Raw genomic sequence first — 47923 nt, 5'->3', positions numbered from 1 at the left:
ATTTTATATCAGTACTTCTTGACGAAGAACCGCCTTTTGTGTGTCATTGTCCGGTATTTGTCGAACTATTTTGTGTTGTATTTGTATCTGATTGCGCCGTAGATGTCGAAGTTGATGAGGACGATGCGGCTGCTGAAGATGATGACGAACTATTATTACCATCACCACCAGGAGTCTGTTCTACTGAAGACGAATTATTGGAGTTACTGCTTGCACTTTCTGAATCTGCCTTGGACTCACTCTCTGAAGACGAGGAAGAAACCGTAACGGAACTATCGCTAGTTGTAGCAGAACCATTATTGTTTTCAGCATATTTATCACTAGTACCTGTATCACTCCACGAAGCTCCCTTAACCTCAAGTTCCCGTTGTCCATTCTTTTCGACAACAGTAACAGTATCTGGGGTCTTCCAATTTGAACTTGGATTCTGATTCTCAAGATAACTCATTTCACTACGATAAACTAACTGAGCCGTCTTTTCATATGTGGTCGAAATGGAGTGTCCTGCCACGAGTGCCTTATCATAACCAGTCCAGATAGAAATTGAATAATGCTTCGTGTATCCACTAAACCATGAATCCATGACTCCCGAAGAAACTCCGCTACCGCTAGGGTAGTTAGTGGTACCAGTTTTACCGGCTTGATGAACCCCAGAAATCTTGGCAGAAGTTGCAGTACCCTTAGAACTATTAATAACACCCTTCAACATATCTGTAATCATATATGCCGTTGATGTCTTCATAACTCTCTTACCGGCGGAACTATACTTGTAGGTATCACCACTTTGGGTAGTAATCTGACTAATATAGTATGGTTTATGATAGATACCATTATCTGCAAATGCTGCATAGGCTGCGGCTTCTTGCAAAGGAGAAATATACAAGCCAATACCGTTTTGTAATTCAAATCCAGACTTCGATGTTGGCTTAATGCCAAATCTTGCCAAGAATTTAGTAGCCTTGGACATTCCAACATCCTGCAATGTTCTAATTGCCGGAATGTTACGGGACTGTACCAATGCGGAACGCATCGTGATTGTACCTTGATACTGATGATCAAAATCGTAAAGTTTCTTGTTGGTGCCAGGGTAGGTGAACGGAATATCCTTCACCGGCCTGAAAGTTGGATAGTTTAAATATTCAATTGCTGGTCCATAATCCATTAACGGTTTAGAGGTTGAACCGGCACTTCTATCTGTTTGGACGGCACGGTTCAAACCAAACGTCACGTTACCAGTTTTTCTGCCACCCAACATGGCAATAATTTTACCATTTTTAGGATTTGTGATTGCGGCACCAATTTGCATATCATTGCTTTGGAAAGCAACCGATCCGTCGTTAGCAACATCATACAAATGTTCTTGTGCATCCATATTAAGGTTTGTGTGGACTTGAAGGCCGTCAGTATATGGATTGTATCCCTTAGCTTCAAGTTCAGAAACAACTTGTTTCAGGTAAGCATCAATAACCTTCTTATTACTGTTATCAGTCGACGAAAGCTTAGAAGTATTACCATGTGAGGAATCGAGTCCGGCAGTTACACTGACTTTTTCAGCTGCATTAGCTTGCGATTGCGTTATATACTTACTTCTCACCATTGCACTCAAAACTTCATTACGACGGGCAGTTGACGCTTTAACATTGCTTGTCGGATTATAGTAGGTTGGCGACTGTGGAATTCCAGCCAACGTCGCATATTGCGACAAGTTTAACTGCTTTAGATTCTTACCATAGTAGTACTGTGCAGCAGTTTGCATTCCATATACGCCATTACCCATGTAAACTTTATTAATGTAGAACTCCAAGATCTTTGCCTTAGAATAATGACGTTCCACGTTAATTGCTAACCAAGCTTCCTGAGCTTTGCGTTTTATCGTTTGATCGGAAGCAGCGGTAGAGAATACAGATAACTTAACCAGCTGTTGGGTCAGAGTACTACCACCCTGAAGACCACTTGACGTATGCGTCACATCTGCAACGGCAGCTTCTATAATTCGGAATGGATCAACACCATGGTCTTTGTAGAATCGACGATCTTCAATTGCAACTACCGCGTGCTGCATTTCAGTTGGTATGTTGGCAGATTTAACATATTCCCGTTTTTGAGCTCCCAATTCGGAAATAACGTTGTTATCTGAGTCATAAATTTGTGTTTCACTCTGACTTGATAACTCACTCTCAGAAATTTTAGGTGCACTAGATGCGTAGTAGAAGAATAATACTGCTCCACAAAGAATTAAAATACCAAGAATGCTGAATCCCCAGGCGAAAATTCTTTTAATAATGCCTTTCTTTTTTCCAGATCCCGAATTTCCGTTATCACCAGACTGCATACGAGTCTGTCGGGTTGGACGTTTATCATCTGACATATTGCACTCCTTTATACTCCAAAATCGTTAATCATTTTATCAACTGCGTCCAAATACGGTATCGTTGGATTAAACCCGTAGTTGATCTCATAACTATCTTGTTCAATATTTTTTAGTGGAATCGATTTGCGACCACCTTGTAGTTGCTGATCCCAGTAAAAAAACAATTTTGTCGCCGGCAGCAAAAATAAACGGTCCAATTTTGAAAACTTAACGAAAGCAAAGCAAACGCCACTCTGCTTAATGCAAGCTCTTAAATGCTTGATTTGATGCTCATGAAAGTTTTTTAAGGGAAAGGACAGTTTATTGTTCGTTTCCTTAGCGTCAAAGTCAAGATAGTATCCGTGATAGATGCCGTTGTAATCGGTTGTCGACGGTTTCCGGAAGTATGCTTCTCTGATAACTGCAGCACTCCTCTTTGGATAGTCAACTTTTACTAATTGGATAGGTGTTGGCTTTTTATGAATTACAGCAATATCATGAGCTAGATAATATGCGTTGCTCTCATTAATTTCCTGTTCAAGTGTCATTCCACGCTTACCAAAGATCGAATGATGAACTATAGCGCTTTTTTTAGGGTAAGCGTTACGACTTGGCATAGAATATTGCTTTCCATTTGGATAATGAATTGTCATCTTTTGCAATCCTCCCAGCTATACAGTATTATACCAAAGAACAGGGCAAATAAATTTTAAATTTTACTGAATAGAGGTTCAATAATGAGTCGTTTATGGATCAGTGGTTACCGTAGTTATGAATTAAGTGTCTTTCAAGACAATGATCCAAAGGTGACAGTGATTAAAAAGGCGATCACTCAATCATTATCGCAGAGAATCGAACAAGGTGTTGATTGGCTAATTACAGGGCCACAACTTGGTGTAGAACAATGGTGCACAGAGTGTGGATCGGAATTAAAAAGCCAATATCCAGAACTGAAAATTGCTGTAATGTTACCTTTTGCTGAATTTGGTAGCCAATGGAATGAGAATAATAGGACAAAATTGCAAGAATTAATTTCTAAGGCAGATTTTTCTGATCAAGTCAGCGATAGTCCTTACAAATCACCCATGCAATTAAAAAATTACCAGCAGTTTATGCTATCACATACTGATGAGGCACTATTCATATATGATCCAGAATACCCAGGAAAAATGCAATATGATTTGGAAGCAGCAAAAAGCTTCGCTGACGCTCATCCATACCCAATTAGTCTGATAGATTTTGACGAGCTTCAAGAAATTGCAACAGAGATTGAAGAAGATAAGCAGGAATAGTAAACAAAAGAGAAAGAAAGTATGAAGATGCTGATTTATGGTTGCAATTAGCTATTTTTTTGGTAAACTAGATTAGGTATTTAAGAAATCACGACTGAGGTGTTAACATTGGATAACATTAACTTTACTCCAAAGGATATTCTCCAAAAGGAATTTAAAGAAAAAAGAATGGGATCTGCATATGATCCGACTGACGTTGACAGTTTTCTTGACGATGTTATCAAGGACTACGATGCGTTCAATAAAGAAATCACTAGGCTTCAAGGTGAGAATGACCGTCTTAAAGCAAAGGTTGATGAATTAAATCGTCAGGTTGAAGTAGGCGCCTCAATGGGTTCTCGTTCAACCAATGAACAGCCTGTGTCAAGTGCAACTAATATGGATATTCTTAAGCGATTGTCAAACCTTGAACGTCGCGTATTCGGTTCACAAATTGGCAACGATCAGTCTGATTCACACCTTCTTTAATCAATTCGAATGATTTGTAAATTTTGGATAATCGCGGCTGGTTCGTATCAGCTGAGGAAAGTCCATGCTCGCACAGGCTGAGATGCTTGTAGTGTTCGTGCTCGGTGAAAAAATAAGCCGGGGAACCAGTAATGGTTACGGCGGAAAAAGCGGCTAAGGTTTCGGCTATGCCCCAGTATTCCTGAAAAGTGCCACAGTGACGAAGCAATGTAGGAAACTATATTGATGGAACGCGGTAAACCCCTCGAGCGGGAAACCCAAACTTATGGTAGGGGAGCTTCACATAGGTAATTGAACTGATTGTGGGGGGAGACGTATGTCTCGAGATAGATGATTATCACTGTATATTCTGCCTGAAGAATGTACTTCGACAAAACATGGCTTACAGAAATTTACAAACAGGTAGCTGGATGACTTCGGTCATCCAGCTTTTTTTGTTTACTTGTACTAAAACTAATATATAAGGACTAAAACAATTTAATTATTGTATCTGAAGTAGTTCACAATTGGCCTAATATCAGCAATACAGAATTGACTTTCTAAAGTTGTGGGTTATAATGGAAGCGGATTCAAGATACTGGTATAACAGTTATTACTATAAAGGAGCGTATATAGATGCAAGTTATTGAAAACGAGCAATTCAAAGCTGAAATTAACGAAAAGGGTGCAGAGTTAACACATTTAGTCAACAAATCAGGAGATTTTGATTACATCTGGAATAATGACCTGTGGCCCAAACATGCACCGGTACTGTTTCCTGCAATCGGTAGATCAGAAGCAGACTCATACACGTATCAAGGCAAAGAATACAAAATGCCACAGCATGGATTTGCAGGTGGTCAAACATTCAGTGTTAAAGAAAACAATGGTTCATCGTTAACACTTTCACTGGAAGCTAACAGTGATACAAAAGTTCTATATCCATTTGAATTTGAACTAGATGTCACTTTTACGTTAACCAACAGTGGCCTTAAATTTAACTTTGAAATTGTTAACAAAGATGACAAACAATTCGCTTTCTCAATTGGCTCACATCCCGCATTTAATGTACCAATTGGTGGAGATGCTTCATTTGATGACTATGAATTAAACTTTCAACCAGCTAATCTTGATTTAAAGCAATTTGAAATTGTAAAAACTCCAGCACCGTACCGGGATGGCAAGATCATTCCACTTGCTGCTGCGAATAAGAGCAATATCAAACTTAATCACGACATGTTTGAGGCTGGTTTGGTAATCATAGAAAATAGTGGAATTGATGGAGTTAAATTGAGCTCGCCTAAATCTGAACATAGCATAGAATTAACATTGACTGATTTTCAATATGTCTGCTTGTGGACAAAAGAGGGAGCAAACGCGCCATTCCTTTGCATAGAACCTTTCCAAGGATTGCCTGATATTAGTGGTCAGCAAAGCGACCTTCTTGCTAAAGAGGCTAATGTCACAGTTGACACAGGTAAGACCAAAAATTACGGTTATGAAATTACACTAAAATAGTTACATTTTTAAAAAGCTTCGGAAACTTCCGAAGTTTTTTGTTTGTTTTCATCAAATCAGCCGCATGGATTCATAAATTTGCTATAATTGACTGACAAAGAAATTAGTGAAGAGGTAAAAAATGACACAGTATAATTTAATGGTCACAGCTGCCGCTGGTATCGAAGCACTCGTTGGTCGTGAGCTAAGAGATCTAGGGTACGACACGCAAGTTGAAAATGGGCGAGTTCGATTCAAGGGAGACATGGAAGATATTTTAAAGGCTAATTTGTGGCTAAGAACCGCAGATCGGGTCAAAATAATTGTCGGTGAATTTGAAGCCGTTACCTTTGACGAACTATTTGAACAAACTAAAGCCCTAGATTGGGACAGTTTACTACCAATCGATGCAGAATTTCCAGTTGAGGGACGGTCACATAATTCTCAACTTCATAGTGTACCCAATGTGCAGTCCATTGTTAAAAAAGCAATCGTTGCTAAGATGAGTGAAGTTTACCACCGCAGAACTAGGCTACCAGAAAATGGTGCGCTATATCCTTTGGAAGTAATGATTAACAAAGATCACGTTATCCTAACACTTGATACAACCGGAAGTAGTCTGTTTAAACGCGGGTATCGTGCCGCAAAAGGTGGCGCACCAATGAAAGAAAATATGGCGGCCGCTCTGGTTTTACTTGCCCATTGGTTTACAGATAATCCATTTGTTGATCCTGTCTGTGGCTCTGGGACCATTCCAATCGAGGCCGCTTTGATTGGCAGAAACATTGCTCCCGGATTTAATCGCGATTTTGCGTGCGAAAAATGGAGCATTACACCTGAAGGCTTGTCACAGCAGGTACGTGATGAAGCTGATTCAAAGGCGGACTATGATACTCCTTTAGACATCACAGGCTATGATATCGATCAAAATATGATTGACATCGCTCATGTTAATGCTAGAGAGGCTGGATTACTTCAGGATATTACTTTCAAGCAATTAGCAGTTAAAGATTGGCATACCGATAAAATAAATGGAGTTTTAGTTGCTAATCCTCCGTACGGTGAACGTCTGGGTGATCAAGAATCAGTTCGTAAACTTTATGAACAGATGGGAGACGTATATAGACCAATGACGACCTGGAGCAAATACATCCTAACAAGTGATTTAGAATTTGAAACCTTTTATGGCGAAAAGGCTACTAAAAAAAGAAAACTGTATAACGGATCGTTAAGAACCGATTTATTCCAATTCTGGGGAAAGAAGCAACGATAATTAATTAATTTTCAGAAAATGGCTTTACTTACATTTAGTAAGTATGATATATTTGGAACCGTTGAAATATTTTATTATTAATCGGAGGATTTCAAATATGAAAAATGAATTAATTAACTTATCCAAGAATCGTCGTTCGATCTATGCGCTTGGAAAAAATGTCAATCAACCTAAAGATCAAATCAATCAATTAATCAAAGAGACTATTAAAAACCTGCCAACAGCGTTTAACAACCAGACGACTCGCGCAATCATCACGTTTGGTGATTCACATGATAAAGTATGGGATATTGTTGCAAAACGTTTAAAGAGTGAAGTTCCAACCGAAGAGGCTTACGCTAGGACAGTCTCAAAGATTAACAGCTTTAAAGCTGGATTTGGTACAATCTTGTATTTCACAGACATGTCAGTCGTTGAAGCGTTTAAGGAACAGGCACCTCTTTATGCAGATAACTTTTATGACTGGTCAGAACAAGGTATGGGGATTGCAAACTTTGCTGTTTGGACAGCTTTAGCAGAAAACAATATTGGTGCAAGTTTGCAACATTATAACCCACTAATTGACGATCAGATTCGTGATGCTTTCGACGTACCATCAGATTGGCGCTTAAGAGCAGAAATGCCATTTGGATCCATTGAAGAGGATGCTGGCGATAAAGAATTTATGGATGATGATCAGCGTTTCAAGACGTTTGACTAAACAAAAATTAAAACAAAAAGTCGTGTGATTATCACACGACTTTTTGTTTTGCCGAAATGACTGGTTTAATGCTCATTTTGGACATAATTTTGATATACTTAGTACTGGGGAATTTCACCGAGCTAATCAAGCCTTTTGAGTGCTTGATTAGCCAGATTGTGCGCACCATTATTCTCCTTTTCTGGTATCCATCTGGTAATTACTAAATTAAAGTGTTCAAATAATTTAGATAAGTCTGCAAGTTGTGATTTGTAATGTTTTGTGTAATTTTTACCAATTGCATCACTCAACAGGCGACTATCGGTATAAAATAAAACTGTCTCATTAGCACCATAATGTTCCTTTAGGTAGCTAAAACTTGCAATAGCAGCCGCAAATTCGCCCTCGTGGTTAGTTGCTAATTTAAGAGTTTCTGTTTTTTGAATGGCAACTTGATTTTGAACAATCAGAAATCCTAACCCAGTCGGACCAGGATTTCCTTTTGTTGCGGCATCCGTGTAAATTTTAATCATTATTGTAACCTCATTTTTATTATTATTTTTAAGGAGAATTGTACTTTATGGAAGAACAACAAAGATACTTTTACCAACCAAATCCGGTTTCAGCCATCATTAGCTGGTGCTGGACAACCGTTATTTTACTATTAGGAATCATTATATGGCTTGAGATAACGCATTTCCAATGGATCACGGCCGTGCTATTTGTAATTTTTATATTCTTGGCCGTTGTTCAAATTTCACGAAGGACTGTTTTAGTTACGCCAACAAAGCTTATCTTTAGCCGTGTTCTTCAAAAAGACTACATGATCATTCCACGAAATTCAATTCGTCAACTGAAATTTAACAAACGTTCACTTCATATGACCGTAAACGGACAGACAATGTTCTTTTCATTTATGCCAAACTCACTGGCATCCTTGAAACAACAACTTGAAAATAATGAAACCGAAAAATAAGCTTGGGGGAATATCAATGCCATATTACTTCTTATTAATGGCTGTTTTAGTGGTCATTGATCAGACAGTTAAATATATTACGGTTCAAAATATTGGTTTAAATCAAGTTCACGAGTTTATTCCATCAATTTTATCATTTACCAATCTACGTAATAATGGTGCTGCTTGGAGTATTCTAAGTGGTCAACAATGGCTTTTCACAATTATCACTATTATCGCACTTGTTGTCCTTGGATACTTTTTATGGCACTTCAGAGCTTCTAAAATGTACGGATTTAGTATCGCATTCATTTTAGCCGGCACAATTGGAAATTTTATTGATCGAATTCGCTTAGGATATGTAGTGGACATGTTTCAGTTAGATTTTATCAATTTTCCAATTTTTAATATCGCTGATTCATGTCTAACAATCGGCGTGATTTGGCTAATAATAACTGTTTGGCTAGAAGGTGACGATGAAAATGCAAAATAAGGAAATGAATTTTTCCATAACTGATGATAATCAGCTTGGTAGAATAGATAAATCGTTGAGTACACTAATTCCAGACGAATCCAGATCTCAAATAAAAAAATGGATTGACGAAGATCACGTTTTAGTTAATGGTCATCCGGTTAAAGCTAAATATCACCTTGAAATCAATGATAAGATCAAGGTAATCCCAATTGAACCAAAAAAAATTGATTTAGAGCCGGAAAACATTCCGTTAGATATTGTTTATGAAGATGATGACGTCATCGTCGTTAATAAGCCTCAAGGAATGGTAGTTCACCCATCGGCAGGACATCCAGATCATACTCTTGTTAATGCACTACTATATCACAGCCCATTATCAACCATTAATGGCGAATTTAGGCCAGGAATAGTTCACAGAATCGACAAGGATACTTCTGGATTATTGATGGTGGCTAAGAATGATCAGGCTCATAGATTTTTGGCAGCTCAACTAAAAAATAAAACAAATGAACGCGAATATGTTGCAATTGTTCATGGTCAAATAACCGAAAGCAAGGGGACAATCGATGCACCGATTGGAAGATCAATAGTTAATCGCCAAAAACAGGCGATAATTGCGGATGGTCGCCATGCTGTCACCCATTTTCAAGTACTGAAGCGTTATCAACATTATACCCTTGTCAGCTGTAGGCTTGAGACCGGCAGGACACACCAAATACGAGTACATATGCAATATATTCACCATCCACTTGCAGGTGATCCATTGTATGGGCCTCGTAAAACCTTACCTGGCAACGGCCAGTACTTGCATGCACGTCTGTTGGGATTTATTCATCCAACGACCAAAAAGCAAATGACCTTTGAAGCACCATTACCTGAATATTTTCAAAAAATGTTAGATCAACTCGATCAAACAGATTTATAAGTATAATTCAAAATACTTTGCAAAGAAGGCATTCTTGTGACGAAGCGATATTTAATTTTAGAAGATGGATCAGCTTACGAAGGTGAAGGATTTGGAGCTCCGGCAGTAACTACTGGTGAGCTTGTTTTCAACACTAGCATGACTGGATACCAAGAAATTATTACCGACCAAGTTTACCATAACCAAATCGTTATCTTTACACAACCAAACATTGGCAGTTCGGGAATTAATCAAGCAAATTATGAGTCGATTTTGCCGACTATCAAAGGCGTAATTGTCAGAGAATTGGCAAATGTTTCGACTAACAGAATAAGCCGATTATCACTAGATCAATATTTGAAACAAATGAACATTCCTGGTATTACGGGAATTGATACCCGATCTGTTGTAAGAAAATTGCGTAAGGTTGGTAAAACCATGAAGGCAAGTATTGTCCCAGTGGCTGATGAACATGCATTTGACCAGTTAAACGCAACCGTTTTAACAAATCAACAAGTAGCACAGGTATCAACACCAAAACCGTATCCAAACCCGGGAACTGGACTAAGTGTGGTCGTCATTGACTTTGGTTTAAAACATGGAATTTTGCGTGAACTCGGTCGCAGAAATTGTAATGTGACAGTTTTGCCGTACAATGCATCTGCTGAAGACGTGCTACGGTTAGATCCTGACGGTGTCATTTTATCAACTGGTCCGGGAAATCCACATGACCTTAATGATTCAGTTCTAGAAATGATCCAGTTAGTTCAAACAGAGATTCCACTATTTGCAATTGGTCTCGGACACGAACTATTTGCGATGGCAAATCAGGCTGAAGTCAGCAAGTTGCCTGCTGAACATCATGGTATGAACCATCCAATTAAAGAGGTTATTACAGATCATATTATTTACGCATCACAAGGACAAGGATTCGCTGTGGACCGTCAATCTGTTGACAGAAATAAACTGTTTGTGACGTATATTGATCTCGTTAATGACACGGTTCAGGGGTTGCGTCACAGAAGTTTTCCGGCCTTTTCGGTTCAATTTTTCCCTGATGGAGCTCCAGGACCAGATGAAACTAACGGATTGTTCGATGAATTTATCGAATCAATGCAGCAACGGGAGGTTTAGTTGTGAATTCTAAAAATTCAAAAATTTTAATTTTGGGCGGTGGTGCCGACGAAATTAATCATGAGACTGAAATAGATTCCGCTATTTTTCAAATAACGACTAACCTCAAAAGTGCTGGTGTAGAAACAATCTTAATGGATAACAATCCGTTTTCCTTTTCTCTTGGTAACAGTAATGCCGTTGATCATTCTTGTATTTTACCTTTGACCATCAAGAATTTAATTTATGTGATTAAAAAATACCATCCGACAGCAATTTTACCAAATCTTGGTGGCATTAACAGCCTTCGTCTAATTGAAGAATTAATGGAGACTGGGATTCTTAGAGAAATGAATATTTCTTTATTGGGTGTCCCCGAAGCAACAATTCGGCAACTCAATAACCCAGTTCTTTTAAATCAAACGTTAAAACAAATGCAAGCACCAACAATTACGGCGCAGTCTGTTAATAGCTTCGAAGCTGCAGTTGAACTAACTCGCTCGACAGGCTTCCCAGTTATCGTAAAACCGGTTGCACCTCAGGGAAGCCTTACTAGAAGAACTTGCCACGACACAAATGAGCTTGCCGATGCAATTAATATTGCGCTGGGGCAGTCCAGAGTGGGTCAGGCAATGGTCCAACAAAGCATTGCTGGTTATAAAGAAATCGAAGTCGTAGTTTTGAGAGACCGCCTTGGCACGATGCTTCAAGTTGCTGGCGTTGAGGACTTCGATCCAATTGGTATTCACGCTGGTGATTCAATTGCTTTTACTCCGACACAGACGCTCCTTGACCGCGAATATCAGCGAATTAGAGACGTGGCACTGTCCGTAACAAGAAAGCTTAGAATTGTTGGCATTAATCACGTGCAGTTTGCGCTTAATCCGTCAAATGGAAATTTTTATGTTATTAAAAACAGTCCTTACTTTGACAGAATTACATCATTTGCAGCTAAAGCAACTGGCTATCCGTTGGCGTTAGTTTGTGCCAATCTTTTTATGGGTAAAGTTTTATCTGAAATTAAACTTCCTGATAATTTCACGTATCAAAGTGCCTTAATTGAGCCAAGTATGGATCATATTGCGGCTAGAGTGCCAATCTGGCCATTTGATGTACTTCCTGACTCAAATCAACGACTTGGAACACAGATGCGTTCGACGGGTTCAACGATGGGAATAGGTAGAAGTACTGAGGAAGCTTTAATTAAAGCTTTAAGGGCTGCTCACTTCCATACTGACGCATTCAATATTGCAGAAAATGAGCAGTTATCTGACGATCAAATTGTTCAACGACTGATTCATCCCCGAGCCAACAGAATCATTCTTCTACTAGAAGCACTGAAACGTGGCTATTCAACAAACGAGCTTGCTGAATTAACAAAAATTGATCCTTACTACTTTTATAAATTAAAAAAGCTACATCGTTTGCAATCAGATGTGGCTGATAATCCGGGTGACTTAGTAATTCTAAAAAAAGCTAAGTACTACGGTTATAGCGATTGGATGATCAGCCAGTTGTGGAATCAGGAAGAAATAGATGTTACGAATCTAAGAAGTGAAAACAATATTTTCCCAGTATATAAAGAAATTGATCCATCAGCTGGTGAATTCGAACAACACACGGGTATTTTTTACTCGACCTTTGAAAGTGAAACTGAATCGCAACCTTCAAATGCAAAAAAAGCGATAGTTGTTGGTGCAGGTGGATTCCGTCTCGGAAATGCTGGAGCAGCTGATTATTATACGGCTGCAACACTTCAAGAACTAAAGCGTCAAGGTTATGAGACAATTCTAATTAACAATAACCCTAGTGCTGTTTCCATGAACTGCATTTTGGCAGATAAAATATACTCTGAGCCAATTGAAACATCTGATTTAGTTTTTTTAGCTAAAATTGAAAATCCTGATGTCATTTATGTACCAAGGGTCAGACAACGTCTAATACAAGAGTTAGATCAATATCACTTACCACTCAAATTTTTACCCCAAAGCGGTAAACTGTCACCACACTTATCAAATGGTCCAGAATTCAGTTTTACAGCATTGTTTGACGGTGAAAACGTCTGGCCATTAGGAATCACATCGTACCTAATTCAAAGTCAAAGTGGCTTTGGAGAACCAACGGCCATGGTGTTTCCAGCTAACATGGAAGAATCTGATCAAAGTGAAATTGAAATGCAAGGTACCGAACACATTTCAGGGCAAAACCAGGCAGGTATTTATCAAACATTGTTTGTTAAAACAAATAGAATTCACGTTGAACAAACTAGGGTTGTTCCATTAACTGAAATAGCTTTTTTATCCAAAGCATTAAACACAGATCTAGTAAAAATTGCAATAAACTTGGCTGACAATACACTTGATGAACAAACAGTCAGTCAGCTTACTGGACTACATCCAGATCAAACAGCTGCATTTGCCGCAACATTCCCATTTAAAGCTCTTCATTTATTTGGTGAAACTAGTCAATCAACCAACGTTTTAGGTGCAGAAATGGCATTTGGCAATGGTTTAACTGATACACTCAAAAGATTGAATGTTAAAGGCGCCTTCCAATTTCATGATGGATCGTTTATGTAATTAAAAATGAATTGCCACTTCAATTTAGTGGTAATTCATTTTTTTGCTATTTTTTTAATTTTTCAACAATTTTACTGTCAGGTGTGACATAAATTGTTGTTTGTCCTTCGAAAATCACAAAACCAGGTTTACTACCGTTGGGTTTTCTCAATTTTCTAACCGGCAAATAATCAACCGGAACATGTGCAGAGTCACGTCCCTTAGAGTAGTATGCTGCCAGCTGTGCTGCTTCATTAATGGTTTCTTCAGTGGGCTCACTATCTCTAATAACTACATGAGAACCAGGGATATCCTTAACATGGAGCCAAATATCATTTTTATTTGCAATCTTCAAAGATAGACGATCATTTTGGAGATTGTTTTTTCCAACCAAGATAGAAGTCCCATCAGTAGACACAAATTCTTCAGGTTTACTAATCGTCACACGATTCTTTTTGCGATTATTTGACTTTTTGATTCTCAAATATCCTTGCTGCTGCAGTTCAAGCTTGATTTCTTTGGTATCCTCAGGGTCAGCCAGCTCAATTTGCGATTGAATGTTTTCTAAATAATTAATTTCGGCATTGGTGATTTTTAACTGTTCATTAACATGACCAACGGCGTTTTTCAATTTTTGATACTTAGTAAAATATCTCTGGGCATTACGAGAAGGAGATAATTGATTAGATAGCTCAATCTGTATTGGATGATTGTCATCATAGAAGTTAGGCAATTCAATTTCTGTCATGAGTGGCTTTACTTCGTGAAGGTACGTGGTCAAAATCTCGCCACGAATTCTAAAATCATCAGCTTTTTCGGTTTCTTTAAGTGTCCGGTTCAATTTCTTAACTTTATTTTTGTTTTTCTTTAATTCATTATTAATCACACGTATTAATTCGCTAGCTGATTGCCGTGTACGATCATGCTGAGATTTACTAGCATAGTACCCGTCTAGTAACTCAGACAGTGTATCAAATTGCTGAAGCTTTGTGCCTTCAACAAGATTTTGCGGTTCATACGCAGCAAAATCAACTTTGCTATTTGGAAGTGTAATCATAGTCGGTGTAGGGTGATCAAAGTTAAACAAAAATTTCTGGTAAGCCTCAGGAACGTTGTCTCCATTTAACAATTCAAACGCTAATTCTCGTGAAGTTTGTGTGCCTAGTCCCTGATATGCTTGTTGTAACTGTTTAGAAAATTCACTTACATCTTCAGCTCTGCGTGCCAATTGAGCGTATTCTTGATTTGCAATAAACGGATTAAGCTTATCCTGCTTTGGTGCCATGATAAACGTTGCACCTGGCAACAAAGTTCTGTACCTGTTCTGATCAGAACCAACATGTTTTATGACATCAATAATTTTACCCGTTTTTACACTAACCAATGAAATATTACTATGTCGTGCCATAATTTCACTTACAATAGTAAGCTCTTGATCATCTCCCAGTTCGTCCCTGGTTGTAAATGTAATTTTAATAATTCGATCATTATCCACTTGTTCAATTGATTTAACAATTGCACCTTCCAAAAACTTACGCATGGTCATTGTAAAATTAGTAGGCGTTGGCGGGTTTTTAAATGGAACATCTGTAATTTGAATTCGTGGATACGTGGGATTCGCAGAAAGCAATAAATTATAATTATGTCTGTGAGCCCGGATAACAAGTATCATTTCTGCTGGATAGGGCTGGTGAATTCTAGCAACTCTACCAGTAGCCAACTGATCATTTAATTCACGCACGATTGCGTGTGTAAAAAAACCATCAAAAGCCATTGTTTTCTACCTCCTAAAGCGATTCGTCAATCAATAATTATACCCATAATTATAAAATAGTACAAAAAATAAAATTTGGTTGTACAATGCAATTTCAATATTGTATAATGCAAATAGAATTTATTTTAACTTTAAACAACTATTTAGGAAATAGGGGATCAAAATGAAAGAAAGTTTAGTTGCTCTACGAGATATTGAAAAGAACTATAAAAGTGCATTAGTCCTCATTACCAAACATGTCAATTTAACAATTGCCGAATGGCAATTGTTAATTAATATTATAGATGGATTCGACACACAAGAAAAACTCTCACAAGAAACTAAATTGGATACATCAACACTTAGCCGTCAACTTAAAAACTTGGTCAAAAAGGAAATGCTGATCAAAACGCCAACTGGTAAAGACAAACGGCAACTGGTATATTCTGTCTCCGAATTAGGGCAGAATGCTGCTACCAATATTAATGAATCTTTCCAACAATTATCAAACATGGTTTTTGATAGATGGACTGACGAAGAAACTAATTTATTACATATTTTGTTAAATCGATTGGACAAAAGTATGGCCAGAGTTGTTTCTAAACGATAATATTGCATAAGAAAAATTAGTAAAAGAAATAAGAAACAGTTAATTTTACAAGTTAATTATTCATTTATGTTGGTTAAAATAGTAAACTATGCTAACCTAGTATGGTTAAGATATTTTAGGTTGATATCGTTATGATAAATTTACACTGTAAATAGTCACTAATGAGTGGAGGAATTATAATGAAAATTGCTGTTGTGACTGACAGCACCGCATATCTCACTGATGAAGAGGTCGCCGAAAATGATATCAAAGTTGTCCCGATTCCAGTAGTAATTGATGGACAGAGTTATCGTGAAGGCATCGATATCACAACAAGTGAGTTTTATGATAAATTAAAAAATTCAAGTTCGTTTCCTAGTACATCTCAACCACCGCTTGGAGAAATGATTTCACTTTACGATGGTCTGGCTGAAAAGGGATACGATCAGGTTATTAGTATTCATTTGTCGAGTACCATTTCGGGATTCTATAACAGTTTGACGCAGATCAACGAACAGTTATCATCAAACATAAAAGTTTTCCCATATGATTCACAAGTTACCGTTAAATTGATGGGTTACTTGGCTTTAGAAGCTGCAAAGTTGGCTCGTCAAGGTCGTCCAATGGAAGAAATTATATCTAAATTGGATGAAATTAGATCAACAATCAACAACGTATTTGTCGTTGATGATCTGCAAAATTTAGTGCGTGGAGGCAGATTATCTAATGCGTCGGCTTTCATTGGTTCACTTCTAAAAATTAAACCACTGTTGACCATGCACACACAATCTCATGCAATTGAAGCTTTTGAAAAAGTTCGTTCCACGAAAAAAGCATTGCTCAGATGTGAGGAAATTTTTGATGAATCCGTGTCTAAAGATGATTATCCTGTAAGAGCAATCATTATCCACGCAAACGATGAGCCAGCGGCCATTAAATGGCGTGATAAATTAACTGCAAAGTATCCTGATATTCCGTTTGAAATCAGCTATTTTGGCCCGGTTATTGGCACCCATCTAGGTGAAAAGGCTTTGGCCATCGCTTGGATGAAAGATATCAACGTAGAAGATTAATTAATATTAAATAATTATAGCTATTATTCTAATAATCAAACGAACCCAACTGACAAGCTAGTCAGTTGGGTTTTATATTATTGTAAAGTTCAATCAATTTTTGTCTCAGTTGAGGATCATGGGCGTAAATATAGGTCCCCATGATCCCACGTTTAAATAGTACATTCAGAGAATTTAGAACCATTTTTTCTTCAACAATTTTAATCCGATCTGGATCAGTAAGATCAGTTCGTTTCTTAAATGCTTCCATGTCAGTGTATTTATCAAGATTGATTTGAATTTGATTACTGCCGGAAACCAGACTGAAGGGTGGCCCAATAATAATCCCCGAATAGTTTAAGTCAAATCCCTGACACGTATAAATCGAACCAACTTCATCAATTGTTTGTGGCAACTCAGCCCATGGGGTACTTGTGTAATTATATTGGTCCCACGGCATTTTAAAGTTTCCTTCACGGATATAATGCTTGCCACCATCGAGAGTTGATGGATAACCCGAAGTAGCCAATATTCTAGATAAACCAACTTCAGAATTTCGGTTAATAATTTCTTGATGCATTTTTTCTGCGTCATCATAAACTCTAAAATCATATTTTCTAACCATTGATCTTTTAAGTGGATCAATGGTTTTTTTCTTAGTAAAATCATTAAACCACTGTATTAGTGCATCTGATGCAGCCATTCTAAACTGGTGGGTTAGATAATAGCTATCATGCAGGTAAGGGGAGACCAGTGCCTTTAAACGTTCAGTAGTCCAAAAGCTCTTCATTCTTAGTACCTGTGTTTCATCAAACACTAAAACAACAACACGAGCTCTTTTAATGATTTCATCAAGTTGATTGTCAAAGTAAAAATTATTGTAATGATCTGGTTTCGACAATAATAAATGTGCTTCATCGATAACAACCACATCTGCATTCTGATGTAATCTATCAAGTTTATTTATAAATGAAGTTGGTCGCTGATAGTCTTTCTTTAATAACGTTTGATCTGATCCAGCAATAGATTTATATACCTTCAGAACTTCTGGGTGATTGACTAAAAAATAATTACTTGTCCCGAATAAAATACTATCCGCATTTTGTCTCGCAGCAGTTTGAATTTTAAGGAAAAGGTTAGACAAAACAACACTTTTACCAGTGCCAGCATCACCAAAAACGGTAAATACTCCGGTTTTTTGGATCTTGTAACTGTGATAAATAAAACTCATTATCTGATTAACCAATTGTGTTTGTTCTTCAGATAATTCAATCTGCGCACCAATCTTTTTTAACGCAGTATTACTTGTGGGTAAGTCTTCAAGAGGCACTGAACATCATTCCTTGTTTAAAAAATTTAAAAGCAAAAAAATTAGATAAGTTAGATAAGAAAACACAAAAACTTAATTTCGTATTCTAGTTTACATAATATATATTATACAAAGTAGTAAAAATATTATCTTTTCAACTAAAAAAGCATGATTTATGATCATGCTTAATGGTGTCTTCAACATTTAAAATTCTTCGTGCGTAGCTGGATCTTGATTTGATGTTCTGCCATCTGGCCTGGTTAAAGAATTAATAATCTTGATTTCGTCATCTGTCAGCTCGAAATCGAAAACGTTTAGGTTTTCAAGTTGTCTTGCAGGATTGGTCGCCTTGGGAATCGTTACCGTTCCTAATTGAACTTCCCAACGAAGAATTACTTGAGCAATGCTTCGACTATGAGCCACAGCAATTTTACCAATCGTCTCATTTTTTAGCATTTGGTTTGCTCGGCCAATTGGACTCCAATCAATGGTAGCAATGTTTTGCTGAGCATTATATTCACGCTGAGCCTGATTGTTGAAATAAGGTTGGACCTCAATTTCATTTGCAACCGGCAAAACTCCAGTTTCTTCACGTAGCTTCTCAATATGTTCAGGTAAGAAGTTAGATACACCGATTGACTTAATTAGTCCAAACCTTTGTGCATCGATTAATGTCTGCCAAGCCTCGACATATAAACCCTGATTAGGATTTGGCCAGTGAATCAAGTATAAGTCAATATAATCTAATCCTGTCCTTAAAACGGACTCCTGGATAGCATGAATTGCATCATTGTAGGCATGAAAGCGTCCAGGAAGCTTAGACAACACAGTGATTTCATCACGGGGAACAGAGCTACGTCGAACAGCCTCGCCAACAGCACCTTCGTTATCATAATTAAAGGCAGAATCTAAAAAGCGATAACCATTGTCCAGTGCACTAGTCATTGCATTAACACCGCTAAATCCGTTTAACAAGTAAGTTCCAAAGCCAATCTGCGGAATTTTATTACCATCACTTAAAGTAATTTGTGGAACGTTAATAGTCATTTTATATCAACCTCCAAGAACTAAAATTAATGAAACTCTTACCACACAACTATATCACATTATTTTAAGACACCACACCAACCAGGGCATTTATCTTTTTCCAATATTACTGACAACTAACATAATTAGACTACAGATCTTTTAACGCCTTTCGTTGTTCTTCCAAACTTAAATGTGTATAAAGAGACGTAGCACTAGTGCCTTTCTGTCCCAATTGCTGACTGACCAATTCGATATCACCGCCACTTTTTTGATAAATACTAGAAGCCAAATTATGTCGCAATGAGTGTGGATGTAACGGTCTGCCGAAAGCAGTCGAATATTTCTTCACCATTTTTTCAATTGCGTTAACGCTGATACGTTTGGTGGCACCATGATAGATGGTTAAAAATAACGCATGTTGCATCTTATCTGGCTGATAGGTATTGCTTCTTGTAGCTAGGTAATCAGTTAGGTACTTAACAGCAAAATCCGCAATTGGTACCGTATCCTGAGCGCCACCTTTACGAACAACATTTAAGATCTGTTCAGAAAGGTTCAAGTCCGCTAAATCAACATCAGCACACTCGGACACACGAACACCGGTTGCTAAAATTAGGGCAATGATGGCCAAGTCACGCGGTTTATTATTTTTAAATTGAGTTTTAGCACGTGGATCAATAGTATTTAAGTATTCTGAATCAATAAAATCGAGAAAATCATGTTGTTTTTGGCCGGGTAGCAATTGGCTTTGCATTTTATGAGCTCGATAATTCAATGTTTCGGAAGTGTTGTAAGTTTCAATTTTGTTCATTACATTGCGGTAAAAATAAGGTTCGCCATTATTATTATCAGAGGTAACAGTCAAGTACTTATAGAGCGATTTAAGAGCGTTAATGGTGCGATTCATGGTACCATTTGACAAAGGTTTATTAGGGTTTTGATTACGCATAAAGTCTAGATATAACATAATGTCATTTTGACGCAATTTTTCAAGTACACTTAATTCAATTTCAGTATTATTGGTTGCCTGACTAAAATCATTGTGTCTCAGCCAGTCAAAGAACCTACGATACTCAGTTAAATATTGATACAAGGTAACGATAGATCTTCGAGATGAAATTTGATATTCGCGAACGTAGTAAGGTAATTTTTTTATTTCTTGCTCAATTAAATGGTTGTAGCGCTGATTCTCATGTTTTTGCAAAAAAACACTTCCCCCGTTAATTTTATGCTTAGTATTCAATAAAACTATAATATTAATGACAACATAATGCAAGCCCTTTTTGTGAAATATAAGCTTCATCAGTTGTCCAAATTCATTATTTAGTACCTATAAAAATGTCATCAACTGTTATTAGTATCTTGCAGTAAATAATTAAATCAATTTCTGAATTTTCTACATATGATTTAATCATTAATAACCACCAATTACATTAATGTTAAGCAACAATCTGTAATTGATAAAAAAATTATGACCTAATTGAGTTGTAGATAGAATTGCTGATGAAAATTGATCACTAGAATTACACTGACGCTACTTAACCGCATCGAATATAGATTTATCCGTTGCCTAAATCGTGGTTAGCCAGCTAATGACACATTAGCTAGATAAATAGTAGCCAGTTTTACCTTGGATGCATTACGATGAAATATGATACAACCTCATAATTATATGAACGACAGGGAACGGGTGAACGTTATCCCCCTCTCCCACTACTCTATAAAAAATGGGAAGCCGTGTTTACAGCTTCCCATTTTATAATTTAACTTGCTATAAATTTAATAACTAAGTTTATTGCCAATGTTTCTCAATAAATTGACGACGACCGCCATTTTCTTCCATTGCATCTCTCTCAGGATCTTTTCGATAAAAATCTTGATGATATTCTTCAGCTTCATAAAACGGTTTGACATCTTCAATTTTCGTAACAATCGGTTCGTCAAACATGCCACTATCAGTTAATTTTTGTCTAGATTTTTCGGCAATTTGTCTTTGCTGATCACTATTTACAAATATAACCGGCCGATAGTTATCACCACGGTCCTGAAACTGCCCCATTGCATCTGTGGGGTCTGTTTGATGCCAATAAATCTCTACTAAATCAGCATAGCTAATAGTTTCTGGATCAAATGTAATTTTTACTGCTTCCGTATGGCCAGTTGTATGGCTACTAACCTCTTCGTAAGTCGGATTAACAGTATGTCCTCCGGTATACCCAGACCTAACACTAACTATCCCAGGCTGAGTGTCAAAAGGCTTTACCATGCACCAAAAGCAGCCACCGGCAAAAATTGCTGTATCAGTTGCCATTTTATTCACTTTCTTTCTAAAATTATTAAAATAACAGCCTGGTTTTTCAACCAAACTGTTAAATTCAATTTCATTAAATATTATCCTTCAAAAGCATCCGTTAATGGAGGAACAACTTGCTTCTTACGTGAAACAACACCAGGAAGAAGCATTCTGTTATCATCATTCAATTTCTTGCCAAAGGCTTGCTCAACCTTATCCTTTGGTTCGCCAACAACCAACAATTCCGAATTGCTATCCAAAATGTTAGTAGCTAACAGTAAAAAGATGTCATAGCCCTTAGCTTCACTTTCAGACTTCATCACGTCTTCTAAACCAGACTGACGTGAAAAAACATCAGCTAGGTCAACAGTGTTAACTTGGCCAACACGAACCTGCTTGCCACCCAATTCAAATGACTTAGCATCGCCATCAACAAGTTCCAGGTCAGATTTACTATCTAAATCAGTACCTGCTTTTAACATATCTAAGCCATACGATTCGTAGTCAACCCCGGCGATTTTAGCAAGTTCTTTAACAACGGTCTCATCTTCCGGTGTCGTAGTTGGTGACTTCAAGAGTAAAGTATCAGAAATAATCGCAGATAACATCAATCCGGCTAGTTTAGCTGGAATCTCAATGTTATTTTGGTCGAAAAGCTGTGTAATGATTGTGCTCGTACAACCAACAGGACGCGCAGTATACCACAGAGGTTGTGCAGTATTAAAATTAGCAATTCGATGATGATCAATAACGTGTGTCACTGTCAAATCACTTAAATCACTAACACTTTGCTGTGGTTCGTTGTGGTCTACTAGCATAACAGATTCAACTTCGTTACCTGCCGTTTTAATAACACGTGGTGCTGGTTCATCAAAATGTGCTAATACATATTCTGTTTCGGCGTTAGGTTCTCCAAGTGCAACTGCCTCAGTATCATAACCTAATTTATTTTGCAGATATGAAAATGCCTTTGCTGCAACAATCGCATCCGTATCTGGATTCTGGTGACCAAAAATTAATTCTTTACTCATTGGGAAAGTCCCCTCCTACAAAATTATCGTAACCTTACTTTTGTAATTTCTGCTGACTCTCAACGATATCATCAAGGCGTTCGAAATAGTCCCGTTCCTCTAGGAATTTGTCAAATTGGTCTAAGAACTGAGCAATCCGCGGAATTTGATCTTTGGCAGTTCTATATACAAATGACAAATTAAACTTGATTTGGGGTTCAAAAGTAGCTGTCATAATTGTATCACGATCGAAACGTGAACGGACATAACTTTTTGGTAATGCAGTATATGAATCTGTATTTTTCATAAATCGATAAATCTGACCAGGTTGTGTAAATCGTGCAACGATATCTGGTTGATCCACTAATTGGTTCTTATAAGCTTCCTTAACCATCTGATCTAGGTAATAATCAACTGGATACATAACCCATGGATGATCCAAAGTCTTCTTAAGTTTGATCTTATTCTTACCGCGAAGTTCTTCATCATTATGGATAAACAGTAAGTCTTCACTCATAATCTTTTTAGAATCATAAGGCTTCCAATTCTTAATACTGTCATCTGGTAAGTACATGATAGCTAAATCAATTTGATTGTTTTCAAGTCCATCCCAAATTTCTTTTCTAGTCAACATATGGAACGTTAAATGAATTTCAGGATTTTTCTTATAATATTCAATTGCGAACGCTTCAAGCACTTGAGTTTCAATTGATGCCAAAATACCCAAGTGAATTTCACCATGATTGGCACTTGTTGCTTGTTGAATTTCATCGGTTGCTTCATTCAACAAGTCATAAATATTATGAGTAGTCTTAAGCATTGTATAGCCTGCATCGGACAACTTTAGCTTTTTACCAACAGAATAAAACAGTGGTGCACCGACGACTCTCTCTAATTTTTTAATTTGTTGAGTCAACGCTGGCTGGGTGATACCGAGGATCTGAGCAGCCTGCGTGTAGTTCATCGTCTCCGTTAATTGAAGGAAGTAGGTCAATGTTTTGGATGAGAAAATACTTTCTTGTTTTGTTTTCATGCAGTTTACTGTCCTTTCAAGTTCTTATATTATCTATAATTGTTTTATCATAGACGTATTATAAATGATGCAAGATTAATTTACAAAGAATCAGCACATTCTGATAAGCGAAAATTAATCAACTTAATCAGTTTACTACATATAACCAAAGCAAAATTGATGAAATTGTATAATTTATTTGATTTAATCATTAAAAATTTCTAAAGGAACATCAGACAACTAACTGAAGTAGCTTTTGGCGAAGCATAACAGGGTTACCTACTGTTTCAGTATCAATCACAAATGAACCATTAGAGTACCGCGACCCTAGTGGATGATCAGTCGTTAAGATATCCTGCACAATCGGCCTGTCTGTAATAATTTCTAAGGCCCCTTCAAATGACGATGGGTACGTAATAAAGTCACTCACACGATGTGGATTTGATTTCAATTCTCGAAGAATCAGAACTCCCTTGCGAGCACGTGATGTTACTGGTACTTCCTCAGCTTTCATCTCTTTGTACGCACCGCGAGTAGTAATTAAAGCAATATTATCATCACTTGTGCATAGCATTAAGTCCACAACTTGATCATTGCCCCGTAGATCCATTGATTTAACTCCAGCAGTTCTGGCACCGTTAACGGGCACCTCAGCAAGATCAAACCTAAGCGCTAGACCATTATGACTCATTAGTAGAACCGTTTCATCCTTACTCTGCGGTTCATAATACATAATATTTGTTACAAATGATTCGTCAGTCTTTAACTTAATATAAACACTCGGATGTTTCTTATAATTTCTACCTGGCAAATAATCTTTGAAAGCTGTCTGCTTAATGTAACCGTCATTTGTCGCCATTAAAAATGTTCCAGCCGACTTTAAGTTATCGAACGACATCGCCTTAATAATTTGTTCGTCAGAGTCTAATCCAATTGTTTGTGAAATATGTTCTCCGGTATCTTTCCAGCGTGAATCAGTCAACTCATACACTGGCCGATAAATTAAATGGCCCTTGTTAGTAAACAAGAAAAGGTGTGCCAGAGTATTAGACTTATCCAAGAAAATTGGATAGTCATCCTCTTTCAACCCATTATCATCAGTATCAGATGCACTGTAAGAGCGAGTACTACTACGTTTGATGTAACCATCGTGAGAAACTAAGACGACAACATCTTCATCAGGAACCAGTACTTCAGTATCAATTTTTAATTCTTGCACTTCATCTTCAACCGTCGTTCTGCGAGGATCGCCGAACTCCTTTTTCACTTGTAACATTTCTTTTTTTATTACATTGGCAAGTTTGCGGTCACTGCCTAAAATTCCTTTAAAACGAGCAATATCTTTTTCAAGCTTTGCCTGTTCGCTCTCAAGTTCCGTAACATCTGTGTTCGTCAAACGATACAGTTGCAAAGTTACAATTGCTTCAGCTTGTTCCGGCGAAAACTCATATTGATCAACTAAATTTTGCTTTGCATCCTTGCGATTTTTGCTGGCTCGAATTGTTGCAATTACTTGGTCAAGAATTGACAAGGCCTTAATGAGCCCAGCAACGATGTGCAAACGATCTTGTGCTTTTTGAAGATCGAACTGTGTTCTTTTTGTAACAATTTCCTTTTGAAAGTCCAGATACGCTTCCATGAACCGCTTTAACCCGATTCGTTCCGGTCGTTTATGATCTATTGCTACCATGTTGAAATTATAGTTAATTTGTAAATCAGTATTTTTAAACAGATAATTCAAAATACCTTGTGCATTGGCTTCTCGCTTCAATTCAATTGCAATTGAGAGACCATTCCGATCGGTTTCATCACGAACTTCCGCGATGCCTTCAACCTTCTTCATAATTCGCAATTCATCAATTCGTTTAACAAGCTGTGCTTTGTTAACTTCATACGGTATTTCAGAAACATTAATCTGTGATTTGCCGCCTTTAAGGGTCTCAATCGATGTTTTTGCTCGCACAACAATTCTGCCACGACCAGTTTCATAAGCCTTCTTGATTCCGGCAGCACCTTGAATAATTCCGCCGGTTGGAAAATCTGGCGCAGGAACAAATTCCATCAGTTTTTCAAGCGTTGCATCACGATGATCAATCAAGTACGTTAATCCATCGATCACTTCGGATAAATTATGTGGCGGAATGTCAGTCGCATAACCTGCCGATATACCGGTTGCCCCATTCACAAGCAGGTTGGGAATTTTAGCTGGTAGGACGGTAGGTTCATATTCCGTATCATCAAAGTTAAGCACCATTTCTACGGTTTTTTTATCAATATCTTGAAGCATTAACCCAGCAATCTTACTTAGCCGAGCCTCCGTGTATCGCATAGCTGCAGGCGGATCACCATCCATTGATCCATTATTACCGTGCATTTCGACCAATGGTGCTCTTAATTTCCAGTCCTGACTCATTCTCACAAGTGCTTCGTAAATTGAACTATCACCATGGGGATGAAAATTACCCATGACATTACCAACTGATTTAGCTGACTTACGAAAGCCTTTATCATAAGTATTTCCATCCTTATTCATGGCAAATAAAATCCGGCGCTGTACCGGCTTCAATCCATCACGAACGTCAGGAAGTGCACGCTCCTGGATAATCGATTTAGAATAGCGTCCAAATCGATCGCCCATTACGTCTTCTAGTGTTAATTCTTGAATTTTTGATTCATTCGCCAACGCTATCGCTCTCCCGCTTCTTAATTAAATAGATCCATTTGATCTTGATCATCTGTCCAAGTTTTAATAACCGGTTCCTTTTTTTGCTTGGAATCTTGCTTAGCACTATCTTCATCATCAAGTTTATTGGCAGCGTCCTGTTTATCTAAAATACTGTCATCTTCTTCCATCGTAAACTGGACATTTTTCTCAATCCATTTTCGACGAGGTTCAACCTTGTCACCCATCAGTGTTGTCACTCGACGTTCTGCTAATGCTGCGTCTTCAATCCTAATTCGGATTAACGTCCTTGTATCAGGATCCATTGTGGTCTCCCATAATTGATCCGCATTCATTTCACCAAGACCCTTGTATCTCTGAAGACTGGCCTTACCAAATGTTTTTTCAACTCTCTCTAGCTCTTCGTTAGTCCAAGCGTATACAATCTTCGTCTTATCGCCTTTACCTTTTTGGAGTCGATAAAGAGGAGGCAGTGCGATGTACACCTTGCCCGCATCAATCATTGGCCTCATATACTTATAGAAAAATGTTAATAACAGTATCTGAATATGAGCGCCGTCATCGTCAGCATCAGTCATGATAATGACTTTATCATAATTAGAATCCTCAACGTTAAACTCTGAACCAGCACCAGCACCAATCGTGTAAATCATGGTGTTTAACTCTTCGTTTTTTAGCACATCATCTAACTTGGCTCTTTCAGTGTTTAACACCTTACCACGTAAAGGTAAAATGGCTTGGAATCGGCGATCACGGCCTTGCTTTGCTGAACCTCCAGCGGAATCACCCTCAACCAAGAATAATTCATTTTTCTTAGCGTTTTTTGATTGGGCAGGAGTTAGTTTACCTGACAAGAGTCTCTCTTGTTTGCTTCTCTTTTTACCACTACGTGATTGATCGCGAGCTTTTCTAGCAGCTTCACGAGCATCTCTAGCTCTCTGGGACTTGCGAATTAACATTTGTGCAAATTCGCCATTTTCCATTAGAGAGTAGCCCAGTTGTTCACTCACGATTGCATCAACAATTTTTCGAGCCTCAGGTGTCCCCAACTTTTCCTTTGTTTGGCCTTCAAACTGAAGAATTTTTTCAGGAATTCTAACTGAAATCACCGCAGATAGTCCTTCACGAACATCACTACCTTCCAGATTACGATCCTTGTCCTTTAATAGGCCCACTTTATGCGCATAGTCATTGAATGTTTTTGTCCATGCATTGCGCATGCCGGCTTCATGAGTACCGCCATCAGGTGTTCTAACGTTATTAACAAAAGAAAGCAAATTCTCTGAATAACCATCGTTGTATTGCGCAGCAACCTCAACTTCGACAGCATCTTTTGAACCATCAAAATACAAAATATCGCCAAGAACATCCTTATCTTCATTTAGATAAGAAACAAATTCCTTGATTCCTTCTTCATACTGAAAGACTTCTTCTTGTTCTTGATCCACACGACGATCGCTGAGCGTGATTTTTACACCCTTCAGCAAAAATGCTGATTCGCGTAGTCGCTCCGCTAACGTTGAGTAATTGTAAACAACCGTTGTAAAGATTGATGGATCTGGTTTAAAGCAGACACAGGTCCCGTTAGGTTCACGAGTTTTGCCAACTTTTTCCAGTGTTCCCACTGGGTGACCACCATCTTTAAACTTTTCTTGATATTTAACTCCATCACGAACAATCGTTAATGTTAGTCGTTCCGACAGTGCATTAACTACTGACGCACCAACACCGTGCAGTCCACCAGATGTTTTATATCCATCTTCCTGACCAAACTTACCCCCCGCATGCAATACTGTCATGATGACTTCCGCAGTAGGTATACCTGAGGCATGCATTCCGACTGGCATTCCACGACCGTGGTCTTGCACGGTAATCGAATTATCGGCCTCAATAGTAACGTTGATCTCCTTACCAAATCCTGATAAAGCTTCATCAACCGCATTATCTACAATTTCGTATACTAGATGATGTAATCCACGCGTATCTGTTGAACCAATATACATTCCAGGACGCTTTCGAACGGCTTCTAGTCCCTCAAGTACCTGGATCGATGAATCATCATAATTTGACTTCTGTTTCGCCACTCAAAAAACCCCTTACTTCAAATTAAACTTTGTTTGGTTGGATTTTTCCAACTAATTACATAGAACAATCAACCATATATTATATACGTAATTTTAATAAATGGCTATTAAATTGATAACAGCAACGATTTCTGCCATCTATATTTAACTAAACACTAGACAATCATACCTAAAAAATGAGAAGTTGCAACCCCTTTAAAATCAACAAAAGTTTGAATTTTTAACTAATCATGATATGATGATTAAGATTAAATTTCAAGGAGTCGACAATGAAAATAGCAATTATGATCATCATCGCCTACCTGCTTGGTTCAATTCCATCGGGAGTTTGGATCAGTAAAATATTCTTTCATAAGGATATTCGACAGCTAGGCAGCGGTAACATTGGTACAACCAACACGTACCGTGTGTTAGGTAAAACAGCAGGGACAACGGTTTTATTTATGGACATCCTAAAGGGTACTCTAGCCGCCAGTCAACCTTACCTGTTTCATGTTAATGGTATCAATCCACTAATCATTGGATTGTTTGCAGTACTGGGTCATACATGCTCCATCTTTGATCATTTTCATGGTGGTAAGGCGGTCGCCACGAGTGCCGGTATATTGCTGGCATACAGCCCGATACTGTTTTTAATGGCCAGTTGCTTTTTCGTTGGTACGTTATTATTATCTAGCATGGCAAGTGTTGCCAGCATTATTGGTATTTCACTAACCACAATCGTGGCCCTGCTTATTCATGACTGGATTCTTGCTGCCATTGCGGGTGTTTTATCAATCGTCGTTATCTGGCGACACCGGAGTAATATTAGCCGTATATTTAATGGGACAGAATCAATGGTGCCGTTTGGACTGGGAAATTACATCAAAAATCGAAAAAATAATTAACAGAAGGATTGTGTGACGTCAAGCCACGCAATCCCTTTTTAGTTTATATTAACTTAATCGAGTAACCAGCATCAAACTGCTCATGACTGGATAGCCGATTGATACCCATCTTTTGAGAAAAATTACCGGTAGAATCCACGTTATCAGCAATCCCCCACCACGGCTCGATACAAATAAATGGCGCATTCTTCGGAAATGGTGACCACACTCCAACATATGGTGAGTTAGTTAGCTTAATCTCCACACCATGCTCACTAGAGTTAATCAATCCCATTTTAACCGGTTGACTGTGTAGATTTAAAATAATTGCATCGTTGTCAAACAGCGAACGTTTTATCGTTAAAGGATTAGTTAGATCGATTTGTTCTGGATGTTTAATGTCACTATACGGTCCAACCAGTTTAATTCTTTCAAATTTTGCTGCTGGACTAACTTGCAGCTTTACCCGATCAAAATCACTCCTACTATCAAGAGACATATTAAATGCCGGGTGAGCCCCAATCGAAAACAATAATTCGTCCGAACCAGGATTCATGACTTGATAATTCACCATAATTGTTTCCTTATTTAGGGTATAGGTCACCGTTAACTTAAATTTAAACGGGTAATTTTGAGTTGTCTGGGCATTATCAGTTAAACCGAAGGTAACTTGTTGCTCATCAAGTTTGATGAGCTTAAATTCGCTTTCACGGGCAAAACCGTGTTGATGCATTTTATACGTATTACCGTTGAACGTATATTGATCATTCTTCAACCGGCCAACAATCGGAAAGAGGATCGGCGCCTGAAAACGCCAAAAAGCCGGATTGCCAGACCACAAGTATTCGTGAGTGCCATCAGATAAACGGGTTAACTGTGCCCCAATCGTGCTGAATTCAGCGCTGATGTAATGATTACTAATCCTGATCATGATTATTTTGCTCCTTTTTGGCTCGCGGAAAAAATTTTTGATAATCTTGCTGCAAATGCTCTTTAGTCACATGTGTATATATTTGAGTTGTCGACAAGCTGGAATGTCCAAGCAGTTCTTGAACAGTAAGCAAATCCGCACCATTATTTAATAAGTGGGTCGCAAAGGTATGCCTTATCATATGGGGATGAATTTTAACCGTTAAACTACTTTTTTTAATAATTTGATTTAATACGTATTCGACTCCAGTTGTCGTAATCTGTTTACCATAGTGGTTAATAAATACAAAATCATGGTCTTGATCATACTTCTTCATAACCGGGGCTCTACAGTCTTTTATATAGTCTTGCAGAGCATTTTTTGCGTAACTACCGAATGGCACATAACGTTCCTTATCGCCTTTTCCACGAATTAGAATCATTGATACGTCAAAATCAATATTAGAAAGCGTCAAATTAACACATTCGCTGACCCTCATACCTGTAGCGTACAGTACTTCAAGTATGGCAGAATTACGCTTATCTAATGGTTTACCATCACCTTTGGCAGCCGCAAATAGCGCATTCATTTCCTTTTCATAGAAAAAACGTGGCAACCGTTCTTGGTGATGTTTCAACGTGATGTTAGAAAAAGGATTACTAGTCACTATTTCGTTTTTACTTAAAAAATTAAAAAAGGATCGTAAGCTTGATATTTTTCTGGCAATTGTCGTTCGTTGATATTTATGTTCGTTTAAATTAGACAAATAAACCCTTGCGTCTAATTTATCAACATCTTGCCAATTCTTAAGACCGCCATTTTCAATTAGAAATTTTTTAAAATGATCAATGTCTTCATGATAGGCTGTCACTGTTTCTGCTGAATATTGACGTTCAACAGTTAAATATTTTAAAAATAAGTCCTCAATATTTTCACTCATAAAAAAGCCCCCACAATCTGTAAAATAACAGAATATGAGGGGTAATTCAATTAATTAAACAATTATTTTTGTACGGCTTCTTCGTAATCACCATTTGGACAGACAATCTGCTTGCCGCCTTTGACCTTCTTTTCGACCAAGAAATGGCCATCTTTTGGACAGTCACGGCCAATTGGTTTATCCCACGAAACAAAATCACAATCTGGGAAACGTGAACAACCATAAAAGACACGATTTTTCTTTGACTTGCGCTCAACAACTGTGCCTTCGTGACATTTAGGACAAACTATCCCGGTGTCCTTAACGATTGCCTTAGTATTTCGACAATCTGGAAAACGTGAACAAGCATAGAACTTGCCATAGCGTCCCATTTTAACAACCATAGGAGCTCCACAGATATCACAATCAATACCGGCCAGTTCATCTTTCATTTCAATTTTTTCAACGTCTTTTTCGGCCTTATCAACCTCGTCAGAAAATGGTTTATAAAATTCATCAACAACCTTAACCCAGTTTTGTTTACCAGTTTCAATTTCGTCGAGTTCGTCTTCGACCTTTGCCGTGAATTTAACGTTCACAATATCTGGAAATTGGTCTTCAATAATTGTATTAACAATTTCACCAAGTTCGGTTGGTTCAAAACGTCTTGATTCCAGTTTAACGTAGTATCTTCGTTGAATAGTATCCAACGTTGGTGCATATGTTGATGGACGACCAACACCGTTTTCTTCTAGCGCCTTGATTAAGTTGGCTTCAGAATACCTTGCCGGTGGCTGTGTAAAGTGTTGACTTGGATCAGTCTTAGACAACTTAACAGTGTCACCTTCCTGTAAGTCTGGTAAAATATTATCTTTTTCCTTACCCGAATTGTAAATCTTAGTAAATCCAGGAAACTTAACCTTAGAACCGTTAGCTCTAAAATCAACAGATTTCTGAGTTATCGTTACCGCCATGGTGTCAACAACTTGTGGTGTCATTTGACTTGAAACAAAGCGACTCCAAACTAAGTTATATAGCTTATATTGGTCGTTAGATAAAAATTGTTTCATTTCTGCTGGAGTTCTGAAAACTGATGTTGGGCGAATCGCCTCATGCGCATCCTGAGCTCCCTCTGGCAATTTACCCTTAACAGGTTTAGTAGCAGCATATTCAGCACCATACTTTTCATGAATAAACTGGGATGCTTCATGCTTAGCAATGGAGGAGATACGGGTAGAATCAGTACGCATATAAGTAATAAGACCAACAGATCCACCTTTACCGATATTAATTCCTTCGTACAATTGCTGAGCTGCCATCATTGTTTTACGAGTTCTAAAATTCAATTTCCGGTTAGCATCCTGTTGCATTGTTGATGTTGTAAATGGTGGTTGGGCCGATCGCTTTCGCTCTTTTTTAACCACCTTAGTAATATCAAAATCGCCCTTACGATCTAATTGGCCCAATATTTTTTGAACAGCGTCATTATCTGCAAGGTCTTGTTTCTTTCCATTAACACCGTAGAATGATGCAGCAAATTTTTCACGGCCTTTTTTGAATTCAGACTCAATTGTCCAATATTCTTGGGGTTCAAACGCCTTGATCTCATTTTCTCGCTTAATAATCAAGTTCAATGCAACAGACTGCACACGACCCGCACTCAGGCCCTTCTTAACTTTTTTCCACAAGATTGGACTAATGGAATAACCCACCAGTCTATCAAGCACACGGCGAGCCTGCTGAGCATCAACGAGGTCCATGTCAATTGAGCGTGGTTCTTTGAATGCTTCTTTAACAGCATCTTTCGTAATTTCATTAAAAGTTACTCGATTCTTGCCATTTTCATCGAGTTTTAAGATGTTCGAAACATGCCAAGCAATTGCTTCTCCTTCACGATCGGGATCAGAAGCCAAATAGATTTCTTTAGCTGCCTTGGCATCCTTACGTAGTTCCTTAATAACATCTCCCTTGCCACGAATAGAAATGTAATCCGGTTGGTAGTCATTTTCAATATCCACACCCATACGGCTCTTCGGTAAATCTCTAATATGACCAATACTAGCAACCACTTTGTACGTGCGACCTAGGTATTTTTCGATTGTTTTTGCTTTTGATGGTGATTCGACAATCACTAATTTCTTTTTTGGTTTTGCTCGCGATTTTGTTTTACGGGCTTTACTTGTGGCTTTTTCTACCATCATTAACTCCTTAGATTGCTTGATTTATATTAATAATTCTCTGCCGTAAATATCTAAACCATCTTATTTCAAAAAAAAAGCGATGTCAAATCGAAAGAACTAGTTTCTAAACTCTTCTACTAAATCCTCTGTACAAAGAACCGGTTTGGCACCCGCTAAAATCAGTTGATTGCATCCAGCCGACATCGGTGCATCAATTCTTCCTGGAATAGCACAAACATTCAGATTTTCCTGTAAGGACAGGCTAGCCGTGATTAAACTACCACTCTTCTCTTTAGCCTCTACAACTAAGAGCGTCTCACACAAGCCAGCAATAATTCTGTTACGTTCGGGAAAATGCGATCGAAACGGACGGCTACCTAAAGGATATTCAGTCAGTACTAATTGATTGCGGCTCATGTCAAATCTTAATTCGTCATTTACGGATGGATAGTTAAGATCTAGACCCGTGCCAATAATGCCAATTGTTCGACCACCAGCCTCAATTGCTGCTTGATGACTAAGTCCATCTATCCCCGCCGCAAGTCCACTAACCACAGTAATTTTTTGTTCAACCGCTGCTGGAATAATATTATTTGTACATTGTCGTCCATATGACGTGTTTTTTCGTGCACCAACCACTCCCAGCATTTTAGTCTGTAGTAACGATCTATCACCCTCAAAAAACATTACTAATGGCGGACAATAACTTTCACGAAGTTGCACAGGATAATCTTTATCAAAAATCGTTATCATTTGGCAAAATTTTTGATTTCTTTCAACTTGCTGGTCTAGTTCACTCGTATACCAGTTACTTATTATTTTATTTGTTTGCAGTTCGGACAGCTTGGTCTTCAAACATAAGTCGCCGATGTCCCCTTTAAACGGTCCCATAATCATAGCTTGATACATTTTATATTCAGTTTTCATACCAATTCCAGGACACAAGTGTAATTTTAGTAAAAATTCGTTTATTAGCAATATAAAAGACACCTCCTACCATCTTAAGATACGAAGTGTCATGAAAATTTACTGATATTTTTTTACAGGCGCAAACAATTTTCTGTGAATCGGCGTAATCCCAAATTTTCGAAGACCGTCCAAGTGTTTAGCAGTTCCATATCCCATATTATCGGCAAAATCATACCCCGGATATATCTGATCATATGTTTTCATCAAGTGGTCACGATATTCCTTAGCCACAATACTGGCGGCGGCTACACTGATACTCTTTTGGTCACCCTTGATCAAGGTTGTCTGCATAATATCAATATCTAAAGGTACAGCATCCACAATTAGTCGCTGCGGTTTATGTTTTAACCCGTTGACTGCTTCAATCATTGCCAATTGAGTTGCGTGATAAATGTTTTCTTTATCGATCTCTTGATTATCCTTAACGGCAATATTAACTTCAACCGCTTCATTGATAATTTTTAGGTACAAATTCTCACGCTGGCTTGCACTTAATTGCTTAGAATCAGTAACGTCAATTAAATTAAAATCATCGTTAACAATCACCGCAGCAGTCACGACTGGGCCAGCTAGAGGGCCTCGACCAACCTCGTCTATGCCAGCAACATACTTTACTCCACTTTGCCAAAATTTACGTTCATAGTCAAAGCGATGATGAAAAGCAGATACTTTTTTTTCATTATCTTCTATCCGTTTCTCAAGGGCTAGTAATGCCTGTTGAACCCCTTTTCTAGAATCATGCCTTAAAGATTCAACAAGCGGGGATGAAAAACTAGTTTCATTTTGTAAGGCAGTTTTAATTTCACTAATTGTCATCTTTTTATCAGTCATCGTCTATCTCTTCCAACTCTTGTGGTGATTCCAATGAAATTCGACCCAATTTGCCTTTTCTTAAGTCAAAAATAATTCTTTCACTTGCACGATCATAATCATCTTTAAAGCCTATTTTAGTAGTTATGGCCAGTAAAACGTCAGCATCACTCAAATCAGGGCTTAATTGGTCCTCACTTAAATGATAACGTTCACGAATGACGCCTGAATTAACTTGTCTAATATGATGAATTGCAAACAAGGCCACATCGTCTTTTGGGAATAGACTATCTTTTATTGTTCCAGACAGTGCTAATTTGACACCAATTTCTTGGGTTTGAAATTTAGGCCACAGTACACCCGGTGTATCTAACAGTTCAAGATTTGATGATAAACGCAACCACTGCTGGCCTGTAGTAACTCCTGGTCGATTACCAGTATTAGCAACATTTCGTTTAACAAGGTGGTTTAGTAAGGTGGATTTCCCCACATTGGGAACTCCTACACACATTGCCCTGATTGCACGTTTAGATAATCCCTTGTCTTCATTTTTGGCTATTTTATCTGACAATACTTCTTGCGCCTTTTTTGTAACTATAGAAGCCACTTTACGATCTCGTGAATCAACAGCTATGACAGGCAATCCATGATCTGTAAAGTAATTAATCCAATCATTTGTGATATTATTGTCGGCTAAATCTAGCTTGGTCATTATTAAAACGTGTGGCTTATCACCCATCGCTTTTTTTATTTCAGGATTTAAAGACGAATAAGGAAGGCGAGCATCTACTAGTTCAAAAACAATATCAACAAGAGACATCTGCTCTCTAATCTGTCTTAGCGCCTTAGCCATGTGACCTGGAAACCATTGAATTGTAGCCATAAGTTCACTTCCTTATTAATTCATTTTTGATAAATAACGTTGCCATGCAGTATCGAAAATTGTCATAGATGGGAGGTACATTGCATTTTCTTCAAGATAGTGTGATATTTCCTCAAAATCTTGCGACTGTTTTGGAAATGCTTGGTCAAGGGCGGCATTATTAGCGAACTGTTCAACCTCATCCGCACCGCTAGGATTTTTTTGAGTCATTAAATACTGATAAAAACTTAATCGCATTTTATGCATCTCCTATTTATTATTTGGGGACTGTTACTAGGAATTTAAATTCACCATTTTTTAGGTTAATTTGTTCAGCAGCATAATGTAAATTACGATGCTTACTATATCTGTTTAGGTCTAACAGTATCGTCTTCTTTTTCTGGTTCAACTGCACCCATTTAGGAATCTTATAATGATTCTTGATATATCCCATTACATACTTAATCGGTAGATTTAACCTTCCAACAGCCAAGCCTTTAGCCTTGAGTAAAACATTTCCATTACTCAGTTGCTTGGGGATGAAGTTCAGAGAAAAATTTAGGTTAAAGCCAAGAAACTTAGTTGATCCAGTAATTGTGGCATACTTGTCACCCACAACAAAATCATACTTTGTTTTCTGACCCTTTTGAAGTCTTGTCAGATAATTATCAGCCAACGCATTAACCTGGTTAGAATTCAATTTAACCTCAAAAGAAGAATCAGTCTTTTTTAAAGGCTGTGTTGACTCCGTATTAGACACCGGTGCACTGACTTCATGAACAACAAAGACTGTTGCCCCAACCATAATAAATAGCAACGCAAAAAATGCCCAGCGCCACCAATTATGGCCGGATTTATTGTGTTGTTTATTTTTTTGTCGTGATTTCTTCAATCGTTAATTTCCCTCCCTTATCCACGATGGGTGATCTTCCATTTCCGTTAGTAGTTTGTCACTCATCTTTTTGTATCCCAAATGATTTGGATGAAAATTATCATCAGTCGAGATATATTTATTTAAATTAGTCCCCTTTTGGTTCATCACTTTTAAGGCCTGTTTCTGGCTAGTTTGCCCAGAGTTTGCGTTCTCATCTTGCTGAATCAGTTTTGTCTGCGCAGCTTTCGTGTTATATTGCCCGTGAGACATTAAATTATTTATGTTCACAAAATAAGCGGGCCCATAATTACTCAATGCCTTTTGAGTATCACTATTCCAAGCCACGACTGACTGAGTAATAGTATTAACATTGGCAAAGTATACATAAAATGGATTATACACACTAAACAGAAAAATTGGCGCATTAGGATTATATTTGCGAACCGTTTTAAACAACTTATCTAATTTTGTAGAATACTTTTGACTGGCTTCACTCATATTTTTGGTGAACTTAGTCTTACTGGTCAAAAACAGATTTTTTTGCAAAGATTGCAATAAATCATTTCCACCAACCGTCATCACAATTACGTCAGCAGATTTCAATTTGTTTTGGAAATTTTTTTCCTTGTTCAAGCGTGATAGGATTTGATCAGAGCGATCCCCCGCCACACCAAAGTTGCTAGCATGAACAGTGGTATTGTACTTTTTTTCAATCTCCGGTTTAATGATTCCAACATAACCACCGTTTTTATCTTGGTCACCGACACCTTGTGTTAGAGAATCTCCCATCGCTACCAGGTTAACCGATTTCTTGAAAGTAATTTGTTTTGCAGAAGTCGTAGATCTCACCTGAGTCGGAGACTGTGTTTTTTGTAACACAAAATAGCCACCAATAAATCCAGCAGCAACAATAATTGATACCGATACAATCCATTTAAGAAAACGCTTGGACACTTACAAAACTCCCAACATATGTAAGAAAGGCTGTGTGCAATTAAATGCATCAGCCTTCTGCTCAACAATTTTATTCAGTGTAATATAATAGACAAAATGCTCCCAGTCCTGTATGAGTAGCAATGATTGGAACCGTTTCTCTAACAACAATTTTGATGTCAGGAAATAGATTCTCCAAAGTTGCTTTCATTTTCTTAACCTCTTCATCGGCCTGAACGTGTGAAATACCAATGGCCTTAACCTTTTTACCGCCATTCTTCATCTTATCGTACACATTGTCCATGTACTTGTGTAGCGGTTTTAATCCACGCCCCTTGAGACGAATCTTAATTTCGCCATCAGTAACTTCAAGCATTACTTTAATATTTAATAGGTTCGATAATGCGCCGGCCATCTTGCTAATACGGCCACCAGCAACCAGGTTATTTAAGTTGACAACTGCCAAATAAATTTCCGAATTTTCTTCAATTTTCTTGGTTTTAGCAACAATTGTGTCCATATCAGCCCCTTGTTCTGCTAATTGGGCTGCAGCAAGAACCTGAAATGCTAAACAGCGATCAGTTTCCTTACTGTCGACAACCGTGACCTTACTTTTGCTCATAGCAGCGGCCTGCTCCGCAGCATGGATTGTGCCACTAATTGATTCCATCATAGTCAGGCACAATACTTCGCTACCATCCGCCCCTAATGTATCAAATGCATCCACAAATTTTCCAATCGGTGGCTGAGACGTCTTAGGCAAGGTTTTTGCATTCTTCATTAATTCGGGAAACTGTTCACTTGTAATTGTTTCTCGTTCAACATAAATCGTCCCGTCAATCATCACTGACAGTGGAATGATTGTAATGTTGTATTTTTCAATTTCTTCATCAGTTAAACCAGCTGAAGAGTCCGTGACAATTTTAATGTTCGCCATAAATTTGACCACTCTTTCTCGTTAAGTAATTATATGCTATACTATACCTAGTCAGCAAAACTAGATAACATCGTTTAATTAATTTACAACTTAAAGATACAGCTTTAACTGGTAAAAAGTCAAGGCTATTAAACTACCACTCTTTGCATAGTATAGCAAAATTAAACTTTAATTTCATTGCAAAACCACATAAAACATAAGGAGTTATATAAATGCAGCCACTTAAAACAAAGAAAAATATTATTATTGAAATTGCGAACAGTATTACGCACGGTTTAGGTGTTGGATTGGCAATCGCTGGACTAGTTTTTTTAATGATCCGAGCAGCTCATACTGGCAGTCCCATCAGAATTGTGACATTCGCTATTTACGGAAGTCTCTTGATTCTGTTTTATTTAGCATCAACTATGTTTCACGCCTTAGTATTCACAAAAGCACATCATGTTTTTCAGGTATTTGACCATTCAATGATTTTCCTGCTCATTGCTGGCACCTATACTCCCTATTGCCTAGTCAGCATCGGTGGTGCACTTGGCTGGACACTGTTTGGTATTGTCTGGGCAATGGCTGTGTGCGGGGTAATATACAAAAGTATATGGTTAAATCGTGTTAGCGTTTGGTCAACAATCATCTACGTAGTCATGGGCTGGCTCTGCTTGTTTGCATTCAAACCATTATGGGTGAGTCTAACACCCGTCGGTTTTTATCTACTTTTAAGTGGTGGTATCCTATTTACACTAGGTGCACTGGTTTACACAAAACCCAATGAATACTCGCATCTTATCTGGCATGTATTTGTGTTAGCCGGTACCATTACAATGTACTTCTCAATTTTATTCTACGTTTAATTTTTGCCATGTTTCAAACCGATAACCAGATTCGTTTTTTTCGTCTGCTGCATGATCAAATTGTTCAATTAACCGCCAATTCGAGTAGTCAATTGGCGGTATTTTTGTGTCGCCATTATACCTACTTTCAATAACAGTTCGAAAAAGATGGTCTGCCATTGATACGGTGCTATTAAAGACACCAGCACCACCAATAATGTAAATATCATCATCAATTCCTGCCAATAACTTCGAAAGTTCACTAATATTACGAACAATTTCAATGCCGTCACGTTCCTCTAAAGAGCTCGATAGCACAATATTCCGCCGTTTTGGCAACGGTCGCTTCATTGATTCATATGTGGCTTTCCCCATAACGATGGTATGACCAGTAGTCAGTTTCTTAAATCGCGCCATATCAGCAGGCAAATGCCATGGCAGCTGGCCATTCGATCCAATATTGCCGTCCAAATCCTCGGCCCAAATAAATCCAATCATTCACTTATCCTCCGAATTTAAACAGCTACCGGCGCCTTGATTGCAGACTGAGCATTATAACCATCAAGTTTAATATCGCTAACCTCATAGTCTAATAAATCCTTGGGGGTGTCTGGTAAAATCAAGGTTGGTGCTTCATTAGGTGTACGGCTAAGTTGCGTTTTAATTTGCTCAACATGGTTATTGTAAATATGTGCATCACCCAATGTGTGCACAAACTCACCTACTTGAAGGCCACACTGCTGAGCGATCAAGTGTGTTAAAAGGGCATAACTTGCAATATTAAATGGTACACCAAGAAAAATGTCAGCACTTCGCTGATACAACTGACAGCTTAATTTGCCATCTGCTACATAAAACTGAAATAGTGTGTGACACGGGGGTAAAGCCACTGTTGGCACATCCTCAGGATTCCATGCCGTTACGATTAACCTTCTTGAATTTGGATTAGTCTTTATTTGATCGATAACGTTTTGGATTTGATCAATTGTGTCACCATTACTGGTCTTCCAGGCCCGCCATTGACTACCATAAACCAAGCCTAAATCTCCATACTTTTGATCAAATTCATCATCGTTCAAAATTCGGTCACAAAAAATTTTCTTTTGTTCAAGGTATATCTTTTTAAAATCAACGTCTTTATCAGCACGCAGTCCAAAATCAGTCATATCAGGACCGGAGTATTCGTCACTCTGAACCCATTTTTTAAAAGCCCATTCATCCCATATGTGATTCTTATGCTGTAGCAGAAACCGAATATTGGTATCACCACGCAAAAACCACAATAATTCACTCTTAATCAATCCAAAGGCGACTTTTTTCGTTGTTAAAATTGGAAAACCTTGATTCAAATCAAATCTCATTTGGTAACCAAAAAGTGATCTTGTACCGGTACCCGTGCGATCCATTTTTTGATGACCATTTTCTAAAACGTTACGAGCCAAATTCAAATATTGCTGTTCATTATTTGTCGTTGTCAAGTTAACCGCCTCCATATTAATCTAAAGCATATTCACTAAGATATTCCCATCGCTCGGTTTTTTCATCGATACTTTTATCAAGTTCCTCTAAGCGTTGTTGTAACTTAGCTAGTTTATCATAATCATCGCCATTTTCCTGCATTTGTGCTTGAACATCTTTCTTCTCACTTTCAAGTGCATCAATGTCGTCTTCAATATGATCCCATTCCATTTGTTCAGAATACGTTAATTTAGTTTTATCGTGAGGTTTATCAACTTCTAGATGTTTTAACTTTTTGCTCTCAGTTTCTGATTTTGTTATTGATTCATCTCTAGTACTAGGTTCAATAGATTGTTGTGCAAGATAGTCGGTGTACATACCGTCAAATCTTTCAATCTTACTTTCACCATCAAAAATTAGAAGTCGATCGGCTACCTTATCTAAAAAATAGCGATCATGGGAAACGGTTATTACAGTACCATTAAACGAGTCCAAGTAATCCTCTAGCACAGTTAATGTTCCAATATCTAAATCATTTGTTGGCTCATCCAGAAATAACACGTTGGGTTGCATCATTAAAATTTTAAGTAGGTAAAGCCTTCTCTTTTCTCCACCAGAAAGTTTTCGAATTAACGTACCATGCATAAATCTTGGAAATAAAAATCTTTCCAGTAACTGTGTGACGTTTATTTTAACACCGTTTTTGTCTGTAACACTTTGAGCAACCTCGCTAAGATAACTAATCATTCTTTTGTCTTCATCGATTGGCTCTGTTTGTTGAGTGTAATAGCCTATTTTAACTGTTTCACCAATTTTAACGGTTCCGCTGTCCAACGGTAGTTTACCCGCCATTACGTTTAGCAAACTTGATTTTCCAGCACCATTTTCCCCAGAAATACCGATTCTTTGTCCTGCCTGAATCAACATGTTAAAGTCTTGGAGCAGTTGATGACCGCCTAGTGATAAGTTAGCATTTTCCAATTGAATGACGTCTTTACCAAGGCGTTGCTGACCGAGCTCGATATCAATGTTTTGTTCAACATTTAGCTTACCAACAGATTCTTTTAATTCATTAAAGTGATTAATGCGACCTTTTTGCTTAGTTGAACGTGCTTTTGCACCAGTCCTCATCCAAGCAAGCTCTTTTTGATACAATTGTTGCTGCTTATGTTCTGAGTCTGCTTCCCGCTGAACACGTTCAGCCTTTTGAGCAACGTAGTCCTGATAATTACCTGTGTAGTAATATAGCGTTCCAAACGACAATTCCCAAATAAAGTTAGTTACCTGATCCAAGAAATAGCGGTCATGGGTCACAACTAAAACCGCACCTTTATACGAATTAAGGTAATCTTGTAGCCAAACGACTGAATCTAGATCAAGATGGTTAGTCGGCTCATCCAATAATAGCAAATCAGGTTCCTGAATTAATACTTGTGCCAAACCAATCCTCTTTTTTTGTCCACCAGATAAATTACCAACAATTTGAGACATATCGTTAATTTTTAACTGTGTCAAAATCGTTTTAATACGACTTTCAGCTGCCCAAGCATCCTGCTGATCCATTTCCACTTGAAGTTTAGTATATCGATCCATCGCTACCGTATCTTCAGGATGTTTACCAAACTGCTCAACAGCCAATTCATACCGTCTGATTAAATCAAAAACGTGCTGAGATCCAGCAAAAATTGCGTCAATAATCGTTAAACTGTCATCCAACTCCGGTTGCTGTTTTAAATAACCAATTGTATAATCCTTTGGCATTTCAATGTTTCCAGACTCTGGATTAGTCAATCCACTAATAACATTTAAAAGTGAAGTTTTACCACTACCATTGGTACCAATTAGACCGATTCGATCATTTTCATTGATCAAAAAAGAAGCGTCTTTAAATAACGTCTTCTCACCGTAAGTACTTGTTAAATTATCAGCACGTAAAGTTTGCATTTTAATCCTCTTTTAACATTTTCACTGCAGCAGACATTAACTCATCAGTTGAATTAGGAATTTCATCATTCACAACCATTGTTTCTAAACGTTGCAGTGTTTGCCCAATCATTGGTCCTGGGTTAAGTTGTGCTCCATTTATTAACTGACCACCATTAATAGCCAGCTCTTTTTTACTTTTAATTGGTAAATTATCGTAGGCTTCCAATACCTCTTTGGTAGTCAATTCACCGCCAAATAAATTCGAAATTTTATTCGCACTGACAAGTCTATCCCTTCCGGTTTCATAGAGAACTTCAGGAATAATCTCATCTTCAAGCAATGAACTAATCGCACTTACTATTACAGTTGTATCAGTAATTACTTGATTAGAAGTTTTCCATTGACGCAGAAAATCGTTTATCTGTTTTCCTTCTAGGAAAAATGAATAACACAGTAACGACCATACCTCAGTATCATTACTTAGATCCCATTTATTTAAAGTAACAATTTCCGCTAAACCACTTTTGAAGTGTTCCAGCATCGGGCAATATTTATATAATCCTGTTTCTAACAATTGGGTAATCCCATTCGCAGGATTATCTCCAAGTAGCATTTTTTCAAGTTCCACTCTTGTCCGTTCAACTGCAATTTTTTCAAGTAGTTGCGCATGATCTGCAATCCCAGCTAGCGTTTTCTTTTCAATTTTAAAATCTAATTGACTTGAAAACCTAACTGCACGCATCATTCTTAAGGCGTCTTCATTGAAACGCGCCTGTGGATCACCAACAGCACGAATTATCCCATTTTTTAGGTCCTTCAATCCACTGAATAGGTCAATCACTGCCCCGTTTTCCTTCATCGCTAATGCATTAATAGTAAAGTCTCGACGCTGTAAATCTTCCTTTAGTGAGCGAACAAATGTCACCTGATCTGGTCGACGATAATCTTGGTATCCTGATTCTGTTCTAAATGTTGTTGTTTCGTATCCTTTACCATGATCTAAAATCATCACTGTCCCATGTTCAATACCTGTATCAACAGTGTGGTTAAAAATATGTTTAACTTCTTCAGGATATGCGCTTGTAGCAATGTCTACATCATGAATTGGTTTCTTCAATATTGTATCTCGCACACTGCCGCCAACAAAATAGGCTTCAAACCCAGCTTGTTCAATTCTTTGCATCACCGGACGGGCCTGTTCAAACTCCTCAGGTAATTTTTTTATAATCATAGCAGATTCTCTAGTCCAACTAGTAGTTCATGATAATCAGTAATTTTTTCTACAGCAACTGCCACTCCACTCATAAATGACTGACGATCAAAAGTATCCTGTCTGATTGTTAGTCCCTCACCTAAAGAACCGAACATGACCTGTTCATGTGCAATTAATCCAGGTAACCTAACCGCATGAATACGAATGCCGTCATAATCGCCACCGCGCACATTTGCGAGAGTTTCTTTTTCTGCTGGGTTGCCCTGTTCGTGAGACGGGCGTACTTCGCTGATCAATTTTGCAGTGCTTAAAGCTGTCCCACTAGGAGCATCCACCTTTTGATCATGGTGCATTTCAATAATTTCAACATCAGGCATGTACTTAGCCGCTTGCTGTGCAAATTGCATAAGCAATACCGCACTAATTCCAAAATTGGGAGCAATAAGTCCACCAAGTTTTTTATCAGCGGACAATTGTTTTAATTCAGCAACTTGATCGTCAGTTAAACCAGTCGTTCCGATTACTGGAGAGTATCCATGATTAATTGCAAATTTAGCATTTTCAAACACTGCGCTTGGAACCGTAAAGTCAATCCAAACGTCGGCGTCAACATCGATATCATCAAGTTTACGAAAAATTTTGGTACTGCTGTCTAGTTCGATACTAGTCTCTTCTTCAATACCGTACACAGCCACTAGATCAAATCCATCATGTTGTTGAACCATTTTTACGGCCTTTTGGCCCATTTTGCCATTATAACCGGCAACTATCACTTTAGTCATTTCATTGCCCTCCATCATTAATTTCAAATTTAATCTTAACAGATTTAGTCTAGTAAGTGAAACGCCGTTTTTCTGTTCTAGTAAATGTTTTCGCTGCGGTTTTTGCAGCGAGTTGTTTTTTGTGATAAAGTTAAAGTAACTTTTTACTTATTACTTTTTAAAGGGATGTAAGCCATGAATTATCCATACCAAACTCAATTTTTAACATTTCTAAAAAATCAACAACTCTCAAGATTGACAGTTACCGCTTACGACCAAAGTATTACTGATTTTTTTAATTATCTCGCCGTAAACAATGAAGGATTTGCCGCTAATCCTTCATTAGATAACATATTTGACCGTGATATTGAGTCATATTTTGCTTCCCTAACAACTGAACGCCACTCTCAAAATACCACGAAAAACAAAATATTATCGCACATTAATCGCTACTTCAAATACCTATTTACTCATCAATTAACCACACACCTACCTACAATTGATATTCATGGCAATAAGCGAAATATCGATCAACAATTTGCCACAAAATGGTTAACCCAATTAGAGGACATTCTGGCAGACAACCACATTCATTTTTACACCAGAATGACATTGTTTTTAATTAGTCATGGATACCAATCTAGTGAATTTTTGCAGCCAAATTTTTATCTCGTTTATGATCAACTACTACCACAAAACGAATTTGAAAAAAATTTTATTTCAACATTTAATGCCTATATTTCACCCATTCAAGCTAGTCAAAATTCAAAGGATATTTTCTTAAAACAACGACTTAACCTAAAATCCCCTCAACTATCTAGTGCTGCATTACACAAATATCTAGATCGTGATGCAAATTATTTAGGATTTTCCATTTCTCCGGCAAAACTATATCAATCATACGTGTTAATGACATTAGCTAAACAGCAACAAAGTACCGACACACAATTAGAAGAAACATTAAGAATGGATCCACAATCACTGCTTTACTACAAACAGTTACTACTATCAATGCAAACAAAAAAGAACTAAGACTTCACGTCTCAGTTCTTTACTATTAGTAATCATCTTCCATTGCTTCTAGCAACGATGCAATTTCGTCATCGTCAGGTACCAACTGCATATACCTACGGCCCTGTTCCAGAGAAATTTCGTGTTGCCCCATCTCACGATAGAAATAGATTGTTTGCTTTAAAAATTCTGGATCATCAACAAATGATGGTCTGGCGGCATCATAATACTTAAGCGCATCATCGTAGTTATCCTGATGCTGATAAGAAACAGCTAAATTCCAATAAATTTGCGGATCAGTTTGGTCATCCTTGATCATTGGCAGTAATAAATCAATATTATCAGCATATTTTTGATTCTTGATTAGCAAGTTACTATACTGAATGGTAATAGCCAAGTTATCCGGGTCCATATCGTGGGCTTGCTGAAGATATTTTTCCATTAATTCTTCTTCGCCTAAATGACTGGCCGTCTCTGCTGCCTGCTGATACAACTTTTCATTATATTGATCAACGGAGATACCCTCTTGCAAAGTTGTTAGTGCGTCCTCATAATCATCATTTTTTTCGTAGGCCTGTGCCAGATATGGATAAACTGATGCATATTGAGTATCATATTCTTGCAGTTCCTTAAAAGTATCTATTGAATCCTGATATTGTTTTAATTGCAGCTGTGTAAATCCAATTTGAAATTTAATATCACTGGTCTGCTCATTAGGTTTAACTTGCTTTAAATATCCAATTGCCTGTTCAAACTTACCAGTTTGAGCATACGCAGTACCCAAGCGACCAGCAAGGTCCACTTTTGCAAATGTCGTCTCGCCACTCTTGATTAGTTCAAAGTAGTACGGAATTGCCGTCTCAAACTGACCCATCATGTAATAGTATTCAGCCAACGCAAACAATACAACGGGCTCTTCCGGAGCAATTTTATAGGCGTCTAGCAGTTTTTGCTCCGATACTTCAAACAGCTCTTGTGTTTGATATAAATCCGCTGCAACAAGTAATGATTGCAAATATGCATCTGAATCAGGAGACACCTGCTCCAAATAAGATAACGCCTCATCATTATTGCCTTCATCGATTGCGATATCCGCAAGTGCCGTTCTCAATTGGTCTTCATCAGGATATTTTTCTAATAACTTTAAGTACGTTCTTTGTGATTGGCGCAAAAATCCAAGACCATAAAGTTCTTCGGCTAAACTAAATAGCATGTCATCATCATCATGCCGCAAGGCGCTAGCAAATGACTTTTTAGCATCATCCAACTGGCCACTAGATAGTTGATCTAACATTTTTTCTGAATAAGTCATTTTAATATCTCCTTTTAAACTCGTCAGAACATTTTACCAGTTTTTTTATAATAAATCGAATATTATAGATCAAAAAACCAGCATGGAATTAACCATGCTGGTTTTTTTTAAAGCATACTGTTATTTAACAGCATCCTTTAAAGCTTTACCTGGCTTGAATGCAGGTACCTTGCTTGCTGGAATTTGGATTTCTTGTCCAGTTTGAGGATTACGTCCCTTACGGGCTGCACGTTCACGTACTTCAAAGTTACCGAAGCCGATTAATTGTACCTTTTCGCCCTTTGCTAAAGATGCTTGTACTGAGTTGAATACTGCATCAACTGCAGCAGTAGCGTCCTTTTTTGTTAAACCAGTTGCTGCTGCAACATCATTAACTAATTCTGCTTTGTTTGCCATGTAATTTCACCTCCCACCAAAGAAGTAAGTGACCGTTAGATCCTCACCATTTTTGATGTTAATTTTGATTTTCAAAATTAACGAAATAATCACGGGATACCGTATCATTTCTAAAGTCAACACTAGCATACGCAAACCGCGCTGACAAGGGCTTTTCGGACATTTAAAATGAAAAAAAGATGAAAACGACAAATTTAATTTTTCACCTTAACTATATTTTAAGAAACGCTTAAGGTTTCTAATTTTTCAAGCTTAAAAAGCCCCATTGTTATTGACATTACAAGCATTTTAATTGTCGGAAAAATGTAAAAAACAACCACTAAATGACACAAAATTCGTCATTTAGTGGTTGTTTTTACATTCCTGGTAATTACTTGCGTCTACGCTTGATGATATGGATTG

44 protein-coding genes and 1 other RNA gene are annotated in these 47923 nt (G+C 37.8%); 16 read left to right on the top strand and 29 right to left on the bottom strand.

The features are described from left to right. Nucleotides 1-43: 43 nt before the first annotated feature. Nucleotides 44-2368: a transglycosylase domain-containing protein gene (locus FD16_RS08040; protein ID WP_010622158.1), complete on the bottom strand. Its 2325-nt coding sequence runs from the start codon at nt 2366-2368 to the stop codon at nt 44-46. 11 nt (nt 2369-2379) lie between these two features. After that, complete coding sequence (gene recU / locus FD16_RS08035; protein WP_010622159.1) at nt 2380-3003, bottom strand: Holliday junction resolvase RecU; 624 nt, start codon at nt 3001-3003, stop codon at nt 2380-2382. An 84-nt stretch (nt 3004-3087) separates the two neighbouring features. On the opposite strand from recU, the gene FD16_RS08030 reads away from it, so the two are divergent. The 6 genes from FD16_RS08030 to FD16_RS08010 all read left to right on the top strand — a co-directional run bounded on the left by FD16_RS08030 (nt 3088) and on the right by FD16_RS08010 (nt 7559). After that, nucleotides 3088-3642, top strand: a complete 555-nt coding sequence (locus FD16_RS08030) for an SLOG family protein (RefSeq protein ID WP_010622160.1) — start codon at nt 3088-3090, stop codon at nt 3640-3642. Nucleotides 3643-3750: 108 nt separating this feature from the next. Beyond that, on the top strand, nt 3751-4110 hold the full coding sequence (gpsB, locus tag FD16_RS08025) for a cell division regulator GpsB (protein ID WP_010622161.1): 360 nt from the start codon (nt 3751-3753) through the stop codon (nt 4108-4110). A 19-nt stretch (nt 4111-4129) separates the two neighbouring features. After that, nucleotides 4130-4500: RNase P RNA component class B (rnpB, locus tag FD16_RS12575), an RNA gene on the top strand. Between the two features lie 225 nt (nt 4501-4725). Further along, on the top strand, nt 4726-5607 hold the full coding sequence (locus FD16_RS08020; protein WP_010622162.1) for an aldose 1-epimerase family protein: 882 nt from the start codon (nt 4726-4728) through the stop codon (nt 5605-5607). Between the two features lie 121 nt (nt 5608-5728). After that, complete coding sequence (locus FD16_RS08015) at nt 5729-6859, top strand: THUMP domain-containing class I SAM-dependent RNA methyltransferase (RefSeq protein ID WP_010622163.1); 1131 nt, start codon at nt 5729-5731, stop codon at nt 6857-6859. A 97-nt stretch (nt 6860-6956) separates the two neighbouring features. Beyond that, nucleotides 6957-7559, top strand: coding sequence for a nitroreductase family protein (locus FD16_RS08010; RefSeq protein WP_010622164.1), 603 nt, complete (start codon nt 6957-6959; stop codon nt 7557-7559). Between the two features lie 122 nt (nt 7560-7681). On the opposite strand, the gene FD16_RS08005 is transcribed toward FD16_RS08010, so the two are convergent. Beyond that, nucleotides 7682-8071, bottom strand: a complete 390-nt coding sequence (locus FD16_RS08005) for a ribonuclease HI family protein (RefSeq protein ID WP_010622165.1) — start codon at nt 8069-8071, stop codon at nt 7682-7684. 47 nt (nt 8072-8118) lie between these two features. On the opposite strand from FD16_RS08005, the gene FD16_RS08000 reads away from it, so the two are divergent. From FD16_RS08000 to FD16_RS07980, 5 genes are read left to right on the top strand one after another with little or no spacing between them, the layout of a single operon-like run. After that, a complete protein-coding gene (locus FD16_RS08000; RefSeq protein WP_010622166.1) occupies nt 8119-8514 on the top strand; it encodes an EbsA family protein in 396 nt (131 codons plus the stop codon). A gap of 16 nt (nt 8515-8530) precedes the next feature. Then, on the top strand, nt 8531-8986 hold the full coding sequence (gene lspA / locus FD16_RS07995; protein ID WP_010622167.1) for a signal peptidase II: 456 nt from the start codon (nt 8531-8533) through the stop codon (nt 8984-8986). Further along, the gene (locus FD16_RS07990; protein WP_010622168.1) at nt 8976-9893 is read left to right on the top strand and encodes an RluA family pseudouridine synthase; all 918 of its coding nucleotides are present in this window, start codon (nt 8976-8978) and stop codon (nt 9891-9893) included. Before lspA ends, FD16_RS07990 begins: the two co-directional genes overlap by 11 nt. Before the next feature lie 36 nt (nt 9894-9929). Further along, nucleotides 9930-11006 carry a carbamoyl phosphate synthase small subunit gene (locus FD16_RS07985; RefSeq protein ID WP_010622169.1) on the top strand — a complete coding sequence of 359 codons (1077 nt, stop codon included), beginning with the start codon at nt 9930-9932 and terminating at the stop codon, nt 11004-11006. Nucleotides 11007-11008: 2 nt separating this feature from the next. After that, complete coding sequence (locus tag FD16_RS07980; protein WP_010622170.1) at nt 11009-13564, top strand: carbamoyl phosphate synthase preATP-grasp domain-containing protein; 2556 nt, start codon at nt 11009-11011, stop codon at nt 13562-13564. Between the two features lie 46 nt (nt 13565-13610). On the opposite strand, the gene FD16_RS07975 is transcribed toward FD16_RS07980, so the two are convergent. Beyond that, on the bottom strand, nt 13611-15317 hold the full coding sequence (locus tag FD16_RS07975) for an NFACT RNA binding domain-containing protein (protein WP_010622171.1): 1707 nt from the start codon (nt 15315-15317) through the stop codon (nt 13611-13613). 163 nt (nt 15318-15480) lie between these two features. On the opposite strand from FD16_RS07975, the gene FD16_RS07970 reads away from it, so the two are divergent. Both FD16_RS07970 and FD16_RS07965 read left to right on the top strand, forming a co-directional pair. Then, on the top strand, nt 15481-15906 hold the full coding sequence (locus FD16_RS07970) for a MarR family winged helix-turn-helix transcriptional regulator (RefSeq protein WP_010622172.1): 426 nt from the start codon (nt 15481-15483) through the stop codon (nt 15904-15906). Between the two features lie 179 nt (nt 15907-16085). Continuing rightward, on the top strand, nt 16086-16958 hold the full coding sequence (locus FD16_RS07965) for a DegV family protein (RefSeq protein WP_010622173.1): 873 nt from the start codon (nt 16086-16088) through the stop codon (nt 16956-16958). Nucleotides 16959-17019: 61 nt separating this feature from the next. On the opposite strand, the gene FD16_RS07960 is transcribed toward FD16_RS07965, so the two are convergent. From FD16_RS07960 to parE, 8 genes are all read right to left on the bottom strand, one after another. After that, the gene (locus FD16_RS07960; protein WP_010622174.1) at nt 17020-18267 is read right to left on the bottom strand and encodes a DUF2075 domain-containing protein; all 1248 of its coding nucleotides are present in this window, start codon (nt 18265-18267) and stop codon (nt 17020-17022) included. 183 nt (nt 18268-18450) lie between these two features. Next, nucleotides 18451-19293 (bottom strand): aldo/keto reductase, encoded by an 843-nt coding sequence (locus FD16_RS07955; RefSeq protein WP_010622175.1) that lies wholly within the window; start codon nt 19291-19293, stop codon nt 18451-18453. Nucleotides 19294-19423: 130 nt separating this feature from the next. After that, a complete protein-coding gene (xerS, locus tag FD16_RS07950; RefSeq protein ID WP_010622176.1) occupies nt 19424-20479 on the bottom strand; it encodes a tyrosine recombinase XerS in 1056 nt (351 codons plus the stop codon). 588 nt (nt 20480-21067) lie between these two features. Further along, nucleotides 21068-21586 (bottom strand): peptide-methionine (S)-S-oxide reductase MsrA, encoded by a 519-nt coding sequence (msrA, locus tag FD16_RS07945; RefSeq protein ID WP_010622177.1) that lies wholly within the window; start codon nt 21584-21586, stop codon nt 21068-21070. 80 nt (nt 21587-21666) lie between these two features. Beyond that, on the bottom strand, nt 21667-22599 hold the full coding sequence (locus FD16_RS07940; protein WP_010622178.1) for a manganese-dependent inorganic pyrophosphatase: 933 nt from the start codon (nt 22597-22599) through the stop codon (nt 21667-21669). Nucleotides 22600-22633: 34 nt separating this feature from the next. Beyond that, entirely contained in the window at nt 22634-23611 is a 978-nt protein-coding gene (locus tag FD16_RS07935; RefSeq protein WP_010622179.1) for a LysR family transcriptional regulator, read from the bottom strand. Between the two features lie 211 nt (nt 23612-23822). Next, nucleotides 23823-26273 carry a DNA topoisomerase IV subunit A gene (gene parC, locus FD16_RS07930; protein WP_010622180.1) on the bottom strand — a complete coding sequence of 817 codons (2451 nt, stop codon included), beginning with the start codon at nt 26271-26273 and terminating at the stop codon, nt 23823-23825. Between the two features lie 20 nt (nt 26274-26293). Next, nucleotides 26294-28357: a DNA topoisomerase IV subunit B gene (gene parE, locus FD16_RS07925; RefSeq protein WP_010622181.1), complete on the bottom strand. Its 2064-nt coding sequence runs from the start codon at nt 28355-28357 to the stop codon at nt 26294-26296. 269 nt (nt 28358-28626) lie between these two features. Between parE and plsY the strand changes: the two genes are divergently transcribed. Beyond that, nucleotides 28627-29244, top strand: coding sequence for a glycerol-3-phosphate 1-O-acyltransferase PlsY (plsY, locus tag FD16_RS07920; RefSeq protein WP_010622182.1), 618 nt, complete (start codon nt 28627-28629; stop codon nt 29242-29244). 43 nt (nt 29245-29287) lie between these two features. Here the strand turns inward: plsY and FD16_RS07915 are convergent, their stop codons facing one another. From FD16_RS07915 to FD16_RS07870, 10 genes are all read right to left on the bottom strand, one after another. Next, nucleotides 29288-30154, bottom strand: a complete 867-nt coding sequence (locus FD16_RS07915; protein WP_010622183.1) for an aldose 1-epimerase family protein — start codon at nt 30152-30154, stop codon at nt 29288-29290. Continuing rightward, nucleotides 30141-31073, bottom strand: coding sequence for a tyrosine recombinase XerC (gene xerC / locus FD16_RS07910; protein ID WP_010622184.1), 933 nt, complete (start codon nt 31071-31073; stop codon nt 30141-30143). The genes FD16_RS07915 and xerC overlap by 14 nt, the downstream gene beginning before the upstream one ends. Before the next feature lie 62 nt (nt 31074-31135). Next, nucleotides 31136-33250, bottom strand: a complete 2115-nt coding sequence (gene topA, locus FD16_RS07905) for a type I DNA topoisomerase (RefSeq protein ID WP_010622185.1) — start codon at nt 33248-33250, stop codon at nt 31136-31138. Between the two features lie 99 nt (nt 33251-33349). Beyond that, nucleotides 33350-34210 (bottom strand): DNA-processing protein DprA, encoded by an 861-nt coding sequence (dprA, locus tag FD16_RS07900; RefSeq protein ID WP_010622186.1) that lies wholly within the window; start codon nt 34208-34210, stop codon nt 33350-33352. A 48-nt stretch (nt 34211-34258) separates the two neighbouring features. Continuing rightward, on the bottom strand, nt 34259-35032 hold the full coding sequence (locus FD16_RS07895) for a ribonuclease HII (RefSeq protein ID WP_010622187.1): 774 nt from the start codon (nt 35030-35032) through the stop codon (nt 34259-34261). Then, the gene (gene ylqF, locus FD16_RS07890; protein ID WP_010622188.1) at nt 35025-35894 is read right to left on the bottom strand and encodes a ribosome biogenesis GTPase YlqF; all 870 of its coding nucleotides are present in this window, start codon (nt 35892-35894) and stop codon (nt 35025-35027) included. The genes FD16_RS07895 and ylqF overlap by 8 nt, the downstream gene beginning before the upstream one ends. A 15-nt stretch (nt 35895-35909) precedes the next feature. Next, nucleotides 35910-36131, bottom strand: a complete 222-nt coding sequence (locus FD16_RS07885) for a YozE family protein (protein ID WP_010622189.1) — start codon at nt 36129-36131, stop codon at nt 35910-35912. A 19-nt stretch (nt 36132-36150) separates the two neighbouring features. Continuing rightward, nucleotides 36151-36765 (bottom strand): YpmS family protein, encoded by a 615-nt coding sequence (locus tag FD16_RS07880; protein ID WP_010622190.1) that lies wholly within the window; start codon nt 36763-36765, stop codon nt 36151-36153. A gap of 3 nt (nt 36766-36768) precedes the next feature. Further along, a complete protein-coding gene (locus tag FD16_RS07875; protein ID WP_010622191.1) occupies nt 36769-37701 on the bottom strand; it encodes an SGNH/GDSL hydrolase family protein in 933 nt (310 codons plus the stop codon). A 70-nt stretch (nt 37702-37771) separates the two neighbouring features. Continuing rightward, nucleotides 37772-38617 (bottom strand): DegV family protein, encoded by an 846-nt coding sequence (locus tag FD16_RS07870; protein WP_010622192.1) that lies wholly within the window; start codon nt 38615-38617, stop codon nt 37772-37774. A 212-nt stretch (nt 38618-38829) separates the two neighbouring features. Between FD16_RS07870 and trhA the strand changes: the two genes are divergently transcribed. Then, a complete protein-coding gene (gene trhA, locus FD16_RS07865) occupies nt 38830-39465 on the top strand; it encodes a PAQR family membrane homeostasis protein TrhA (RefSeq protein WP_010622193.1) in 636 nt (211 codons plus the stop codon). On the opposite strand, the gene FD16_RS07860 is transcribed toward trhA, so the two are convergent. The 5 genes from FD16_RS07860 to dapB are packed head-to-tail and all read right to left on the bottom strand — an operon-like array spanning nt 39451 to nt 44823. Beyond that, nucleotides 39451-39942: a dihydrofolate reductase gene (locus FD16_RS07860; RefSeq protein ID WP_010622194.1), complete on the bottom strand. Its 492-nt coding sequence runs from the start codon at nt 39940-39942 to the stop codon at nt 39451-39453. The genes trhA and FD16_RS07860 overlap by 15 nt on opposite strands. Before the next feature lie 17 nt (nt 39943-39959). Further along, the gene (locus FD16_RS07855) at nt 39960-40922 is read right to left on the bottom strand and encodes a thymidylate synthase (RefSeq protein WP_010622195.1); all 963 of its coding nucleotides are present in this window, start codon (nt 40920-40922) and stop codon (nt 39960-39962) included. Between the two features lie 16 nt (nt 40923-40938). After that, nucleotides 40939-42846: an ABC-F family ATP-binding cassette domain-containing protein gene (locus FD16_RS07850; protein ID WP_010622196.1), complete on the bottom strand. Its 1908-nt coding sequence runs from the start codon at nt 42844-42846 to the stop codon at nt 40939-40941. Nucleotide 42847: 1 nt separating this feature from the next. Beyond that, entirely contained in the window at nt 42848-44059 is a 1212-nt protein-coding gene (locus FD16_RS07845; protein WP_010622197.1) for a CCA tRNA nucleotidyltransferase, read from the bottom strand. Beyond that, nucleotides 44056-44823, bottom strand: coding sequence for a 4-hydroxy-tetrahydrodipicolinate reductase (dapB, locus tag FD16_RS07840; protein ID WP_010622198.1), 768 nt, complete (start codon nt 44821-44823; stop codon nt 44056-44058). Before dapB ends, FD16_RS07845 begins: the two co-directional genes overlap by 4 nt. A 174-nt stretch (nt 44824-44997) precedes the next feature. Here dapB and FD16_RS07835 point away from each other — a divergent pair, with 174 nt between their 5' ends. Then, entirely contained in the window at nt 44998-45834 is an 837-nt protein-coding gene (locus tag FD16_RS07835; protein WP_010622199.1) for a site-specific integrase, read from the top strand. A gap of 25 nt (nt 45835-45859) precedes the next feature. On the opposite strand, the gene FD16_RS07830 is transcribed toward FD16_RS07835, so the two are convergent. Then, nucleotides 45860-47125: a tetratricopeptide repeat protein gene (locus FD16_RS07830; protein WP_010622200.1), complete on the bottom strand. Its 1266-nt coding sequence runs from the start codon at nt 47123-47125 to the stop codon at nt 45860-45862. A 120-nt stretch (nt 47126-47245) separates the two neighbouring features. Beyond that, nucleotides 47246-47521: an HU family DNA-binding protein gene (locus FD16_RS07825; RefSeq protein ID WP_010622201.1), complete on the bottom strand. Its 276-nt coding sequence runs from the start codon at nt 47519-47521 to the stop codon at nt 47246-47248. Between the last annotated feature and the right edge of the window lie 402 nt (nt 47522-47923).

This window comes from Paucilactobacillus suebicus DSM 5007 = KCTC 3549 (assembly GCF_001434475.1).
GTDB lineage: Bacteria > Bacillota > Bacilli > Lactobacillales > Lactobacillaceae > Paucilactobacillus > Paucilactobacillus suebicus.
The sequence above is the reverse complement of the archived record's forward strand: the minus strand, read 5'-3'. Positions and strand labels throughout refer to the sequence as shown.

What these genes read in the sequence shown, in the direction of transcription:
- FD16_RS08020 (WP_010622162.1), top strand. Translation starts at nt 4,726, where the DNA reads ATGCAAGTTATTGAAAACGAGCAATTCAAAGCTGAAATTAACGAAAAG.
- FD16_RS07835 (WP_010622199.1), top strand. Translation starts at nt 44,998, where the DNA reads ATGAATTATCCATACCAAACTCAATTTTTAACATTTCTAAAAAATCAA.
- FD16_RS07940 (WP_010622178.1), bottom strand. Translation starts at nt 22,599, where the DNA reads ATGAGTAAAGAATTAATTTTTGGTCACCAGAATCCAGATACGGATGCG.
- FD16_RS07965 (WP_010622173.1), top strand. Translation starts at nt 16,086, where the DNA reads ATGAAAATTGCTGTTGTGACTGACAGCACCGCATATCTCACTGATGAA.
- recU (WP_010622159.1), bottom strand. Translation starts at nt 3,003, where the DNA reads ATGACAATTCATTATCCAAATGGAAAGCAATATTCTATGCCAAGTCGT.
- FD16_RS07850 (WP_010622196.1), bottom strand. Translation starts at nt 42,846, where the DNA reads ATGCAAACTTTACGTGCTGATAATTTAACAAGTACTTACGGTGAGAAG.
- FD16_RS07885 (WP_010622189.1), bottom strand. Translation starts at nt 36,131, where the DNA reads ATGCGATTAAGTTTTTATCAGTATTTAATGACTCAAAAAAATCCTAGC.
- FD16_RS07895 (WP_010622187.1), bottom strand. Translation starts at nt 35,032, where the DNA reads ATGACTGATAAAAAGATGACAATTAGTGAAATTAAAACTGCCTTACAA.
- lspA (WP_010622167.1), top strand. Translation starts at nt 8,531, where the DNA reads ATGCCATATTACTTCTTATTAATGGCTGTTTTAGTGGTCATTGATCAG.
- FD16_RS07845 (WP_010622197.1), bottom strand. Translation starts at nt 44,059, where the DNA reads ATGATTATAAAAAAATTACCTGAGGAGTTTGAACAGGCCCGTCCGGTG.
- FD16_RS08030 (WP_010622160.1), top strand. Translation starts at nt 3,088, where the DNA reads ATGAGTCGTTTATGGATCAGTGGTTACCGTAGTTATGAATTAAGTGTC.
- FD16_RS07830 (WP_010622200.1), bottom strand. Translation starts at nt 47,125, where the DNA reads ATGACTTATTCAGAAAAAATGTTAGATCAACTATCTAGTGGCCAGTTG.
- FD16_RS08040 (WP_010622158.1), bottom strand. Translation starts at nt 2,368, where the DNA reads ATGTCAGATGATAAACGTCCAACCCGACAGACTCGTATGCAGTCTGGT.
- FD16_RS07870 (WP_010622192.1), bottom strand. Translation starts at nt 38,617, where the DNA reads ATGGCGAACATTAAAATTGTCACGGACTCTTCAGCTGGTTTAACTGAT.
- FD16_RS07990 (WP_010622168.1), top strand. Translation starts at nt 8,976, where the DNA reads ATGCAAAATAAGGAAATGAATTTTTCCATAACTGATGATAATCAGCTT.
- FD16_RS08010 (WP_010622164.1), top strand. Translation starts at nt 6,957, where the DNA reads ATGAAAAATGAATTAATTAACTTATCCAAGAATCGTCGTTCGATCTAT.
- FD16_RS07935 (WP_010622179.1), bottom strand. Translation starts at nt 23,611, where the DNA reads ATGAAAACAAAACAAGAAAGTATTTTCTCATCCAAAACATTGACCTAC.
- xerC (WP_010622184.1), bottom strand. Translation starts at nt 31,073, where the DNA reads ATGAGTGAAAATATTGAGGACTTATTTTTAAAATATTTAACTGTTGAA.
- plsY (WP_010622182.1), top strand. Translation starts at nt 28,627, where the DNA reads ATGAAAATAGCAATTATGATCATCATCGCCTACCTGCTTGGTTCAATT.
- FD16_RS08000 (WP_010622166.1), top strand. Translation starts at nt 8,119, where the DNA reads ATGGAAGAACAACAAAGATACTTTTACCAACCAAATCCGGTTTCAGCC.
- FD16_RS08005 (WP_010622165.1), bottom strand. Translation starts at nt 8,071, where the DNA reads ATGATTAAAATTTACACGGATGCCGCAACAAAAGGAAATCCTGGTCCG.
- FD16_RS07970 (WP_010622172.1), top strand. Translation starts at nt 15,481, where the DNA reads ATGAAAGAAAGTTTAGTTGCTCTACGAGATATTGAAAAGAACTATAAA.
- FD16_RS07955 (WP_010622175.1), bottom strand. Translation starts at nt 19,293, where the DNA reads ATGACTATTAACGTTCCACAAATTACTTTAAGTGATGGTAATAAAATT.
- trhA (WP_010622193.1), top strand. Translation starts at nt 38,830, where the DNA reads ATGCAGCCACTTAAAACAAAGAAAAATATTATTATTGAAATTGCGAAC.
- topA (WP_010622185.1), bottom strand. Translation starts at nt 33,250, where the DNA reads ATGGTAGAAAAAGCCACAAGTAAAGCCCGTAAAACAAAATCGCGAGCA.
- ylqF (WP_010622188.1), bottom strand. Translation starts at nt 35,894, where the DNA reads ATGGCTACAATTCAATGGTTTCCAGGTCACATGGCTAAGGCGCTAAGA.
- FD16_RS07975 (WP_010622171.1), bottom strand. Translation starts at nt 15,317, where the DNA reads ATGGCTTTTGATGGTTTTTTTACACACGCAATCGTGCGTGAATTAAAT.
- FD16_RS07825 (WP_010622201.1), bottom strand. Translation starts at nt 47,521, where the DNA reads ATGGCAAACAAAGCAGAATTAGTTAATGATGTTGCAGCAGCAACTGGT.
- FD16_RS07860 (WP_010622194.1), bottom strand. Translation starts at nt 39,942, where the DNA reads ATGATTGGATTTATTTGGGCCGAGGATTTGGACGGCAATATTGGATCG.
- FD16_RS07915 (WP_010622183.1), bottom strand. Translation starts at nt 30,154, where the DNA reads ATGATCAGGATTAGTAATCATTACATCAGCGCTGAATTCAGCACGATT.
- msrA (WP_010622177.1), bottom strand. Translation starts at nt 21,586, where the DNA reads ATGGCAACTGATACAGCAATTTTTGCCGGTGGCTGCTTTTGGTGCATG.
- dapB (WP_010622198.1), bottom strand. Translation starts at nt 44,823, where the DNA reads ATGACTAAAGTGATAGTTGCCGGTTATAATGGCAAAATGGGCCAAAAG.
- FD16_RS08015 (WP_010622163.1), top strand. Translation starts at nt 5,729, where the DNA reads ATGACACAGTATAATTTAATGGTCACAGCTGCCGCTGGTATCGAAGCA.